The sequence below is a fragment of the Planctomyces sp. SH-PL14 genome (genome assembly GCF_001610835.1).
Taxonomy (GTDB): domain Bacteria; phylum Planctomycetota; class Planctomycetia; order Planctomycetales; family Planctomycetaceae; genus Planctomyces_A.
On record NZ_CP011270.1, the window covers coordinates 3,031,969 to 3,089,639 of the forward strand.

Annotated in this window: 41 protein-coding genes (1 of these 41 running past the window's edge); 19 read left to right on the forward strand and 22 right to left on the reverse strand. The window is 66.1% G+C overall.

The window, feature by feature from the left end; all coding sequences use genetic code 11:
- From queA to VT03_RS34175, 6 genes are all read right to left on the reverse strand, one after another.
- Positions 1 to 399 carry the 5' end (the start) of a tRNA preQ1(34) S-adenosylmethionine ribosyltransferase-isomerase QueA gene (gene queA, locus VT03_RS11800; protein ID WP_075093165.1) on the reverse strand. Its footprint begins 678 nt before the window's first position, so 399 of the gene's 1,077 nt are visible here — the first part of the coding sequence; it begins with the start codon at positions 397 to 399; its stop codon lies off the left edge, out of view.
- 2 nt (positions 400 to 401) lie between these two features.
- Positions 402 to 1,829 (reverse strand): phytoene desaturase family protein, encoded by a 1,428-nt coding sequence (locus tag VT03_RS11805; protein WP_075093166.1) that lies wholly within the window; start codon positions 1,827 to 1,829, stop codon positions 402 to 404.
- 182 nt (positions 1,830 to 2,011) lie between these two features.
- Positions 2,012 to 3,133 (reverse strand): FtsW/RodA/SpoVE family cell cycle protein, encoded by a 1,122-nt coding sequence (locus VT03_RS11810; protein ID WP_075093167.1) that lies wholly within the window; start codon positions 3,131 to 3,133, stop codon positions 2,012 to 2,014.
- 386 nt (positions 3,134 to 3,519) lie between these two features.
- Entirely contained in the window at positions 3,520 to 5,211 is a 1,692-nt protein-coding gene (locus VT03_RS11815; protein WP_075093168.1) for a general secretion pathway protein GspK, read from the reverse strand.
- A 145-nt stretch (positions 5,212 to 5,356) separates the two neighbouring features.
- Positions 5,357 to 5,653 carry a hypothetical protein gene (locus VT03_RS11820; RefSeq protein WP_075093169.1) on the reverse strand — a complete coding sequence of 99 codons (297 nt, stop codon included), beginning with the start codon at positions 5,651 to 5,653 and terminating at the stop codon, positions 5,357 to 5,359.
- A gap of 18 nt (positions 5,654 to 5,671) precedes the next feature.
- Entirely contained in the window at positions 5,672 to 6,976 is a 1,305-nt protein-coding gene (locus tag VT03_RS34175) for a DUF420 domain-containing protein (protein ID WP_197489309.1), read from the reverse strand.
- Positions 6,977 to 7,480: 504 nt separating this feature from the next.
- Between VT03_RS34175 and VT03_RS11835 the strand changes: the two genes are divergently transcribed.
- Positions 7,481 to 8,161, forward strand: coding sequence for a penicillin-binding protein activator LpoB (locus VT03_RS11835; RefSeq protein WP_075093170.1), 681 nt, complete (start codon positions 7,481 to 7,483; stop codon positions 8,159 to 8,161).
- Between the two features lie 47 nt (positions 8,162 to 8,208).
- Positions 8,209 to 9,612, forward strand: a complete 1,404-nt coding sequence (locus tag VT03_RS11840) for a COG3014 family protein (RefSeq protein WP_075093171.1) — start codon at positions 8,209 to 8,211, stop codon at positions 9,610 to 9,612.
- Between the two features lie 457 nt (positions 9,613 to 10,069).
- Here the strand turns inward: VT03_RS11840 and VT03_RS11845 are convergent, their stop codons facing one another.
- From VT03_RS11845 to VT03_RS11855, 3 genes are all read right to left on the reverse strand, one after another.
- Positions 10,070 to 14,557, reverse strand: a complete 4,488-nt coding sequence (locus VT03_RS11845; protein ID WP_075093172.1) for a HEAT repeat domain-containing protein — start codon at positions 14,555 to 14,557, stop codon at positions 10,070 to 10,072.
- Entirely contained in the window at positions 14,554 to 15,201 is a 648-nt protein-coding gene (locus tag VT03_RS11850) for a hypothetical protein (protein ID WP_075093173.1), read from the reverse strand. The genes VT03_RS11845 and VT03_RS11850 overlap by 4 nt, the downstream gene beginning before the upstream one ends.
- Before the next feature lie 119 nt (positions 15,202 to 15,320).
- Entirely contained in the window at positions 15,321 to 16,532 is a 1,212-nt protein-coding gene (locus tag VT03_RS11855) for a DUF1559 domain-containing protein (RefSeq protein WP_075093174.1), read from the reverse strand.
- 566 nt (positions 16,533 to 17,098) lie between these two features.
- Here VT03_RS11855 and VT03_RS11860 point away from each other — a divergent pair.
- The 3 genes from VT03_RS11860 to VT03_RS11870 all read left to right on the forward strand — a co-directional run bounded on the left by VT03_RS11860 (position 17,099) and on the right by VT03_RS11870 (position 21,812).
- A complete protein-coding gene (locus tag VT03_RS11860; protein WP_075093175.1) occupies positions 17,099 to 18,547 on the forward strand; it encodes a serine/threonine protein kinase in 1,449 nt (482 codons plus the stop codon).
- Between the two features lie 484 nt (positions 18,548 to 19,031).
- Positions 19,032 to 20,198 (forward strand): dTDP-4-amino-4,6-dideoxygalactose transaminase, encoded by a 1,167-nt coding sequence (gene rffA, locus VT03_RS11865; protein WP_075093176.1) that lies wholly within the window; start codon positions 19,032 to 19,034, stop codon positions 20,196 to 20,198.
- Positions 20,199 to 20,447: 249 nt separating this feature from the next.
- Positions 20,448 to 21,812, forward strand: coding sequence for a hypothetical protein (locus tag VT03_RS11870; RefSeq protein ID WP_075093177.1), 1,365 nt, complete (start codon positions 20,448 to 20,450; stop codon positions 21,810 to 21,812).
- A gap of 383 nt (positions 21,813 to 22,195) precedes the next feature.
- Here VT03_RS11870 and VT03_RS11875 read toward each other — a convergent pair whose 3' ends face one another.
- From VT03_RS11875 to VT03_RS11885, 3 genes are all read right to left on the reverse strand, one after another.
- The gene (locus tag VT03_RS11875; protein WP_075093178.1) at positions 22,196 to 23,992 is read right to left on the reverse strand and encodes a tetratricopeptide repeat protein; all 1,797 of its coding nucleotides are present in this window, start codon (positions 23,990 to 23,992) and stop codon (positions 22,196 to 22,198) included.
- Positions 23,989 to 26,976, reverse strand: a complete 2,988-nt coding sequence (locus VT03_RS11880) for a YfhO family protein (RefSeq protein ID WP_075093179.1) — start codon at positions 26,974 to 26,976, stop codon at positions 23,989 to 23,991. The genes VT03_RS11875 and VT03_RS11880 overlap by 4 nt, the downstream gene beginning before the upstream one ends.
- 86 nt (positions 26,977 to 27,062) lie before the next feature.
- A complete protein-coding gene (locus VT03_RS11885; protein WP_156514439.1) occupies positions 27,063 to 28,421 on the reverse strand; it encodes a hypothetical protein in 1,359 nt (452 codons plus the stop codon).
- A gap of 295 nt (positions 28,422 to 28,716) precedes the next feature.
- Between VT03_RS11885 and VT03_RS11890 the strand changes: the two genes are divergently transcribed.
- The 4 genes from VT03_RS11890 to VT03_RS11910 all read left to right on the forward strand — a co-directional run bounded on the left by VT03_RS11890 (position 28,717) and on the right by VT03_RS11910 (position 34,004).
- The gene (locus VT03_RS11890) at positions 28,717 to 29,244 is read left to right on the forward strand and encodes a hypothetical protein (protein ID WP_156514440.1); all 528 of its coding nucleotides are present in this window, start codon (positions 28,717 to 28,719) and stop codon (positions 29,242 to 29,244) included.
- Between the two features lie 460 nt (positions 29,245 to 29,704).
- A complete protein-coding gene (locus VT03_RS11895) occupies positions 29,705 to 30,784 on the forward strand; it encodes a type II secretion system F family protein (protein ID WP_075093182.1) in 1,080 nt (359 codons plus the stop codon).
- A gap of 128 nt (positions 30,785 to 30,912) precedes the next feature.
- On the forward strand, positions 30,913 to 32,649 hold the full coding sequence (locus VT03_RS11905; protein WP_082846146.1) for an ATPase, T2SS/T4P/T4SS family: 1,737 nt from the start codon (positions 30,913 to 30,915) through the stop codon (positions 32,647 to 32,649).
- Between the two features lie 398 nt (positions 32,650 to 33,047).
- Positions 33,048 to 34,004 (forward strand): SMP-30/gluconolactonase/LRE family protein, encoded by a 957-nt coding sequence (locus VT03_RS11910; protein WP_197489310.1) that lies wholly within the window; start codon positions 33,048 to 33,050, stop codon positions 34,002 to 34,004.
- 341 nt (positions 34,005 to 34,345) lie between these two features.
- Here the strand turns inward: VT03_RS11910 and VT03_RS11915 are convergent, their stop codons facing one another.
- On the reverse strand, positions 34,346 to 35,242 hold the full coding sequence (locus tag VT03_RS11915; RefSeq protein ID WP_075093184.1) for an aminotransferase class IV: 897 nt from the start codon (positions 35,240 to 35,242) through the stop codon (positions 34,346 to 34,348).
- A gap of 218 nt (positions 35,243 to 35,460) precedes the next feature.
- Here VT03_RS11915 and VT03_RS11920 point away from each other — a divergent pair, with 218 nt between their 5' ends.
- The 4 genes from VT03_RS11920 (at position 35,461) to VT03_RS11935 (ending at position 40,607) form a co-directional block, all read left to right on the forward strand.
- Positions 35,461 to 36,624, forward strand: a complete 1,164-nt coding sequence (locus VT03_RS11920) for a S1C family serine protease (RefSeq protein ID WP_075093185.1) — start codon at positions 35,461 to 35,463, stop codon at positions 36,622 to 36,624.
- Between the two features lie 527 nt (positions 36,625 to 37,151).
- Positions 37,152 to 38,618, forward strand: a complete 1,467-nt coding sequence (locus tag VT03_RS11925) for a DUF1501 domain-containing protein (protein ID WP_075093186.1) — start codon at positions 37,152 to 37,154, stop codon at positions 38,616 to 38,618.
- A gap of 385 nt (positions 38,619 to 39,003) precedes the next feature.
- Complete coding sequence (locus VT03_RS11930; protein WP_075093187.1) at positions 39,004 to 39,930, forward strand: helix-turn-helix domain-containing protein; 927 nt, start codon at positions 39,004 to 39,006, stop codon at positions 39,928 to 39,930.
- A gap of 89 nt (positions 39,931 to 40,019) precedes the next feature.
- Positions 40,020 to 40,607 (forward strand): DUF417 family protein, encoded by a 588-nt coding sequence (locus VT03_RS11935; RefSeq protein WP_075093188.1) that lies wholly within the window; start codon positions 40,020 to 40,022, stop codon positions 40,605 to 40,607.
- Between the two features lie 88 nt (positions 40,608 to 40,695).
- On the opposite strand, the gene VT03_RS11940 is transcribed toward VT03_RS11935, so the two are convergent.
- Complete coding sequence (locus tag VT03_RS11940; protein ID WP_082846147.1) at positions 40,696 to 41,985, reverse strand: PQQ-binding-like beta-propeller repeat protein; 1,290 nt, start codon at positions 41,983 to 41,985, stop codon at positions 40,696 to 40,698.
- 275 nt (positions 41,986 to 42,260) lie between these two features.
- Here VT03_RS11940 and VT03_RS11945 point away from each other — a divergent pair, with 275 nt between their 5' ends.
- Positions 42,261 to 42,449, forward strand: coding sequence for a hypothetical protein (locus VT03_RS11945; protein ID WP_075093189.1), 189 nt, complete (start codon positions 42,261 to 42,263; stop codon positions 42,447 to 42,449).
- A 355-nt stretch (positions 42,450 to 42,804) separates the two neighbouring features.
- Here the strand turns inward: VT03_RS11945 and VT03_RS11950 are convergent, their stop codons facing one another.
- The 7 genes from VT03_RS11950 to VT03_RS11980 all read right to left on the reverse strand — a co-directional run bounded on the left by VT03_RS11950 (position 42,805) and on the right by VT03_RS11980 (position 49,952).
- Complete coding sequence (locus VT03_RS11950; protein ID WP_075093190.1) at positions 42,805 to 43,515, reverse strand: Swt1 family HEPN domain-containing protein; 711 nt, start codon at positions 43,513 to 43,515, stop codon at positions 42,805 to 42,807.
- 236 nt (positions 43,516 to 43,751) lie between these two features.
- Positions 43,752 to 45,038 (reverse strand): PQQ-binding-like beta-propeller repeat protein, encoded by a 1,287-nt coding sequence (locus VT03_RS11955; RefSeq protein WP_075093191.1) that lies wholly within the window; start codon positions 45,036 to 45,038, stop codon positions 43,752 to 43,754.
- A gap of 352 nt (positions 45,039 to 45,390) precedes the next feature.
- A complete protein-coding gene (locus VT03_RS11960; protein WP_075093192.1) occupies positions 45,391 to 45,669 on the reverse strand; it encodes a ferredoxin family protein in 279 nt (92 codons plus the stop codon).
- 295 nt (positions 45,670 to 45,964) lie between these two features.
- The gene (locus tag VT03_RS34180; RefSeq protein ID WP_197489311.1) at positions 45,965 to 46,168 is read right to left on the reverse strand and encodes a hypothetical protein; all 204 of its coding nucleotides are present in this window, start codon (positions 46,166 to 46,168) and stop codon (positions 45,965 to 45,967) included.
- Positions 46,169 to 46,683: 515 nt separating this feature from the next.
- On the reverse strand, positions 46,684 to 47,652 hold the full coding sequence (locus VT03_RS11970; RefSeq protein ID WP_075093193.1) for a DUF1559 domain-containing protein: 969 nt from the start codon (positions 47,650 to 47,652) through the stop codon (positions 46,684 to 46,686).
- A 292-nt stretch (positions 47,653 to 47,944) separates the two neighbouring features.
- The gene (locus VT03_RS11975; RefSeq protein WP_075093194.1) at positions 47,945 to 49,213 is read right to left on the reverse strand and encodes a DUF58 domain-containing protein; all 1,269 of its coding nucleotides are present in this window, start codon (positions 49,211 to 49,213) and stop codon (positions 47,945 to 47,947) included.
- Positions 49,214 to 49,700: 487 nt separating this feature from the next.
- Positions 49,701 to 49,952 carry a hypothetical protein gene (locus VT03_RS11980; RefSeq protein ID WP_075093195.1) on the reverse strand — a complete coding sequence of 84 codons (252 nt, stop codon included), beginning with the start codon at positions 49,950 to 49,952 and terminating at the stop codon, positions 49,701 to 49,703.
- A gap of 442 nt (positions 49,953 to 50,394) precedes the next feature.
- On the opposite strand from VT03_RS11980, the gene csrA reads away from it, so the two are divergent.
- Positions 50,395 to 50,589 carry a carbon storage regulator CsrA gene (csrA, locus tag VT03_RS11985; RefSeq protein ID WP_075093196.1) on the forward strand — a complete coding sequence of 65 codons (195 nt, stop codon included), beginning with the start codon at positions 50,395 to 50,397 and terminating at the stop codon, positions 50,587 to 50,589.
- Between the two features lie 124 nt (positions 50,590 to 50,713).
- Positions 50,714 to 53,308: a hypothetical protein gene (locus tag VT03_RS11990; protein ID WP_075093197.1), complete on the forward strand. Its 2,595-nt coding sequence runs from the start codon at positions 50,714 to 50,716 to the stop codon at positions 53,306 to 53,308.
- A 379-nt stretch (positions 53,309 to 53,687) separates the two neighbouring features.
- Here the strand turns inward: VT03_RS11990 and dinB are convergent, their stop codons facing one another.
- On the reverse strand, positions 53,688 to 54,854 hold the full coding sequence (gene dinB / locus VT03_RS11995) for a DNA polymerase IV (protein WP_075093198.1): 1,167 nt from the start codon (positions 54,852 to 54,854) through the stop codon (positions 53,688 to 53,690).
- A gap of 146 nt (positions 54,855 to 55,000) precedes the next feature.
- Between dinB and VT03_RS12000 the strand changes: the two genes are divergently transcribed.
- The 3 genes from VT03_RS12000 (at position 55,001) to VT03_RS12010 (ending at position 57,557) form a co-directional block, all read left to right on the forward strand.
- A complete protein-coding gene (locus VT03_RS12000; protein WP_075093199.1) occupies positions 55,001 to 56,659 on the forward strand; it encodes a Ppx/GppA phosphatase family protein in 1,659 nt (552 codons plus the stop codon).
- Positions 56,660 to 56,818: 159 nt separating this feature from the next.
- A complete protein-coding gene (locus VT03_RS12005) occupies positions 56,819 to 57,151 on the forward strand; it encodes a hypothetical protein (RefSeq protein ID WP_075093200.1) in 333 nt (110 codons plus the stop codon).
- Positions 57,152 to 57,239: 88 nt separating this feature from the next.
- Entirely contained in the window at positions 57,240 to 57,557 is a 318-nt protein-coding gene (locus VT03_RS12010; RefSeq protein WP_075093201.1) for a four-helix bundle copper-binding protein, read from the forward strand.
- Positions 57,558 to 57,671: the final 114 nt, after the last annotated feature.

Consider the following 57,671-nt stretch of genomic DNA (forward strand, 5'->3'; position numbering starts at 1 on the left):
GCGCCGCTCGGCGAGGGTCACCCGCAGCGGTGTGGCGACGGCCGGATCCGACGAGACGAGATCGAGCGTCTCTCCCTCTTGAAGCCTCCCGCGGGTCTGTCCGATGAGAATCCATCGGCCTGGCGAGTCTTCGCGTAGGAACAGCCCGTCCCACTTCCCCCCCGTCGCCGTGCGGAAGCCGTGCAGCTTGGCCGGGAGGACCCGCGTGTCGTTGAGGATCAGGCAGTCGCCGGGACGGAACTGGTCGACGAGCGCCGGGAAGGTCTCGTGCCGGATCGCTCCCGCGGCGCGGTCCACGAGCATCAGCCGTGAGGCGTCGCGTCGCTCCGCCGGCTCGTGCGCGATGAGTTCCGGCGGGAGGGCGTAGTCGTAGGCCGAGAGGCGGTCGAGGTCCGTCATGCTCAAACCGCGGCGGCGGCCGGGGTGAGGTACTTGTCGACTTCGTTCGACACGATGACCCCGTAGTTCACCGCTCCGAGCCAGCCGGACATGATGATCCCGACCGAGCCGGCGTGATACAGTCCGCGGATCTGCTCCGGCAGCGACTGCGAAACCTTGAGCCCTTCGAACTTCGTCCCGAACGAAGCCCCGGCGAGATGCCGCGTGTAGAACTCGAAGGTCCGCGGCGTCGAGGCCTCGACCCAGTCGACCTTCTGCCGGACATCCGGGATGTACTTCTCCAGGCAGGCGAGGGTCGTCTCGCAGAGGTCCTTCTTGTCCGCCTCGTACTGTTCTTCGGGGAGGTTGGCCCAGTCGCTGTAGTTGGCGTTCGTCGAGGAGACGATCAGCCAGCGGTCGGAGCCGGGGCGGGTCTCGGGATAGTAGAACGAGAACGTCCGGCTGCTGACGTCCTTGCTGAGCATCGCCTGGATGTCGAAGCCGTTCCGCTCGGAGTGGAACAGCAGGTCCCCCTGGTAGTCGAAACCCATGCCGGGCTTGAGACCGATGTAGACCTGGCAGCTCGAGTTGTTGAGCCGGACCGCCTTGGCTTCCTCGACGTAGTCCTTGTCGAAGTGGTCGGCGCCGACGAGGTTCAGGATGGTCGACTTGACGTTGGCGTTGGACATCACGGCGCCGCAGGTGACGCGGCGGCCGTTCACCCAGATGGCCGAGACCCGGCGGTCGGGCGTGACTTCGATCCGTTCCACGGAAGCCCGGATCCGGAGGTCGACGCCGTTCTTCTCCATCTCGGCCCGCATGAGTTCGACAAGCCGGTCCGTTCCTCCCTGGAACGTGAAGACCCCCTTGCTCATGAAGTTGGAGAAGACGATCCCGTAGGTGATGGCGGGATCTTCGAGGGTCGAGCCGTTGGCATACGTGATCGGCTCCATCAGGAGGCGGACGACGTCGGACCGGCCGGGGAAGAAGCGTTCGAAGAGTTCGCGGGTCGTGGTGTGCTGGTCGTCGAAGAAGTTCATCTTCCGCGCGGTGTCGAAGAAGTCCGCGACAGTGGCCGGGGCGATGCCGAACTTCTCGATGAGGATCCGCGTGAAGTCGTCGCGGTCGAAGGTGGTCGTCAGCGAGAATTGGGGGTTCTCGAAGCGGACCCCTTTGAGCTGGACGATGGAGTCGGCGATCTCTTTGGTCCAATACTTCCGGCACGACTTGATCATGCCGACGGGGAAGCCGTGGAGGGAGATGTCGAAGATGTGACCGCCGCGGCGCTTGAACCAGGTGGCCATGCCGCCGAGCTGGTAGTGGTGCTCCAGCAGCAACACCGACCGGCCGGCGCGGGCGAGGATGTTTGCGCTGGTCATCCCGGCGAGTCCGCTGCCGATCACGACGACGTCGTAGTGATCCCGGACGCCGTGGAGAAAGTCCTTCGCCATTCCTGATTGATCCTGTCGGCCCCGTGGGGCGACCTGTTGATACTGCGGGGTCGAAAACTCCCAAGTTTACGTGGAAGCCCCGTATTTACCAGCCCGGGGAAGGTAGCGGAGAGGCTTAAGGCGGAAGGCTGAAGGTAGAGAAGAGGCCCGCCCGGCGGTCGGTTTGGCGAGGGTTGCCAGGCCTAGAAGCGGAACGGTTCCCCGAACACCTCGTGCTCGGCTCGCATTCCGACGTTCGTCAGCAGCCCCAGAGCGAGCGCCGTCGTCACGAGGCTTGATCCCCCGTGGCTCAAGAGCGGCAGCGTGATCCCCGTGATCGGCATCAGGCCGACCGTCATCGCCGTGTTGATTGCCGCCTGGGTCGCCAGGAGGGTCACGACTCCCACCGCCAGCAGGCGTCCGAACGGCTCCTGGGTTCGGGCCGCGATCCGCAGGCCGCAGCCGAGGAGGGCCAGATAGAGGCCGATCACCGCACACGCTCCCCACACGCCCCACCGCTCGCCGACGAGGCAGAACACGAAGTCGGTCCGTGATTCCGGCAGCGAGTAGGCCAGCGGATCGGCGACCGGCATTCCGGCCAGGTCGCTTCCCCAGACACCCCCCAGAGCCAGCATCTGTTTCGACTGGTGGAGGTGGTAGGCGTCTCCCTTCGGCGGTGCGCCGCCGTCGGTCTGCGTGAAGACGGCCGTGACGCGCGACCGTTGTTCGGAGCTCATCACCTGCCACAGCATTGGCAGCGACAGGGCGCCGAGGAGGGCGATCGGGACGAGGTGTCGCAGGCGGGCTCCGGCTGCGAAGAGCATGGCGTAGAGCATGGGGAAGAACAGCATGGCCGTCCCCAGGTTGGGTTCTTTGAGGATCAGGACGACCGGGACGAGCGTCATCAGAAACGGGGGGATCAGGCCCCAGAGGGTCCGATAGTTCTCCCGCATCATGAGGTAGGCGCTGAGGGAGAGGATGTAGGCCAGCTTCATCAGTTCGGACGGCTGCATCTGGAAGCCGCCGAGTGAGATCCAGCGGCGGGAGCCGTTGCGGGCGGGGAAGGCGTAGACAACAAGTAGGAGGACGATCGCGATGGCGAAGAGGCTCCAGGCGATGGAGCGGAGTCGGCGGTAGTGCCAGACGAGGGAGGTGGTCCAGGTGAGGACGGCGAGTGTCAGCCAGACCATTTGGCGGGACCAGTAGTCGCCGCTGCCGACGAGCTCATCGCCGCGGGCGATTCCGCCGAGTCCGAGGGCGATGAGCAGGCCGGCGCAGAGCGGGACCTCGAGGGGCCAGCGTCGGGTGGTCAGCGCGTCGTCCATTTTCGGAATCCTTTCCGTAGCGAGTGCGGTTGGGATTCTGAGGAAACCAGGAAATCTGGAAAACCCCAATCACACCGGGTCCAGGGGCACCCTGGTCAGGGGGTGCAGGGGGCAGAATGCCTCTTGCCCGCCGGAGGCCTGGCCGTCGAGAGATGTCTGAAGGAGTGCGTGTCCAAGCGCGGACGGCGTGCCGTATGCCCCCTTACCAACCCGTGGGGATTGGGAGCGAGCGGTGAGTTCTCAGCGCCGGTGCCACCAAGGGGACATCCGTTGTTTACCACGGTTCCTCATGGAAGCGCCTCCGGCGGCAAGGGGTTCCCCCTTGACCCCGGCTGCCGTGGAACGTTGGGTTTAAGCTATGAGCGTCGTGCCGGCAAGGACGTCAATCACTGAGAGGCGGGTGCCGGATTCGTCGTGTTGTTCTGCGGAATGTTCTGCACCCGATAGCCCGCACCCAGCTGCGAAATGTCCCGATGGAACTTGATCGACGGCGGCAACTTCGACGCATCGATCATCGCCTCCAGCCGCGACACCGGCCCCCCCTGATCAAAATAACCCAGCGCCTGCACCCGATAAACGTCCCCCCGGGCCGTGATGTATGGATCAAGCAGCCGCATCTGCGAAATCGCCGTCATCGTGCCGTCCGGACTGTCCGTCACGATCCCGTTGATGAGCAACCACCCCGTCGTCGCCCGGATCGCCACCTGATCCTCCGACACACCGCCGTCCGAACCGATCACCTGCGAACTGACGATCGCGTCGGCAATCTCCGGCGTCATATCGGGAATCCCATACAGCACCTCCCGCCGCGCCTGATTCACGTTGATCCGGCCATCGACCGTCTCCGCCGTCGACGTCGCCAGCGCCTCAAACAGCGGCGGCAGAGTCGTCGCTAGACTCGCGGGATCGAACGGCCACGGGCTCGTCAGCGTCACGCTCGATCCCTCGATCGTCGCCTCGACCTCCGCCCCCACCAGCTCGTAGAGCGACGCAAACCGGTACGAGCCGCCTCCCGAGAGATCGAGCCCCCCGCGCGTCACCGTCCCCTCGCCACCGCGGATGACCTGCTTGGCCACCCCCTCAACGACTTCCTTGATCGCGTTGTCCGCCTGGTCGCTTCCGGTCGAGGCGACCCCGCTCCGGACACTCTCGAGGTCCGGGACATTCGTCGCCCCGTTCATCCGGAACGCCGTGATGAAGATGGCCGCCTCTTCTCCCAGCTCGTCTTCGAGCTGGTCGTACAACTCGGTCAGGAGCGCCTGGTTGATGTCGATCTTGGCCGACCCGTCGGCCCGCGTGTTCCGCTCGCGGCTGAAACAGGTCAGGAAGGACTGCCAGCCCGGATCGAGCAGGCCGTCCGCATTGTCGTACGGCAGCGAGTCGGCCCCGTCGTTCTCGTTCGGATCGAGGAGGCCGTTGCAGTTGGCGTCCTCGCCATACAGGATCTGCGGCGTCATACCGACGACCAGCAACAGCTCATCGAGCGAATCGAGGGCCGCGTTCTTGCAGAGCCGGGGCGGGCTGAAGGATTCGTAGGCGTCGCTCTCGGCACCGAACTCCCGCTGCTCCTCGTCGGCATCGACGTAGTCGAGAATCGAGTCCGCGATCGCTTCCGTCATCCCCGGAAGGTTCATGAGCATGTCCCGCTGCTGGACCTCATCCAGCTCCAGGTTCACGATCGCGTTGACGTTCAGCTTTCCCGATTCGTCCATCAGGCCGAAGCGGACCGAGGCGGAACTCGGGTCCGTCTCGACGGGAGCGATGATCGCGAACCGGCCGGTCGACCGGGGCGTCCCCCCCTGCATCTGCAGCTTGCCCGCAAAGGCGGTCGGGTTGTGGTACAGGTTCGACGCCGTGGCGTCGTCCGGCACTCCGAGGATCGCGGCCGCGTACTCGATCCCCGACTGAGCAAAGGCGCGGGCCTGGGCTTCCCGGCCCGACATGACCGTCGCTTCCCGCTCCGTGATCATGGTCTCCGTGAAGGTCGCGATCCCGAGCGTGAGGAGAACGACCACCACGAGCACAACGACGAGCGCGCTGCCGCGCCGGGATTCCGGATTCGATGTCGACCGCTGCATCGGACGAAGCCTCAACCTGCCGCCGGGACCGATTCCCGACCCATTGAGCGTAACCGCTCGGCGGGCCACGACCAAGGAGCAGATTCCAAGGGGAGCAATGACTTCAGCCGGTCTTCACTCGCTGAGACGCGAACTCCGACGGAGTTCAGTTCCGGCCGAGGAGTTCATCCATCGCGGCCTGGTCCTGAGGACCCTGCTCCGCCTGAGCCTTCTTCCAGGCTCGGTAAAAGCCGAACGAGAAGGCGGCCGTCAGCGAGAACGGCATCGAGAGCATGAAGAGGATGCTGTACATGTAGGCCTTGGGACGGAGGTTCTCCTCCTCCGTGGCCTGCTTGGATTCGTTGGCCAGCTTGCACAGCGGGCAGGCCGAGGCCTGCGGGACGGTCGGGGCGAAGCCGAACAGACCGGCGGTCGCGACAGCAGCGAAGATCCAGCGGCGCATCGGAACCCCTTCCTTCGTTTACCCGAGCCGCGGGTCGCCCCACGGTCCCAGATACAGCATCCAGTAGATGATAACCCCGGTCACAGAGACGTACAGCCAGATCGGAAACGTCACCTTGGCGATCCGGCGGTGGGCGATCCACTGCTCCCGGAAGCCCCGATACAGGGTGATCGACGCCAGGATCGGGACGACCGCGGCCAGAATGATATGACTGAACAGGATCGTCCGATAGACGATCAGCGGCGTTCCCGTTCCCGCGAACCGCTTCGACGACGAGCCCGTATAGTGCTGCAGGGCAAAGTGATAGGTCAGATAGGTCACCAGGAAGGCGATCGAAACCAGGAACGCCGTCACCATCAGCCGCTTGTGCAGCGGGACGTTCCGCCCCTTGATCGCGATCAGGCCACCCAGGAGCAGGAGCGTCGAGAGGCCGTTCAGGCCGGCGTTCGTCGTCGGCAGGCGTTCGACCCAGGCCGGGACAGTGCCACCGGCCAGCGGCGGGGCGGTGGTCGGCGTTCCCGCGCCCGGAAGGGCGGTTCCCTTCACCGCCGGTTTGTTCTCTTCCGGGGTCTCACGGCGGCCCTGGAGCACGAGCTTGAGGTCCTTGAACTCCTCGTCGACCCGGCCGTCGTACCATCCGAGGACCTTTCCCTCCTTGTCGACGTGGATCAGGTGCATGTCGTGGGCGAATTCCATTCCCGGCGGGGCGTCCTTCTGCCGCCAGAACGGGACCTTGAAGCCCTCGCGGATCAGCCGGGAGATCTCGTCCTTCGTGCCGGTCAGGAACAGCCATTCGTTGTCCGGCGAGTAGATCTGGGCGAAGCCCTTCATGTTCTGCGGCGTGTCGTGCTCGGCATCGACCGTGATCGTCACGAAGCGGGCGTCGTAGGGGTACTTCGTCTTCTCGACGTCCAGATCCTTGATCAGCCCGCGGATCCGGGCACACATGGCAGGACACTGCTCAACGCAGCGGGTGAAGATGAAGCTGACGACCCACGGGCGGCCCAGGAGATCCTGGCGGGTGACCGTCTTGCCGTTCTGATCGACGAGTGAAAAATCGTCGACGTGGTCCGGGTCCCAGACGCGGCGGTTGCCCGACTCGTCGATCGGGATCGTCGGAATCCGCGGAGCCGGGGCGCCGTCGGCTGTCCCCGGAGGAGCGATCTGCTCGCCCGCCGGCTTGGGCTCGGCCGGTTCCGCTGCGGCGGCTGGTGGTGTTTCCTGAGCGGCGGTCTCACGATCGCCAGCCGGGCCGAGCCCCAGGCTCAGGACGACCAGCCACACGAGCAGGGAGCCGGACAGAAAGGGACAAAAACGCTTCACTCGGGGCATCTCATGGGGACTTCGTCGACGTTCACCCGCCGACGAAGCGGCCGGCAGGGAGCTTCCACTATAGGCCTGTCGTTGCCGCGGAAGCACCCAAGCTCGGAACCAGGAGTGCGTCGAGCGGCGTTTTCTCAGTCGCGGCAATCGCCCCGAAGCCCCTCGACGAAGTGGTCACGCGTTCAGAGGCGAGTTGTTCCCAACGCCGTTTTGCGCGGTCTCCGCGAGTTTCCCACATCCCCTCGCCTGCGACCGCGAAGGGCAGCCGGTTCAGTCTGGGCAACCTGGGAATGAGGCCGTCGGCGTCGGATCGAAAGGAGGCTGAGCGGCCCGCCAAATCCTGCCGATCCGCATCGTCCGGAGTCACACTTCTCTAGGAAAAGTGCAGCGTTTTTGACTAGGTTTCGCCCGCCTCCGAGGACGATGGTTCTCTCAGATTCGGATCATCGGCCGGGAGCCGAAAGGAATGTCGGCTTCCCGTCGGATCGCCAGGGAACGGCTTCTATGCAACGTCGTCAATTCGTTCTGTCGCTCGTCGGTGGACTCGCCTCCGCCACTCTCATGAACGTCGGCTGCCGCGGACGGCAGGTCGCGCACGTGCTCAAGGAAGACGACCAGGACATGGTCGGCAGCCACGCCGCCGGGGCCGAGACCTGGAAGCCGCTCGTCGAGACCGCCATGGCCCAGCTCCTGGCCCGGCAAGTGGACGACATCCGCATGACCTCGGCCGAAGACCCCGCTTCCACCGACTTCGGCAAGAAGCGGATCTGCTTCGTCGGGATCGAGAACAAGAGCTCCGAAGAGGTCGGCGACTTCAAGGAGCAAATTTACGACCACATCGACACGCTCATCAGCCAGTCGGACTCGTTCAAGGCGGTCCACCGCCGGTACATCGAAGCGGGTCTCGAAGGGTGCGGGCTGCGGGTCGACGACCTGTTCAAGCCGGCCAACCAGCGGGCGTTCCGGGAGTCGATGGAGCGGATCAACCATCCGTTCGACTACCTGATGTACGCCAAGATCACGTCGGGAACGACGCAGAACAACAAGAGCAGCCAGAAGGACTACCAGCTCGTCCTGGAAGTCATCGATATCCACACCGGCGACTTCGACAAGGAGAGCGCCACGATCCGCAAGGGCTATCACAAGACGGGCCTCGGCAAGCTCAAGAACTACGGGGCGGGTTGATCCCCTCGCGTCAGTTCACCCGTCTCCTCGTGAGTCGATCGCCAGCCATGAACCGTCTTGCCTCACTGCTGCCCCTCCTCGGCCTCGCGATGAGCCTGGGGGTTTCGGGCTGCGCGAGCCACGGGGAGCGGGTCCACGTTCTGCGGCAGGAGTTCTACTCCGGAGACCTGGCGACGGCGGAGACGCACGTCGATCAGCTCCTCGAGAAGCCGAAGCACGACAAGGACGTCCTCGAACTCGACCGGGCAATGGTGCTGCTGTCTTCGGGCCGACCGAAGGAAGCTGAGCAGATCATGCGGACGGTCCGCAATCACTTCGACGAGTTCGAGCAGAAGGACATCGGCGAGATCTCGCTCTCGCTCCTGACGGACGACAACCGTCGGGCCTACGCCGGCGAGGACTACGAGAAGATCCTGATCCGGGCGTTCCTGGCTCTCTCGAACCTGATGCACGACGGCGGCGATGCCAACGCCTACAGCCTGCAGATCACGCAGAAGCAGGAGCAGATCCGCGAGCGGTTGGAGGAGGAGCGGGACAAGGAGAAAGAAGGGGAGAAGAAAGAGATCCCCGCGATCCCGCAGGTGGCCCTCGGTCCTTACGTCCGCGCGATGCTGGCGGAGGAGCGGCGGCTTGACTACGACGACGTGATCCGGGCCCGGACGCAGGTCTGCGCCTTTGAGCCGGGTTTCCGGTTCGGGCAGGCGGACCTCGAGCGGGCGGAGCACTCCGTAAACGCTCAACCGGGACATGGGGTCGTGTACGTCTTCGGGCTGCTGGGGAAGGGCCCAACCAAGGTTCAGGTGTACGACATCCCGACACAGGCGGCGCTCCTGGTGGCGGACCAGATCGTCAGTGCGACTTCCAAGCAGTCAGTCCCGCCGACGCTGGCGCCGGTCCCGGTGCCGAAGCTCGTCCGGCGGCAGAACCGGATCCAGGCGCTCGACGTCTCGATCGGGGGAAGCTCGGCCGGGCAGTCGGCGATGCTGGTGAACATCGGCGAGTTTGCGGAGAAGCAGTACGAAGCGACGTATCCCAAGGTGCTGGCCTATGCCGTGGCCCGGCGGGTCATCAAGAAGGGGATCGTTTACGCCGCGAAGGAAGGGGTTCAGGCGCAGAACGCCCCGGGGGCCGACATTGCCATGACGCTGGCCGGGATGGCGTGGGAGGCGACCGAGAAGGCCGACACCCGCTGCTGGGGGCTGCTGCCGGACCAGATCCATGTCTTCCGCGTGGAACTGCCGGTGGGCAAGCACACGCTGCGGTTGCAGCCCGCGGACCGGGTGGGCCGATTCGGGCTGGTGGAGTCGGTCGAGGTCGAGGTTCGCGAGGCGCGGAACACGTACGTGCTGGCGAACTTCCCGGACGACCGGGCGATCGGGAAGACGCTGGCGAGTGGTCAGGCTGCGGCATCGGAAGGGGATTCCGGGGCCGCCCGTCTCACGTTGCAGTAGTCGCCGCCGACCTCGCCGGGTCCAGGGGCACCCTGGTGGGGGATGCAAGGGGGCCTGTGAGGGAGGCGGAAGGGGTTCAGGCGGAAGGTAGAGCGGCGCAACGCAGAATCATTTGTCCCTAATCGGGTCCAGGGGCACCCTGGTGGGGAGTGCAGAGGGGCAAGGCCCCTTTGCCCGCCGGAGGCCTTGGCCGTCGGGAGATGTCTGAAGGAGCACGTGTCCAAACGCGGAGAGCGTACCGGATGCCCCCTCACCAACCCGCGGGGCTTACAAAGCGAGCGGCGGAGTCCTCAACGCCGGTACCACAAGGCGGACGTCCGTTGTGCACCACGGTTCCTCATGGAAGCGCCTCCGGCGGCAAGGGGGCGCTGTGCCGCTTCTTTGGCCCTTGACCCCGGTGGCCGTGGCACATGGGGTTTGAGCTGACAGCGTCGTGCCGGCGGGAACGATGCTCGCGCTACTGCCGGACCTTGATGTCGAGCTCCGACTTCAACGCTCCCCCATTCACCTCAATCACGTAAAGCGGCGTCGCCTCGTTGTCTCCCGCGACCACCGTCGACTGGTCGGCCGACAGGTCCACCGCGTCGAACTTCGTCAGGTCGAACAGCGCCTTCTTCTCCTCGCCCGTCGTGACGTCAAACGCGCTGACGCAGTTCGCGTATGTCTGCAGGACCCGCTTGGAATCGAGGAAGTACAGCCCGCTCCGCGCCTGGCTCGGCGACTGGATCGACCCGGTCAACTTTCCGTTCGCCATGTCGTGCGTCGTCATCATCCCCTTCGCGTCGAGAAGGAGCAGCGCCTGCCCGTCCAGCCGGATCGCCCCGGCGACCAGCCTGTTCTTCCCCGCCAGCTTGAGATCCGACAGCTTTCCGTTCTGCCACACACGGGCTCCGGCAGTCGAGGTGACCACCATAACCGTGGAACCGTCTTCGCTGATCGACACCGACCGGAGGCTCGTGTCCTTTCCGCGAACGTCATCCGGACTGAAGCCTTCCCCGTAAGGAATCTCGATCGTGGTCTTCGCCTGTTCCGTACTCCAGACACGGACCGACCGGCCGCTCGTGGTGGCGAAGAACTGTCCGTTCACGGTCGAGCAGAACTTCAGGATGTTGTCGTCGTGCGTTCCGAGGTCGGTCGCATTGGAAACGCGGCCCTGAGCCAGCGTCGCCTTCACGACATTGTTCTGCCCGACGCAGTAGAGCAGCTCCGGCGAGGCCCCGAAGGTGACGAAGCGGTTGGGGAGCTGCGGGTTGTAGTCCGCCACGGACTTGCTGGCGGTGTTCCAGATCTCCACCCCCTGCGAGGTCCGGCCCGTCGCCGCCCAGGCGCCGTCGGGGCTGATCGAGGTCGCCTCCACATAGGCCCGGCGATAAGGAGGCAGGCCGGAGCCCTGCACGTTGAAGAACACCACCGCCACGCCAAGGACCGCGACGGCGCTGGCGATGCTGGCGATCTTTTTGGGACCGAGTTCCTGCAGGGTGGCCCAGGGAGTTCCAAAGATCCCGGCGGCGAAATCGGACAGCCCCGCCAGGGATGAACGCTTCGAGCCGGAGGAGGGACGGGGGAGCGAAACCGTGTCCAGCATCATCGTCGTGCTGGCGGCGGGGTTGGTCGCCCTGGTCGGCTTGATCTCGCCGACCAGTTCCTGCTCCGTCCGCTTCTCTCCCAGGGCCGCCAGCGCCTCAAAGACCGATTTGCGGACCGAATCGTCCGGATCGTGGACCATCTCGAGGAGCCGCGGCACCGCGGCCGGGCTCTTGATCGCCCCCAGGCAGTTGGCAGCCGCCTGCCGCACCCGGAAGCCGGGATCCGACAGGAGCGTCAGGACCTTCGGAACCGATGTCTTCTCCTGCAGCAACCCGATCGCCTGGAGGGCGTTGATCCGCACCCGCTCGGAGCCGCTGAGCGCCGCCTCGAGCGCCGGGATCGCATGCTTCTGCCCCTGCTCGCCCAGGGCGAGCGCTGCGGCGGCACGGACTTCGTCGGCCCGGTCGCTGCGGAGGGCATTCTCGAGCGCCCGGCGGGCCGAGGCGTCCTGGATCGGGCCCAGGGCCTCGACGGCGCGGCGGCGGATCATCGGGTCGGTCGACTCAAGATAGCCGATCAGCGGCACCAGGGACCGGCGGTCCTTGAGGACCTGTAGCGCCTTGAAGATCCGCTGGATCAGGGCCTTGTCCTCTCCGCTGGCGGTCTCCTCCTCCAGCATCTTGACGAGGGTCGGCACCGCGGAGTTCTGGCCGAGCCGCCCGATCGCCTCGGAGGCGACGACCACCATCTCCCGGCTCGGGTCGACGAGGAACTTCTTCAGCGATCCGACGACCGATTCGTCGCCGCACAGGCCCATCGAGGCCACGATGTTCTTCCGCACATCGAGCGACTTGTCCCGCAGCGAACGGACCAGGAACTTGGCCGATTTGGGATCGGGATTGTCCCGCAGGCCGGCCGACGCGTGGATCCGGACGAGCTCGTCCGGGTTCTGGAGGGCCTCGATCAGGGGACGGATGACTTTCTTGCTGCGGATATACGCCAGCCCCTCGGCGGCAACCCGCTGGATGAGCTTGTTCCCTTCCTTGAGCCCCGCCGAGAGGGCGGGAATCGCCCGGACGCTCTGCAGCCGCCCCAGCGCCTCGAAGGCGACGAAGCGGACTGCCTCCGGCTCCGCGGGCTCCGAGAGCTGCGCCATGTGCGGAACGATCGACTCCCCGAATCCGGCGAAGGCCTGCAGGACCCGCTCGCGATGCTCCGGCGCCGCGACCGCCAGAAGGCACAGGGCGGGGACGACCCGCGTCTCGCCGAAGCTCACGAGGGCCGCGATCGCCACCGGCACGGCGGGCGATTTCTCTTCGTAGAGCGACCGCATCACGAGCGGAATCGCCACGGGGTCGCGCAGCCGTTCGAGCGCCTTGAGGGCTTCGGTCTTGAGGTTGTTCGGCAGGTCCATGTACCGGGCCCGCAGCAGCTCCGCGGCCCGCTCGTCGTTCGAGTTGCCGAGCATCTCGAACAGCGGCTTGGCCCGCTCGCACTCCATCGGGTTCGTGGCGGGGGTGATCGCCTCGATCGCCGTCGAAAGGTTCTTCCACTGCGAGCGCGTGAGCGGTTTCTCCCAGCTCCGCTCCGCGACGACCGGTTTCTGCTCGAGGGCCTGCTCGATCGCCTCGCGGACCGTGTAGAGGGTGATGTCGATGTCGGTTCCCGGGGCGATCATGTCCACTTCGGACGTCGTCGTCGCCATCGGGGCCAGCGTCGTCTCGCCACAGGCGGGACAGATCACGGGCTGCCCCTCGAGCGAGCGGGAGACCGCGAAGTCCGCCGTGCACTTGTCGCAGATCGTCTTGAGCTTGGCCGCCTGGCCGCCGCTCTTGAGCTGGAACGAACGGCCCGAAGACCGGGACGAGACCCCCGATCGCCGGGACCCGCTCGCCGCCGAGGTCCCCGAGGCGCGGGACGATCCAGAGGCCGCGGACGCCGCGACGGAAGCCACGGGAGCCGGTTCGGCGGGGGGCGCCGCCGGCTCCGCCGCGGGAGTTCTTGCCGCCGCGATCTGCTGCCGCGTCGGAGCCGGCAGGACCGCCGTTCCGCCCGAGGTCCCGACCGTCCGGTTCCCAACCGGGGCCGGCGTTCCGGGAAGGACGAAGCCGGCCTCGTCGAATTCGGAGTCGCCTGATGACCGGGAGGCCACGAGAGGCGCCGGGGCGGAGACCGGAGCGCCGCTGGCGGCGGGCGTTTCTTTGCGGGGAAGCTCGAACTCGGAACTGTCGACGGCGTACGCCGGAGCGGTCCGGAACAGTCCGCTGACGGTCGAGGGCTCGGGCGCGGCCGCCGGCTCCGTGCGGAGGACCAGCCCGCACCCGCGGCAGCGGGCCATCGCCGGGAAGATGTCTTCGCCGCACTTGGGACAGGGCCGGGGCTCGTCCGAATGCTCGGGAGTGGCCCCCCCCGCAACGGCGGCCGTCTCATGAGACTCCGGAAGCGAGACGGACGTTCTGGAGGTCAGGATCTCGGACGGGACGATCATCGAATCGCCGGAGTCCACGTCGTCGTCGCCGGCGGACTCGAGTTGTGCCAGTCCGGCCCCGATGAAGGTCGGGAGATCGTCGACCTCGCGATCGAGCGACGATTCATCGAAGTCGTCCTCGATCAGGAAACGTTTCCCGTCGGGATCTTCCAGGGCGTCGAGCTCGGACAGGTCGTCGGCTCCCGGCGCGGGATTGACTCCCGAGACCTGGGCCTCGTCGAAGATCGTCTGCTGCTGCGGCGTCTCCTGCACCGGCTGTCGCGTCGGCCGGTTGATGAGCAGCGGATCGAGGTCCTCCGGCCGCGGAGCGGAGAGCGAATCGCGGGAGCCGCCGACCGGCGTGCCGTCGATCAGGAAGGCCTTCACCCGCGGGGGAAGCCGCAGCTTCCCCCGGGTGGCAGCGATCGCCAGCCCGCTCCCGAGCGTCGATTCGACGAAGTCGAAATACTCGTTCCAGAGCGCATCCCCCAGCGCGTCCCCCGTGGCCACGAGATCGAGCAGCCGGCACCAGGCGTGCGTCCCTTCGGTCAGCGTCTCCAGGACCTCCGGCGCGACCGTTCCGGTCTTGATCTCCCGCTGGAGCTTGACGGCGTTGCATTGCAGGTCCGCCAGCGGAGCGAAGGCGGAGTCGTCCACGTGCTGCAGCGCCAGGATCGGCTCGATCACGCGGCTGACCAGCCCGAGCGTCGAGGAGTGCACGAGCATCCGCTCCATCGAGAGGAGCGAATGGATCGGGTTCGGCGAGCTGATGACCGAGACGAGCCGGTCGAACTCGGACTGGAACTCGGCGAGCGCCGCCAGCGTCTTCGACGACGGGGCAATCCCGGTCGTCTCCAGCCGCGCGAGCTCGTATTCCACTTGCCGCGCCAGCTGGCGCCCCTTCTTGCGGAGCTCCCGAACGGTCTGAAGCAGATTCGGCTTTCCGGTCACGACTGGGGTTCCTCTGCAGAGGAGGCGGGGGGAGCCTGAACCGTCGAGGCGACGGAGGCGGGGGAGGGGGGGGAGGGGGCGGAGGGTGCCTCAATCGAAGCGGTCCCGGCGGAGGGAGCCAGGAACAGCCGGCCGCGGGCCAGCGCCAGCGGGACGTCCCGCCCGAACACGCCGGCCACCTGTTCGCTGAGCGCCTGCCATTCCTGATCCGTCAGTCGATCTCCTTCGGACGCCAGCCGCAGCAGGCCTTCGACGGTCCGCTGCACCGTTTCGCGTTCCTCCTCCGTCGCCGAGGCGATCCGGGCATGAATCGCCTGCAACTGCGAGATGTTGTCCGGGCGGGCCTGCAGCTGGCTCAACCCACCGGCTGGCCGGCTGGCCCCCTGGAGCTCCGAGAGGCGGGCCTCGAAGTGCTCGAAGGTCGGCGCCCCGACCGGAGCCGACCGATTGGGCCACGTGAATTCGCAGAAGGCGACGTACTTCCGTTTGTATTGGGCCAGGCCCTGCACCGTCGCGGGGGGAATCGGCGCCCCTTCATCCAACAGCCCCGGCAGCGACTGGCGGACCAGCTCGCACAGCGTCCGTCCGCGCTCCCGAAAGGCGGTATATCGGGCTGCCAGTTCATCGACCGGGACCGTGGGCATGGAAGATTCCGACCTGGTGAAACGGGGAAACGGCAGGACTTCGAGAACACAACAAGGCTGGCCAGCCCCCAGGGGGACTGACCAGCCTGTTTCAACATCGCTTCAACCGAGCAATTCGATTACTCGAACTTGCCCTTGGCGATGACGTCCGTCTTCTTGATGCTCGCACCGCAGTAGTTGTCGAACGGAGCGAGTTCGACCGTCGCGTCGGTGTAGCCGTCGGTGCTGTTCGTTCCGCCCACGGCGTTGAAGCCGGGGTTGAAGAAGCCGTCACCGTTGGTGTCGATCATCGACTTGACCGAGCCGTCCGCCATCAGGCAGTTGCCCGTGCCGCCCCGGCCCGAGCTGCCGTGAACCGCGAACCAGTCGCGGGTGTCCTGCAGCCAGAGCTGGCCGACCGAGCTGGAACCAGCGGCGGTCGGGGTCGGGAGGACGTCGTCCGCCCAGTCTTCCGGAATGATCGGCGTGTTGTTGAGCAGCGAGACCTTCGAGCCGGTCCAGTAGGCCGGGCCGTCGTTGAAGGACTCAACGAGGCGGGTTCCGGCGGTGATGAAGCCCGGGATGTCGGTCGTGAGAACGGCTTCGTTGATGTCCCCGGCAGCGGCGTCGCCCAGAAGGCCGACGTTGCTGCTCGGAATCGGGCTGCTGCTGATGTCGGTCAGGGTCAGCGCACCGACGGCACCCTTGAGGCCCTTGGCGTCCGTCGAGGCGAGGACCGCCTGGTTGACACCGCCCGGGGCGAACTTGCAACCGCTGCGGACGAAGAACCAGCCGGCGGCGTAGTTCGTGCCGTAGCCGGCGTCGAGAACAGCCTTGACGGCGATGGCGGCAGCGGCCGAGCCGGAAGTCTGAGCGTCCAGCGAAGTCGTGGCACCCGAGACGAGCTTCTTCGGATCGTCTTCGTCGATACGGCTCGTCAGGCCATCCGGCAGGCTGCCCGTCACACCGACGGTGCTGGTCGCACCGATCAGGTCGTTCAGCTTCTCCGAACCCTTGAGCGGGTTCGTCGGGCAGAGCATCTGCTGCGGCAGGCCAGCGCCCATGTTGACGACGTCGGCGACCCAGCCGTAGAGGGCCGGGTTACCATCGCGCTTCCAGTCGTAGGCACCGGTGCACAGGCGGCCCTGCGGATCGGTTTCGGCGCGGATGAAGAACGCCTTGCCGAAGTCCTTCAGGTTGCTCTTGCACTGAGCCGAGCGAGCGGCTTCGCGGGCCCGCTGAACGGCCGGGAGCAGGAACGCGGCAAGAATCGCGATGATCGCGATCACGACGAGCAGTTCGATCAGGGTGAAACCACCCCGTCCGCTGCTCTTAGCAAAACGACGCTGCATGAGACCCTCCTCAGGGGAAATTCGAACGCGGGGCTTCTTGCAGCACTGCCCCACGCTCACGGAAAGAGCTGCGACGGCACACGGTCGCAGAAACGAAACTCATCGCCTGGATCACCGCACCGCGAGTTCGGTCGGTGTCCTTCCTTGACGGGGCGGCATTCCAATGGCGGTCTGTTAAGGGGCCGGGAACAGAGAATCAAAGTCAGAAGAAATGGAGCCCGCCTTTCAACGCCCGCTTGCTTAACGACACGCAAGCAGTACGTGAACCGATAATTAACAACACGAGTGTTCAATGCCGGTTGTCGATGCGAACGTTGCGGCGCTCAGGGTCGGGGGCCTTTCCTTGACCGGGCGCGCCTCCTGGTTCGCATCGACGCGAGACGGTCGGATTCGAAGGTTCCCTGGCCTCGGAGGATCGTTCGGCGCGACACGTCGCCGATCTCGTTAACTCGGAGTGAAAGCGCCACAGGCCATCTTGTCCCCAGGACTGGCCCGTGAGGAAAATCGCCGTCGGCGGCGACGCGGTCTGACGACGAAGCTCTCTGCGGGAACGGAAAGTGATGCCAATGACTTCGCCAACGACCAGCGGCCCTCTGGCTTCCTCCACCGATCTCAGCGGCCAGACGATCGCGGGGGGGCGGTACCATGTGGACCGCAAGCTCGGTACGGGGAGCATGGGGCACGTCTTCCTGGCTCACGACGTCAACCTCGAGACCGAAGTCGTGGTCAAGGTGCCGACGCTGGCGCGGCTCGAGAACGAGGAGTTCCGGACCCGGTTCCTGCAGGAGTCCCGCGTCCTCGTCAAGCTCGGCCATCCGCACATCGTCCGGATCCTCGACGTCGGCGAATTCAAGGCCGTCCCCTACTTCGTGATGCAGTACATCGGCGGAGGGAGCCTCGACGACCGGATCTACGACTCCGCCAATGAAGGGCCGGGACAGTCTCCGGACGAGGTCGCCGACTGGCTGCCGCGGGTCGCGGGGGCGCTCGACTTCGTCCACATGCGGGGCTTCATCCATCGGGACGTCAAGCCGGCCAACATCCTCTTCGACGAGTTCGGCCACGCGTACCTGAGCGACTTCGGGCTCTCCCGCTTCACGAGTCCGGACGAGCAGAACAGCCGGATGACGGCGGCCGGCGCCGTCGTCGGGACTCCGAACTACGTGGCCCCCGAGGTGGTCCTGGGCCAGAAGTACGCCGGGCACGCCGACCAGTATTCTCTGGCGATGATGGTCTACGAGGCGCTGACCGGGGTGGTGCCGCTCGAAGGGCCCAGTCCCTCCGCCACGATGGTGAACCAGACGTCGAAGATGCCGCCGGCCCCCTCGAAGCACAACGCCGCTCTGTCCCCGGAGGTCGACGCCGTCCTCCTCCGGGCCCTCTCCAAGGGGCCGCTGAAGCGCTATCCCAACTGCCTGGAGTTCAGCAACGCCTTCCTGGAGGCGGCGGGGCTCACCTCGGCGGGCTCGGGGGCTCAGAAGCGGAGCGGCGAGCGAGCGACGGCCGGGACCACTCCGGCTCCCCCTTCCAAGATCCCTGCGCGGCCCGCCTCGACCCGCAGTACCGTCACCAGCGCCGGAGACACGCAGATCTCCGTGCCGGTCCAGCGTTACAGCGTCAAGAAGACGACCAAGATCAAGAGGGACGGCACGGGGAGCTGCCCCAAGTGCTCGCACGAGCTGAAGCTCCGCCATAAGCACGCCGGCCAGAAGGGACAATGCGTCAAGTGCCGTGGCCTTTTGGTCATCACGCGGGACCTGAAGGAGGTCAAGCACGTCGTCATCAACCGGCGGGCCGGGCAGTCCAATCTCAGCGAGTCCGATTTCGCCCTGCGGCTGGGGACGGAGCTGTTCGGCTGGAAGCTGCCGTTGATCGCGGCTCTCGTGATCGCCGTGGTGATGACCGGGATCATTCTCTCCTCGGTCTCGTTCGTCAGCGTTCAGGCCAATCGGGACCTGGACAAGGAGAAGGCGGACAAGATGGGGACGCAGAAGGTGGGCACGGAAGGGCGCTGAGGACTGAGCCGCTGCCTCGAACCGCGCCCTTGCCGGCACGACTCTGTTTGCTCAAACCCAACGTACCACGGCAGCCAGAGGTCAAGGGGGCCACGCCCCCTTGCCGCCGGAGGCACTTCCATGAGGAACCGTGGTCAGTAACGGATGCCCCCTTTGTGGAACCGGCGTTGAGGACTCGTCACTCGCTTTGCAATCCTCGCGGGTTGGTGAGGGGGCATACGACACGTTGTCCGCGCTTGGACACACCCTCCTTCAGACATCTCTCGACGGCCAGGCCTCCGGCGGGCAAGAGGGCTTCGCCCCCTTGCATCCCCCACCAGGGTGCCCCTGGACCCGGGTGGGTGCGGGTGGGCTGTGTTTCTATTCACGAAACCTTCGCGGAATCCTCGCGATTCCTCCGGACAGTGCCCCGTCGGTCCCCTGGCCCCGACTCCCCAGCCCCGCTGGCTGAGCTGCGGCCGCCTGTTCTGAAAGCGCGCCCCCGATGTCCGGAATCCCGTTCAACCGCCCGTTCATCGCCGGCAAGGAGCTCTTCTATGTCGCCCAGGCAGTGACCTTCGGGAACATCGCCGGCGACGGGCACTTCACCAAGGCCTGCTCGCGCCTGCTGGAAGACCGTTTCGACATCCACCGCGTCCTGCTGACCCCCTCCTGCACCGCCTCGCTTGAAATGGCGGCGATGCTCTGCGGCCTCGGCCCCGGGGATGAGGTCATCATGCCTTCCTACACCTTCGTCTCGACCGCCTCGGCCGTGGCCCGCGTCGGGGCGAAGCCGGTGTTCGTCGACATCCGGCCCGACACGCTCAACCTCGATGAGTCGCTGATCGAAGAAGCGATCACCCCCCGGACCAAGGCGATCTTCCCCGTCCACTACGCGGGAGTCGGCTGCGAGATGGACCGGATCCTCTCAATCGCCCGGGCCCACGGCCTCCGCGTGGTGGAGGACGCCGCCCAGGGAGTCAACTCCCGCTACAACGGCAAGGCGCTGGGGGCAATCGGCGATCTCGGCTGCTACAGCTTCCACGAGACCAAGAACTACATCTGCGGCGAGGGGGGAGCCCTCTGCATCAACGATCCTGAGCTCCTCGAACAGGCGGAGATCATCCGCGACAAGGGGACGAACCGGCAGAAGTTCTTCCGCGGCGACGTCGACAAGTACACGTGGGTCGCGGTCGGCTCATCCTACGTCCCGAGCGAGATCTGCTCCGCCTTCCTGTACGGCCAGCTCGAGATGCTCGACGCCATCGCCGAGCGGCGGCGGGAGATCTACCGGGAGTACCGGCGGCGACTCAAGCCGTTGGCGGCGGAAGGGCTGCTGCGGATCCCGTACGTCCCGGAGGACTGCGACTCGAACTATCACATGTTCTACGTGATCCTCCCGACCGCGGAGCAGCGGGACGGCCTCCTGGAGGCGATGCGACGCCGGGGGATCCACGCCGTCTTCCACTACGTTCCGCTCCACTCCTCGCCGATGGGCCGCCAGCTGGGCGGGGACCGGTCGCTGCCGGTGACCGAGGACCTGAGCGCCCGCCTGATCCGGCTGCCGTTCTACCACGGGATCACTCCGCAGGAGCAGTCGGCCGTGATCGATCTCGTGATCGAGTTCGCCGAGCGCCGGGCGCCTGTCGCCGCGGTGTCCGTCACGGCGTGAGTCAGGTTGCGCGGCGCTCGAGGGTGATGCGGGTGGCTGCTTCCTGAGTCTCTGTGCCCGAAGAAGAGAAGGGGGCCACAGATCAACACGGATGGGAGTGGAGCCGTCGCCGACTGCGGGGCGGCGGGGGCGAGGACTATGTTTGGTCAGTCGACAAGGTTCGAACGCGAGTGAATCGTTGTGGGACATTCGAAGTCGCCGGCCGGGCCGGAGAGTTTTCCTCAAACCGTCCCCGATTCGCGGAGCGCGATGCCTCACTCCGGAACGAGTCTGGACACGGAGGCCCCCAATCCCTTGCGGGCCTACCTCGTTATCTGGGCCTGGTGCGCGGTTCTCTGCCTCCTGACGCATCTGCCGATGCTCTTCAAGCTGCATCGGGAGGGGGACGAGCTCGTCTACCTGGCACTGGCGGAGCGGATGGGCTGGGACTTTTCCGGGTACACGACCAAGGACGATCCGCGGGTCAATTCCTTTCCCTATTCGATCTATCGCCAGGACCTGTTCCACCATCCGCCGCTTTATCCCTGGCTTCTCAAGTGGGGGCTGGCCTGGAGCGATAACCCGTTGCTGGAAGTTCCCGGTGTCCCTACGCCCGAGGTGAAGCGGGGTGAGCTGTCACCGGTCGTCCCGGGACGGGTCGTGGCGTTCGCGTTCCTGCTGGCGGTCGGGGCGACACTCGCCGGGACGTACTACGCGGCCCGGCTGATGCGGATGCTCGGAGTCTCTCCCGTGCTCGGCGGGACCGCGCTCGTGGCGATGACGCTCTGTCCGCTGCTGCTGTTCTCGACCGTCCGCATCCATCACGACGCCCTGGCCGGGCTGTTTCTCTTCTGCGGCTTCGTGGCGTTCCTGGAAGCGCTCACGGAGAACCGGCTCCCGTCGGCGATCGTCGCCGCCGCCTGGCTGGTCGCCGGATTCAACCTTCGGTTCAACTCGATCCTGATGTTGCCGGTCGTTGCCGCGCTTCCGTTCTACCTGCGGCGGGGCACCGGGACGGCTGGTGAGCCGTCGGAGCCGGCGGGTCCCTTCCGCGGCGAATGGGTGATTCCGTCGATCGTATTGGGGAGTGTGGCTCTCCTGGGCCTGCAGCATTTCTACCGGCTGCTCGGGACCTATGGGTCGATCAATCCGTCGACCGTCATCCGGCCGCTGCCGGAGGCGGCCCAGTTCAGTCCGTTCCTGACGTTCGTGGAGACGAAGATCACGCGGGGGTGGATCCTTGGGGAGTTGGCGCTGATCTTTCCGGCGGCTCTGCTCTTCCTGACGCCGTCGGTCGCCCGGTCGGTGTGGTCAGCGGTGAGGGAGCGATCCGCCTCCGGAGCGATGATGCTTGCGGCGTCTTTCCTGTTCTTGGCGTCGTTGGCGATCAGTTACCGGCAGCTTCGCTACTTTGCGTTGCCGATGGTCTTCGTTCACGCGTGCTGGCCGTGGGCGCTGCAGCATTCTCTGCAGGGGTGGATGCGCGGCGTGGCGTTGGGCCTGGCGGGAGTGACCGTGTTCCTGATGGTGACGACCGGTTTTCTCAATGCCACGATGGCTGAGCCGGAGCAGATGATGCTGATTCCGTCGGCGGCGATGTTCTGGCCTCCGCTGCAGCGGGCATACGAGCTCTGATGGGCGGGCTGTTGATATCCGGGGTCCAGGGGTAACCCCTGGTGGGGGATGCAAGGGGGCGAAGCCCTCTTGCCCGCCGGAGGCCTGGCCGTCGAGAGATATCTGAAGGAGAGCGTGTCCAAGCGCGGCCGACGTGTCGTGTGCCCCCTCACCAACCCGCGGGGACTGCAAAGCCAGCGGTGTGGATTGAGAGAGTCCTCAACGCCGGTTCCACAAAGCGGACGTCCGTTGTGTCCCACGGTTCCTCATAGAAGTGCCTCCGGCGGCAAGGGGGTGAGACCCCCTTGACCCCGGCTGCCGTCGCACGTTGGGCTTGAGCTATCAGCGCTGTGCCGGCAACGATGCGTTCGAGCCAGCGGCACCATGTCGGCGGCCTCATCGCTTCAACGCGGCCCCGCAGGACCAACCCCCAACCGCTCCAGCCCGGCCCGCACCCGCGCATCCCCCGGCGCAACCGCCCACGCACGGCGGAGGTCCGTCTCAGCCCCCCGAAGATCGCCCCGCATCGCCAAGATCGTGGCCCGGTTGATCAGGCTGTCGACGTGGTCCGGGTCGAGCTTCAGCCCTCGGTCGATCTGCCGCCCCGCCTCGTCCAGATCCCCCGTCATCGCCAGCAACCGCCCCAGGTTGGAATACTCCCCCGGTCCCGGCCGGTGCCGCATCGCCATCCGGGCGTTCTCCAGAGCGCCGGACAGATCGCCCCGGTCTTCCAGGATCTGCGCCACACGGGCATAGACCAGCGAGTAGTGCGGCTCGACGCGGATCGCCTCCCGATAAGCCTCCAGCGCCTCATCCATCCGCTCCTGCTTCTCAAGGCTCTGGGCAAGGTTGCTCCAGCCCAGCTCGAACCGCGGAGCCATCCGCGTCACCTTGCGGTACTCCGCTTCCTGCTCCGCCAGCGAGGTCCGTTCCTGCGCCAGATCGTTGACGCACAGATAGCAGTCCGGGTTCTTCGCCAGCGTCCGTCGCCACAGCGTCGTGATCGACCGGTAGTCCTCGATCTGAAACCACGTCAGCCCGATGAGCAGCAGACAGACCGCCGTTCCGCACGCGCGCCCAAGCAGCGGACTCCGACTCCCGAGCGCCGCGAGAGCCACCCCCGCCGCCGTAAGCGGCCCGAGGCTGGCGAGATAGACGAAGTGGTCCGCGACCACCGAGAACCGCATCGGATAAACCGGCAGCAGTCCCAGCACCGGAAACAGCGTTCCGCCAAAAAAGAACGTCAGGGCCAGCGGCCAGCGGACGCCCCGCCGGGCCGGGATGACGAGAAGACCAAGCAGCGCGATGGTACCGGCGAGCGGAATCCAGTCAGCCGCACGGGAGCCGTCGAGAGTCCAGCGGGGATAGAAGAACGACAGAGGCCAGGGGAACAGGATCTTCCCGAGGTAGAACCACGGGACCGCCCCTGCCGTGGCGAGCCGCCGCGCGAGGGTCCATTGCAGGTCTCCGGTCTGGGCAAAGACGTGGACCCGCTCCAGCCAGGCGGTGTGCAGCCCTCCCGCGATCCCCAGGACGAAATGCGGCAGGAGCGGAATGACGTCCCGCGCCGTGACCTTTCCGTCCTTCCACCACACGGCGACGAGGATCGCCGCCGGCAGCGTGGCGGTGATGCTCTTGCTGAGGAGCGCCAGGACGAACAGTCCCAGCGCGAGTGTGTAATGGGCCGCGGAAGAACTTCGTTCCCCGGTCCGCCCCTCGCGCCAGTCCCAGTAGACAAGAAATGCGGACAGGTAGAAGAGCCCCGAAAGGACGTTCTTCCGCTCCGTGACCCAGGCGACCGACTCGACATGGATCGGGTGGACCGCGAACAGGGCCGTTCCCCAGAAGGCGACCCCGACAACGGCCGCGGCCGGAGACCAGCGCCGCAGAAGCGCGTAGAGAAGGACGACGCTCCCGGCGTGCAGGAGAATGTTCATCAGATGAAAGCCGGCCGGGTGGAGACCCCACAGCCGGTGCTCCAGCCAGAAGGTCGTGTAGACCAGCGGGTAATACTGGGGCGTGGCGTGCCGGTCGAACCAGATCCGGCCGAGGCCATCCGGACTCTGAACGAGTTCGTTCTTCGTCAGGTACGCGTCGTCGTCCCAGATGTAGCCGCAGCGGAGCGCCGGGGCGTGGGCCGCGATCGCCAGAACGACAAGCGCCGCGGCGGAAAGAAGGAACTCCCGGGACCGTTCGCTCACGACGACGTCCCCCCGCCCGGCGCTCGACGCCGCCGGAGGCGATCCACGAGCGGACCGGGACCGAGGAGGCCGATCACCCCCAGCCATGCGGCAGCGCTGAGGGCGGCGCCGACGTAGAACGACCTGGGCGCGTACGTCATCCGGACCCGGTGGCGGCCCGCCGGCAGCCTTACGCCGCGCATCGTCCGGTTCGTCTGCAGGAGCGGAACGGAACGGAACGCCTCGTCCCCCGTCGCCACGGACCCCTTCCAATCCGGAGAGTAGGTGTCGGACAGGACCACCACCCCTTCGGCTCCGAGAACCGCTTCGATCTCCAGCTCGCCCGGCTCGTAGCGAACGATCCGGCAGGATTCCGCCGCGTCTGTCTTCGGCCCCCACTGGATCGCCTTCTTCGCAAACTCCGTGGCGAGCGCTGCGTCCTCGACGACCGCCGTCTCGTGGAGGTCGATCGGGTTCTCGCGTGGGAAGACGAGCTGCATCATGACCGGGAGCCAGCGGTCGCGCTGGCCAGGAGAGATCGGCTCGAGCGGCAGGACCCGATGGACGATCCAGGCGGCGGGGAACGGAGCGTCGTTCTTGAGGACGAGCACGCCGGGGGGGAGTCCATCGTCGTCGGTGTTGACCTGCCGCAGCGGCGGCCCGAAGGGAATGATCGGACTGGCGTCGGGTGCGTCCGAAGGGGGCCAGCTCGTCCGCAGGCCGACGGTGGAGCCCAGGAAACTGTTCGCGTCGGTCATCTTGTCGACGACGAAGTATTCCGTCCCCCAGGCGTCATACGACCGCCGGGGAGCGAGGAACGCCCCCTTGTCCGGGAGCGGCAGCGTGTCGTACCACGCCTCGTGCTCGTTGTTGTCGAGCGTCCCGAACGACGCCACGACTCCGATGCGAAGCGGAACGTTCTGCCGCACCACGATCATCCGCCGCTGCCAGTCGACCCGCTCCTCGAGCGGGTACCGGTCGGGGGGATCGAGCGGGTTGATCCAGCTGTTGGACCGCGCGATCCGGACGGGACGTGCGGACATCCGCCCCTCCTCCTTCGTCACCCGCTCGATCACGCCGGCGAGTGCGGGAGGCGGGGGCCCTTCCCATTGCCGACGGTCCACCGTGTGGACCAACGGGGCATTGGCGAGTCCGAGATCGACCGCCGTGAGAGCCAGGACGATCCAGGCCAGGGCTGAGGAGCCGCTGACGACGCGGCGCAGCCATCCTCCGCCGACATCCGAGGAAGGAAACCGCAGGCGAACGAGAGCGATCGAAACCAGCGCCACGACGAGCGTCTGGAGGCCCGCCAGGATGATGTCGCGAATTGCCCCCGCGCCGTCGAAGGCAAAGTTCCGGGACCGCTTGCGGCTGTTGAGGAGCGTCTGGAACCAGTCCCCCGCGAGCCACGCGAATGCGAGCCACGCCAGGCTCAGAATCGCCAGTCCCCCCAGGATCCGGATCCATCGGACGGAGAGGCGGCTCTCCTTCGCCGGGTCCGCCCCGCCGGCCGCGAGGCGATCCAGGCCTTGTGCCGCGAGCAGGCTGAGCCCGCAGTTCGTCAGCACCATGAGCTTTGCGGGATACCGGAACTCCGAAAACCCCGGCAACAGAATGCTCAGCAGCCAGTACAGCCCGCCGATGCCGCCGTTGACGCTCGTCGGAGTCTTCCACGGAGATTCCCCCATCCACTCCGACACATGCCGGCCGACCCAGCCGAGACCATAGACACCCCACGACGCGACGAACGTGAGAAGGACGATGACGGTGAGCCACCGGCCTCTCACATCCCCCGTTCGGAACCGCAGCGCCGCCAGCGCCAGCAGGAACGTCCACAGGCCGATGTACTGCGAAGGCACCCACACCGACGGCTCAGCACCGAGAATGAACATCCACCGGCTGTCGTCGGGGAAATACCGCCCGGTGACGTTCGGCCACAGGAACTCGACGAGCCGCCATGGCGCGAAGCTGTAGCCGTAAACGGACAGTTCATGCTTCGCCGGGGGAGGAGGATCTCCCACGAGGGCGTCGTACCAGTTTGGCGGCCGACCGGTGTCGGGCCGCGGAACCGGGTCTCCCTGCCGGAGGAGGTAGCCGGGGACCTCGAAGAGGTTTGAAGGAACCTCGCGCGCGGCGCGGACGCTGGTCCGGTTCGCCGCTTGCGTCGGCAGGATCTGGACCGCCGACAAGAGACCGCCGAGTCCGGCTGCGAGGGCGAGGAGGACCAGCCGGTGCTTCGTCCAGGCGGCCCATCGACCGTGCCCCGTCTCGTTGTGATCGGCCGCGGGGGCGGACACCGCCCGTTCGCGAACGGGCGGGAGAGACGAAACGGAACGTTCCCCGAAGAACCATGTCATGGCTGCGTACATGGCCACGAGGAGTCCGGCCTCATACGCCAGTTGCGGGTCTCCACCGAGGACCATCAGGGCCAGCGTCATGGAGAAAAGCGGCACGTGGCGGACGCTCCGGCTGTCGATCAGACGCGCCCCGCTCCAGAGCGCCAGAGGGAGCCACGCCGCGCCGCACAGAAAGACGACGTTGCAGTAGTTGATAAGGATGTTGCCGCCGCAGGCATACGAGATCCCCGCCAGCGCGGCGGCGGCCGGTGAGGCCCCCCAGCGGCGGGCCGTCCAGGCGCTCGTCAGCCCCGCCAGCAGGACGTGGACCAGGATGTAGGCGTGATACCGGGCCCAGTACGACGCGGGGAGGAAGAAGATCAGCTTGAGTGGATAGAGGACGCTCGATGTCGGGGAGGCCAGCAGCGGCTCCCCGGAGTTGGAATACGGATTCCAGAGGGGGATCCGCCCCGCCTCCCACTCCTGCTGGATGAAATCGAAAAGCGGGTAGTAGAAGTGCAGGGAGTCCCGAAAGCTGAGGAGCCCCCCCTGGAACAGGACCGAGCGAAACAGCCAGCCGATCAGCAGGGCCAGCACCCCAAGGATCGCCGACCACGCGAGCAGACGGCTCCGCAGCGAGTCGAACGGCGGGGATTCCGGAGAGGTCATCGAGGGGGCAAGGGGAAGGCGATTCAAGACGGCCAGAACGGTGGTGGTGCCCAGGGAACGCGGCCCCGGGGGAATCGACCGCGGCGTCAGCTTCCCCAACCGGTCCGGTAGAGGGGGGAGAGGAACGGGAAATAGAAGTAGAACGCGGGAACGACTTCGGCGGTGGACTGGTCGAAGACCGTCGACCAGTAGTCGGACGAGATCGACGAAACAAACGTCAGCGCCAGGACGGTGACCACCGTTCGAGGGAACTTGCGAACCGTCGCCCACAGCATCCACGGGAGCAGCAGGCAGAACAGGGGCGTCCACAGGGCGGCGTATCGGAGCTGCGTGTGGGAGAACCAGAACCAGCAGGCAAACAGGTAGCCCAGGCTCGCCCACAGCGCGGCGCACCAGTGTCCCGCCCGGAATCCCTCGAAAACCTGACCCAGGACCGGGGGGGAAAGAGCCAGCAGGAGGACCGGCATCATCACCGCCAGATGGAACGTCGACTGCAGCCGCGTCTGGTTGTCCCAGAAGACGGTGACCGGCAGGACTTCATGGATGTTCGCAACGGGGACAATGATCGCCGAGGGGGAGAGCGTGCCGTACTCGGCCAGCAGACGGTAGAAGTGCTGCATGCCGAGCGTCATCACGAGTCCGAAGACGATCGCGAACACGGTCCAGTGGGCCGGGCGTTGCCAGACCGGACGCGCGTCGGGTGCCCCGGCTCCTTCTCCTGTCGCGACCCCGACCCCCGCCGCCAGGCGCTGATCCCGATAGAGGGAAAACAGCTGGAGCAGCGGAATCAGCGGAAGGGCCACGAGGCAGTTGAACCGCATGTTCAGCGAGGCCGCCAGCAGCAGTCCCGCCGCGACCGCCAGCGCCGCGCTCCGGCGATCGAGGGCGCCGACGTACGCCAGCAGTCCTCCCGCCAGGAGGATTCCGGAGAGGCCGTCGTGCAGGAGCCGTGTCGTCGTGAACCCCTGGAGCGGCTCCACGGCGCAGAACAGGAGCCCGGCGGCCAGCGCGATCCGGTCGCAGGGGAGAATCCGCGGGGTCGCCGTGATCGCCGCCAGCAACCCGATCATGCACAGCAGCGCAAACGTCAGACCGGTCTCGGCGGGAGCGCCGACGCTGATCCCCAGTTTCAGGATCAGGGGGTAGAGGGGCCCGTGATGGAACAGGGGCTGCCGGTAGATGGAGTAGGGCCAGTTCTGGACCCGCGGCGAATCCTGGGTGTTGTAGTGGGAGAGGTCCCACTTCATGAGCCGGGCCAGCTCCAGATAGACGATTTCGTCCCCCTCCTTCCACTCCCGGAAGAACGCGGGGACGTGGAGCAGGATCGAAAGCGTCGCCGACATCGCAAAGACGAAGAACGTGTCGAAGGCGGCGCGTCCCCAGGAAGCACTCTCGTCGACCGGCTCGGCGGGGATCGCGGGCTTTGTCGCCAAACCAGTCGTCATTGCTCGCGAGTGCTTTCGAATCTGCTGCGTACGCCGCGCGGGAGCGCTTTGCTCCGCCGTCTTCCCGCGACGAAGGCCCATGCCGGATTCCACACCGGATTCCGTGAGGCGGATCGCCGCAATCGAGAGGTTTCATAGCAGGGACCGCATTTCCGGACGGTCAACGAAGTCTTAAATCAATGTTCAGACGAGCTTCACGGTTCGCGGAACAATGTGGAGGTGAGGCGAAAAGCGTCATCGCATCTCGACCCACGCCATGTCGACCGCAGCGACCCACTCCTCCGCAGGAGCCAAGATGACCCGACCGGATCCGGAACAGCCGCCGGGGTCTCGTCCTTCCGCGGCTCCGCAGAACGTCGAGTCCGGCGTCTACCTGCGTCAGCTCCATCCGGAACTCGGGCCGGGACAGGGGGCCGACTTCGTCCCCTCCTCGCACTCGGGGATCCAGGAAAGTCCGATCGTTCCGCCACCGCTGGGGCCGCGCGAGGCTGGCGGCGGGGAGTCGCGCGGTTCGGGCCTGTATCAGATGGGTCCGGCGACGCCGATTCCCGCGTCCCGCAAGGTCTACGAGCCGGGGGACTCGGAGATCCACGTCTCGCCGCTGCTTACCACAGCGTCTCCCCCGCGGGGCAAGTCGGGTGGGAAGGACAGCCTGAGCGGCAGCCGGGAGATTCCGCCTCTTCCGCCTCCGCCGGACGATCGGCCTTCGCCGTTCTATGTCATGGCTCTCAAGCTGTACGCCGCTGCTGTCACGGGCCTGCTTCTCTTTCTTTGGCTGCGGAGTGTGCTCATCGACCTGATCGTCGGCAGCGACGGCCGGTAATGATCTGACCGGGTCCAGGGGCACCCTGGTCAGGGGGTGCAGGGGGCAGAATGCCCCTTGCCCGCCGGAGGCCTGGCCGTCGAGAGATATCTGAAGGAGTGAGTGTCCAAACGCGGATAAAGTGTCGTATGCCCCTTCACCAACACACGGGGATTTCAAAGCGAGCGGTGAGTCCTCAACGCTGGGGCGCCAAAGGGGACGTCCGTTGCTTACCACGGTTCCTCATGGAAGTGCCTCCGGCGGCAAGGGGGTGAGACCCCCTTGACCCCGGCTGCCATAGCACGTTGGGCTTGAGCTACGGGAGCCGCGCCGGCAAGGACGCGGCCTGCTGCAGAATCGAACAGCCATTAACGGGACCTACACACTTCTCGACGATCGTTCCTAAGAGACGGTCGCGATGTTTCGCCAAGCTAGCGCCAGGTTCCGGTCTTGACGTTTCTCCGCTCGGTGACGGTCGCCCATGCTGTTCTCACGCCAGTTACCCCTCCCCCAGTTGGCCATCGCCTCCCGCTCCCTCAGCACGATGCTGGAAGCGGGCATCCCCGCCTTCCGCGCCTTTGAGCTGACGGCACAGAACTCCGCCGACGGCCGCCTGCGGCGCTCGATGACCTGCATCGTCGAGGACCTGAAACAGGGGACAGACGTCACCACCGCCATGCGGAACCAGGCTGACGTCTACCCCGAACTGTTCCGGAACATGGTCGAGATCGGCGACCAGACCGGAAAGCTCCCGGAAGTCCTGCGGTCGCTGGCGGACCACTACGACAACAGCCTCCGGCTGAAGCGGGACTTCACGTCGGAGATCATGCTTCCCATCTTCCAGTTCGTCGCCGCCGTGATCATCATCGGCGGCCTGATCTGGATCCTGGGAATGATCGCGGAGCTCAAGGGGGGATCGCCAGGGACCGCCGGCAGCGAGGAACCCGCCGACATCCTCGGCTGGGGACTGCAGGGGACGCCGGGCGCGATCAAGTGGTTCGTCGGCTGGGGAATCCTCATCGGCGGCCTGATCCTCAGCTACCTGCTCCTCCAGAAGTTCTTCCCCGGCCTGCGGCTCCTGCACCGGGTCCTGCTCCAAGTGCCGGTCATCGGACGGTGCATGCAGTCATTCGCCCTCGCCCGCTTCTCCTGGGCGTTCCACCTGACCCAGGAGGCGGGCCTGCCGGTCGACCAGAGCCTCGTCTCGGCACTCAACGCCACCGGCAACGCCCACTTCCAGGCCGCCGCGCCGGCGATGACCGCCGGCCTGATGCGCGGCGAAACGATCACCGAGACCTTCCACAACTCGGGACTGTTTCCCCGCGACTATCTCCAGATGGTCCACGTCGGTGAGACGACCGGAACCGTCCCCGAGATCCTGCACCGGTTGAGCCCGCAGTTCGAGGACCAGGCCCGCCGGAGCCTCAAGCTCCTGGCGACGACCGCCGCCTCGCTGGTCTGGACCGCCGTGGCGGCGTTCATCGTGATCATCGTGTTCCGGATTGCCGCCTGGTACATCGACGTCCTCGAAAAGGCGATGGACAGCGCCTTCGGCGGCTGAGGGGGCGGGCCTCCGCCGGGGAGCGGGGGTCGTCCGAGCGGGCTGGAATTCTCCCAGGTCGTTCCGTCCACCCCGGCATTTCGTCCCCCGTCATCCCGTCTCCCGGTCATCTGTGCTGAGCGATCGCCATGAGTGCTGAAACCACCTTCCCCTTCCTGCGGTCGGACGTGCACCGAACGCACGCGATGGTGGAGCTGGCCCCAACCTTCGGGACGGCCCCCTGGACGGACCTGGAGCGGGCCGCCTCCTCGCTGGTGGCGGAGTCCCACGGGAAGTCCAACGTCCGCTGGGTGGTCGACCTCTCGCCGCTGACCCAGCTCAACAGCTCGGGGATGGCCTTCCTGCTGCGGCTGTGGAAGGACCTGGGGCTGCGCCCCGGCTCGTTCGCTCTCGCCTGCCCCTCCAGCGACGTGCGGGAAACGATCGCGACCGCCGGGATGGGGAAGCACTGGACGATCGGCGAAAGCCGCGAGGCGGTGATGCGGACCCTCGGCCTCCGTATGGAGGAGGCGCGGTCGTCCGGAATGTTCGCCAGTCCCTTCCGCAGCAACGGGAACGGCGCGGCCGCCGGAACCTCCGTCACACCTGCGGTCCCGGGTGCCTCTGTCGGACCGGAGTCGTCCGCGGCCCACGCGACAGAGTCTTCCCCGCTGGCTCGCCGCGAGCCCTCCGCGCTGCGGCATGAGCTGATGCAGATCCTGGAAATCGCGGGGCCGGCCCCGTTCGTCGACCTCCTGTTCGACCGGGCCCTCTCGCTGCACGCGACCGATGTCCACTTCGACCCGCACGAAGACGGGATGCACCTGCGGTTCCGGGTCGACGGACTGATGCACGAGATCGCCATCCTGCCGATGGCGACCGCCGTCCAGGCGATCTCGCGGATCAAGCTGATGGCCCAGATGGACATCACGGAGAAGAGGCTCGCGCAGGACGGCCACATTCCCGACGCCTCCAAGCGGCACCATGCCGACGTCCGGATCGGCACGGGCCCCACGATCCACGGCGAACGGGCGGTCCTGCGGCTCATGCCCGACGCGACGAACTTCGTGGGGCTGGGTGACCTCGGCCTGACGGAAGATCAGCAGCGGCGGCTCGAGAAGTCGGTCACGGCGCCATCGGGGATCATGCTCTTTGTGGGGCCGGTCGGGAGCGGCAAGAGCACCACGACCTACACCTGCCTGGCGATGCTGAACCGGCCGGAGAGGTCGGTCGTCACGATCGAAGACCCGGTCGAGCGGCGGATGCACGGGGTGAACCAGATCCAGACCGACACGCGCATCGAGTTCGGTTTCGCCGCCGCGCTGCGGGGAGTCCTGCGGCAGGACCCGGACGTCATCATGGTCGGCGAGATCCGCGACGCCGAGACCGCCCACATCGCGGTCCGGGCCTCGATGACGGGGGTCCGCGTCCTGAGCACGCTGCATGCGAGCGACACGGCGTCGGCCGTCGACGTCCTGCGGCAGTTCGACATCCCGCCGATGTTCATCGCCGACAGCCTCAACGCGGTCGTCGCGCAGCGGCTGGTCCGGAAGATCTGCGGACTCCAGCGGGAATCGTTCACTCCGGACGCCGGGCTGGGAGCGGTCCTCAAGCTCAGCCCCGAGGCGGTCGGGGCGACTCAGCTCGTGCGGGGGATCCCGGCGGACGTCAACTTCTTTACGGGCTACAACGGACGGACCGGCATCTACGAAGTCATGACGATGGGGCCCGGGATCCGCGATGCGATCCTGGCGAACCAACCGAGCGCGGTCGTGTTCGACCTGTCGCGGCAGCACGGGATGATGACGCTCGAAGAGGCGGCGATTCAGAAGGTGCTGGCGGGGGTCACGACGATCGAAGAGATGCTCCGCGTACTGACGGTCTGACAGACCAAGCGCGGGATTCCGAGTTTCGCAGCTTTGAAGGTTTTGAAACGCAGAGGCACAGAGGCCGCAGAGGTGTGTCCTCGGTGGGGGCGTTGAGACGTCCGAGACATTTCCGTGGCAGAGGAGGGGAGCCACAGATGAACACGGATCAACACAGATAGAGGCCGGGATGCGCGATTCTGGCTGACCATCGAGCCCGGCCGTTCTCCATGCCTTCTTCTCTGCGCTCTCTGTGCGTCTGTGTTTCAAAACCCGAACGCTCAAAGCTCACGACGTCGGAGCTCGTATCCCGTCCATCGGAGGCATTTGCCCGACCTCGCCCGCATAGTGCATCAGTCGCTGCCGATGTATAACCCTCTGCGGTTCCGGAAACGTCCTCCTCCGCGGCGATGGCATTCATGACGAGACTTCTCAAGAGCTCATTCGGACTGGTCCTGGCGATCGGAATGGGAGTGGCGGTCGGCCGCAGCGCCCGGGCCGAGCTGCCTAAGGCGGAGAGCGTGAAAGCCGTCCCGCTGTTCACGGTCCCGAGCTACTGCGAGGGGGTCGTGTTCGACAAGGAGGGGCGGGGCTACGTTTCGTGGGGGAAGTCGATCACCCGCTTCACGGTCGATGGAGAGAACAAAGTCTGGGCCGAGACCGGCGCTCCGAACGGCCACAAGATCCTGGCCGATGGGACGCACCTTGTCTGCGACGCCAGCCAGCACGCCGTGCTCCATCTCTCGGCCGACGGCAAGATGCTGCCGCATGCCTCCAAGGAGTGCGCGGGCAAGCCGCTGCGGGGGCCCAATGACCTGACGCTCGACGCGGCGAACGGCGGGTTCTATTTCACCGATCCGGGCGAGTCCGGCAAGGAGAAGCCGATCGGGACGGTGCACTACGTCGACAAAGCGGGGAAGACGCATCTCGTCGACGACGGCTACGCGTTCTCGAACGGGATTGTCCTGACGCCGGACGGCAAGACGCTGTATGTCGCCGAGAGCCAGTACAACCGGGTCTGGGCTTACGACGTCACCGGTCCCGGTCAGGTGAAGAACAAGCGGCTCCTGGTCGATCTGCCGAAGAAGGACGAGTCGACGGGGCAGATCGACAACCAGCCGGACGGGATGTGTCTGGATCAGGCGGGGAACCTTTACGTGGCGCATTACGGAATGCGGCAGGTGCAGGTCGTGAGTCCTGAAGGCAAGATCGTGGCCCGTTATCCGGGTGGGAACCTGACGACGAGCAACGTGGCCTTTGGCGGGCCGGAGCACAATCAGCTGTTTGTGACTGGCGCGATTGGTGACGAGGCGAACAAGGGGGGCGTGTTCCGGCTCGACCTGGGGGTTTCGGGGCTGAAGATCCTGCCGAAGTAGACGAGGCGCAGGAGGCGTGGTCTGTGCGCGTCCTTGCCGGACGGACTCTCATAGCTCAAACCCAACGTGCCACGGCAGCCAGGGGTCAAGGGGGCCACGCCCCCTTGCCGCCGGAGGCATTCCTGTGAGGAACCGTGGGACACAACGGATGTCCCCTTTGTGGTACCGGCACTTCGAACTCACCGCTCGCTCTGCAATCCCCGCGGGTTGGCGAGGGAGCATCCGGCACGCTGTCCGCGTTTGGATACGATCTCCTTCAGACATCTCTCGACGGCCAGGCCTCCGGCGGGCAAAGGGGCGTTGCCCCTCTGCACTCCCCACCAGGGTGCCCCTGGACCCGGTCAGGGGCCCTGCCTGCGGATGTCGACGCCGACCCGCTGTGACCACTCCGAAAGCAACCGCTCAAACATCGGCCCCGGACGCCCGGAACCGATCGGCCGGCCATCGACCGCCGTCACCGGCATCAGGCAGTACCCCGAACTCGACAGCAACGCCTCCGCCGCGCCCGAGAGATCAGCCTCGGTCAGCGGCGCGGTCCGCGACTCGATCCCCATCGAGCGGGCCATGTCGCGAAGATACGCCTGACTGATCCCCGGCAGCGTGCTTTCAGGGCCAGGCGTCAGCAGCACGTCGTCGCGGACAAGGAACAGATTCCCCGTGCTCGTCTCGGTCAGCCGCCCCGCATGGTCGAGCAAAAGCGCCGAAGCCGACGGATCGATGTCGTGAGCCAGTGCGTCGGCCAGATACCAGTGCAGCCGGCTGCGGTTCTTGATCGCCGGGCTGACGACATCCGCGGGCATCTGCCGGATCTCCGGAATGACAAGCCGCTGTCCCTCCGCGAAGTCCCGGTGCCAGCGATCGAACGGCAGCGGAACGCTGTGGATCGCCAGGGTGGCCCGCGGCCCGAGCCCCAGGCGAGCGGCATCGGCCCCAGTCGGACCCGGGGTCGCGAAAATGACAATCCCGAAATCGAGCTTCAGCGACGTCTCGACGGACTCGCGGAGGACCACCTCCTGAACCGCATCGAGAATCTGCTCCCGCGTCTCCGGAGTTCCGATGCGCGTCGCCGCCAGGGAACGTTCAAGGCGGTCGAGGTGCTCCTCCAGGAGGAACGGCTGGTGGTGGAACGTCCGCAGACGCTCGGTGACCGTCGCCCCCTGCAGGAATCCACGGTCCCAGACCGGGAGGCGAAGCTCTTCGAGCGGAAGGAATTCGCCGTTGAAATAGGCTGTCGACATGGCCGGAGGAGCATATCAAGTTCGGCGCCCGATGGTCCGTTCGGGAAACAGGGCCGGCGGCGGGCCGGGCGGACGCCGGCGCCGTCAGGGCGGCGCAATTTCTCCCGTCGGAACCCCGCGGGACACCTCCGGAGGACAGAAGGCTTTCTCTGTTCCTTTGTTAAGGCGGTGCGCCGTAGAATCGATGACCCAGGATTTCCTCCGCACCAAGCTGCGCCATGAGAACGCTCGCCGTCTGCATATTCGCCGGAATCGTCAGCAGTCTCGTCACCCTGTGGATGCTCAACGGAGCTCCCATGGGGCAGTCGGACGCCCAGGTTCCGCCGTTCTCCTCCCGTGCCAAGGGGAACGAGGAGAAGCCGTTTCAGGCGGCCCGCGCCAACGCCTTCAACGCCGAGGGGCTCACGCCGGACGAGCTGATCAACGTCACGGTCTACGAGCAGTGCAACAAGAGCGTCGTCAACATCTCGACGACCGCCCGCTCAGGGCGTCTGTTCAGCGTCACCGAGCAGGGGAACGGCTCGGGAGCGGTCATCAGCCGCGACGGGCACATCCTGACGAACTTCCACGTCATCAGCGGGGCGTCCCAGATCACGGTGAACCTCCAGAGCGGGGAGTCCTACGGGGCCAAAGTCATCGGCAAGGACCCGCTGAACGACATCGCCGTCATCCAGATCGACGCTCCCGAGGAGGAGCTGTTCCCCGTCGAACTCGGCGATTCCGAGACGCTCAAGGTCGGGATGCGGGTCTTCGCCCTCGGCAACCCGTTCGGCCTCGACCGGACGATGAGCTGCGGGGTCATTTCGAGCCTGAATCGCACACTCGAGATCCACGAGAACTGGGTCATCAAGTCGATCATCCAGATCGACGCCGCCATCAACCCCGGCAACTCCGGAGGACCGCTGCTCGATTCGCACGGCCGGCTGATCGGGATCAACACCGCTATTGCCAGCCGGGTCGGGGAGAGCGCCGGGATCGGGTTCGCGATCCCGGTGAACCTGATCCGCCGCGTCGTTCCGGAGCTCCTCAAGTACGGGCGGGTCGTGCGGGGTGAGATCGGGATCACGCACGTCAGCCAGATCGAGCAGGGGCTGCGGATCCGCCGTCTGAGCCCGAAGGGACCCGGCGAGCGGGCGGGGCTGCGAGGTCCCAAGCTGGTCCGCCGCGGCCCGTTCATGCTGGAGGATATCGGTGCGGCGGACGTGATCATCAAGGTCGACGGGGAGAAGATCGAGACCCCGGCGGACTTCCTGGGCCGGATCGAGTCCAAGAAACCGGGCCAGAAGGTGGTCGTGACTGTCCTTCGCGAGGAGCAGGAAGTCGACGTCACGGTGCTGCTGGGAGGCGAGGAGATGCCGGCCAGCGCGGAAGTGGATCTCTGAGCTCGGCTCGAACCGCCTCCCCGCCGGCACGGCGTCCGCTCGCTCAAACCCAACGTGCCAAGGCAGCCAGGGGTCAAGGGGGCCACGCCCCCTTGCCGCCGGAGGCACTCCTGTGAGGAACCGTGGTGCACAACGGACGTCCCCTTTGTGGGGCCAGCGTTGAGGACTCCCTCACATCACACCGCTCGCTTTGCGATCCCCGCGGGTTGGTGAGGGGACATCCGGCACGCTGTCCGCGTTTGGACACGATCTCCTTCAGACATCTCTCGACGGCCAGGCCTCCGGCGGGCAAAGGGGCGTTGCCCCTCTGCACTCCCCACCAGGGTGCCCCTGGACCCCGGTAGGCCGATGGCGAGTCACACTAAACATTTGAACAGAACTCTTCGTCAGACATCCCCAGGCACGCCCGGCGAGATCAACATTTGCTGATCCGAGATAGACATTCAGGTCGACAGTTTGCATGATGGATCGGTCCGCCGTTCGTCCCTCCCACTCTCCGGCCCACCTGCTCCTTCGGGGATGCGTCCATGCTCATTCGCGTTCCAGGCCTGCCCGGCAAAGATCTGTGTGATTCCCACCTCGGCGTGACCCGTCGCGACGTCCTCCGCGTCGGCGGATCGACCATGATGGGGCTGTCCCTGGGAGCGATGCTGCAGGCCAAGGCCCAGGCGGCCGAGACCATCGGCGGCGCGGGCTGGGGCAAAGCCAAGAGCGTCGTCCTGTGCTATCTCCAGGGGGGACCGAGCCACCTCGACCTCTGGGATCCCAAGACGGACGTTCCCGACAACGTGAAGTCGGTCTTCAAGCCGATCGATACCAAGCTCCCCGGCGTGCAGGTCACGGAACTCCTGCCGAAGATCGCCGGGATCCTCGATAAGACGACGCTCATCCGCTCGATGAGCTATACCCCGAACGGGCTTTTCAACCACACCGCCGCCATCTACCAGATGATGACCGGCTACACGACCGACAAGGTCAGCCCCTCTGGCCAGCTCGAGCCCCCCTCGCCCAAGGACTTCCCGAACTTCGGCTCGAACATCATCCGGCTCCTGCCCCCCAAGGTGCCGATGCTCCCGTTCGTCATGCTTCCCCGCCCGCTGCAGGAGAGCAACGTCGTCGGCAAGGGGGGGACCGCCGGGTTCCTCGGCAAGGCGTATGACCCCTATACGCTCTATCCGGCCGGCGACGACATGGACATGGCGAAGATGACCCGCATCCGGGTCGAAGACCTCGAAATGCGGGCGGACGTCTACGGCCAGCGGCTCGAGCGGCGGGCCAAGCTCCGCGACGTGATCAACGACGGGATGCCGGAGATCGACCGCGCGGTCCAGCACCTCAACCTGAATGAATACTACGACCAGGCTCTCTCGCTGATCGCCTCGGGCCGGGCCCGCGACGCCTTCGCGCTCGATCAGGAGAGCAAGGAGACCCGCGACCGTTACGGCCGCAACACGTTCGGCCAGAGCTGCCTCCTGGCCCGCCGGCTGGTCGAAGCGGGGACCCGGGTCGTCGAAGTCGTGTGGCCGAAGGTCGCCAACAGCGACAACCACTCGTGGGACGTCCACACCGGCCTGTCGAAGCGGATGAAAGACCAGTCCGCTCCAATGCTGGACCAGGGGCTGTCGACGCTCATCAGCGACCTCGACGAGCGGGGGCTTCTGAGCGAGACGCTCGTGATCGCCGTGGGTGAGTTCGGCCGCAGCCCGCAGCGGGGTGTCAGCACTTCGGGGAACGGAAACAGTGATGACGGCCGCGATCACTGGCCGTACTGCTACACCGCCCTTGCGGCGGGGGCTGGTCTCCGGCGGGGATATGTCCACGGGAAGAGCGACGCGACGGGTTCGGCTCCGCTGGCTGATCCGGTCCATCCGATGCAGTTGCTGGCGACGATCTACCACTCGGTGGGGATCAACCCGCAGACGATCGTTTACAACCATTTGAACCAGCCTCGCGAGCTGGTGAAGGCGGATGCGGTCAACGCGTTCTTCGCCTGATCGGCAGGTACGTCCTCGCCGGCACGGCTCCCATAGCTCAATCCCAACGTGCCACGGCAGTCTGGGGTCAAGGGGGTCTCACCCCCTTGCCGCCGGAGGCACTTCAGTGAGGAACCGTTGTAAGCAACGGACGACCGCTTTGTGAAAGCGGCGTTAAGGGCTCACCGCCCGTTTTGTAATCCCCGCGGGTTGGGGAGGGGGCATACGGCACAGTGTCCGCGCCTGGACACGGCGCGCTTCAGACAGTGTCCGACGAGACGGCCTCCGGCGGGCAAGAGGGCTTCGCCCCCTTGCATCCCCCACCAGGGTGCCCCTGGACCCGGTGGGAATGTGAAAGCGTTTTGGGCGCGGTGGACAGGCGGGGCTTTGTCCCCAAAAATTTGCCATGCCCCGCCCTGATCCCATGGCCGCCCTCTACGACCCCCGCCGCGGCGGCGCAGCATTCGAGATCGAACGGCTCAAATCAGGAGCCCGGCCCTTCGAGCCGCCCCGCACGAACGCGTTCTCCGTCTACTGGATCGAAGAGGGAACCGGAACGGTCCGCGCCGATACCGGAACCCACCGGTTCGCCGGCCGCTCCCTCCTCTGCTTCGTCCCCTACCAGCAACTGTGCCTCGAACCGGCGCGGCCGCTACGGGGAGACCTCCTCCGGTTCCACGCGAACTTCCTCTGCGTCGAAACGTTCCACGCCGAATCCGGCTGCAGCGGCGCGCTGTTCAACGACCCCTACGGCGAGCCCTCGGTCCCCCTGACCCACCCCGAGGCCGACGAGGTGCGGGAACTGATCGGCCGTCTGCATCGGGAGCAGGAAGAGCGGCGGCTCGGCTACGACGAGGTCCAGCTCGCGGCCATGAAGATCCTGCTCGTCCTGGCGACCCGGGCCAAGGCGGTCGTCAGCAACGGTGCGGCGACAAACAGCGCCGAATACCGCCACCCCGTCCTCAACAACCTCCGCGAGCTCATTGAAGAGCGGTTCCGGGAGTGGCACGCCCCGGCCGACTACGCGGACCAGCTCCACATGACGGCCAAGACCCTCGGACGGGTCGTCAAGGAGCACCTGGGCCGTTCGCTCACGGACCTCATCCGCGGCCGGATCCTGACGCACGCCAAGTGGCAGCTCCTGCACACGCTCCGGCCCGTCAAGGAGATCGCCGCCGAGGTCGGCTTCGTGGACGAGCTCTACTTCAGCCGGATGTTCAAGAAAGCGGTCGGCCTCTCCCCCCGCCAGTTCCGGGAGTTCGAAACCGAGATCCGCGGCGGAAGCAATCTGTCCATGTCTTCGTCCCGAAGGTCCATTCCGGGCCACGTGTGACCGTCTGATGATGGGCCCGTCGCCTTTTTGGCGAGAATACCCAGCGGGACCGCCCGTGGCGCGTCCCCGGAATCGACGGAGTCTCGGACATGTCTCTCACCGCTCTTCTGGAACGGGCCGCCCGGCTCGACCGCTTCGGCATGACGGTCACGCGGATCGGCCTCATCGTCGTCCTCTTGTGGATCGGGGGGCTCAAAGTCACCCCCTATGAGGCGGACGGCATTGTCCCGTTCGTCGCCAACAGCCCCTTCATGAGCTTCCTGCTGAAGGACCCAGGCCACTACAAGTCGCACATGAACCCCGAGGGGGCGCTTGTCAGCGCGAACCGCCAGTGGCACCAGGCCAACGGCACCTACACGTTCGCCATCGGCCTGGGGTCGGTCATCGTCCTCTACGGCGTGATGCTCTCCCTGCATCCCTGGTGGCCCGAGGTCGCGGCGCTCGGCAGCTTTCTCGTCTTCACGATGTCGCTGGTGACGCTTTCGTTCCTGGTGACGACCCCCGAGTCCTGGGTGCCGGCCCTCGGCGATGTCCATCACGGCTTTCCCTACCTCAGCGGGCGGGGACGGCTCGTCATCAAGGATGCGATCATGATGGGGGCGGCCCTCGTCACGATGGCGGACTCGGCGAAGGCCGCTCTACGGAAGAGAGCCGCGTCCGTGGAGAACGCGGCCTGATCGCCCGGCTGTCCCCGTTGAGTATCGCAAAAGGAAAGAGGACCGGCAGTCGACTGCCGGTCCTCTTTGTTCGTCCTCGTTCGATCTGCTACTTCCGCACGTCGTAGCACAGGATCTTGTCCCCTTCGCGGAGGTACATCTTGCCGTCGAGGATCACCGGATGGGCCCAGCTCGGACGGTCGCCGCTGCCGGGGACCTGGAAGCTGCCGACCTCCTGAAACTTCTCGGGATCCGCCTTCACGAGCGTCATCATCCCGTCCTGGTAGCGGATGTAGATGTGGCCGTCCGCCGCCGCCACGCAGGCGGAATTGCGGCCCGAGCCGCGTCCCTTCCAGACCACGTTGCCGGTCATCAGCTCGGCACAGAACGGCAGTCCCTTGTCGTCCGAATCGCCGTACAGGTGGTCCCCCACCAGCACGACGCCGCCATGCTTGTTCGCCAGGTCCGGCTTGACCGGATAGATCGCGTCAACCTTGATCGCGTCCTCCTCGCCGGCGACCTGCCGGAGCAGCGCCCCGCCGCGGCCGTACCCGGCGGTGAAGAAGACGAGGTCTCCCCGCACGATCGGGGTCGGGATGACCGAGGTGGTCTTCTCGATGTCGTAGGTCCAGAGCAGCTTGCCGTCCTGAGCCCGGACACCCATCGCGCCGCTGCCGGTCGTGGTCACGTAGACCTTGGTCCCGCCGACATCGGAGATCACGATCGACGCGTGCCCCGCGCCGCGGTCGCCGGCCCGGGAGGTGGTCCAGATCAGTTCGCCCGTCGCCTTGCTCAGCGCGACCATCGTGTTCTTTTCGCCGCCGGGGGTGCAGACCAGGCGGTCGCCGTCGACCAGGACCGACTCGCTGTAGCCCCAGATGTCCGCCTTGCTGCCGCCGAAGTCCCCCTTGAGGTCCTTGGTCCACAGCTCCTTGCCGTCCGCCGTCGCGCAGCAGATGAGTTTTCCCGTCGGGGTGATGACATAGACCTGCTCGCCATCGACCGTCGGCGTGCTGCGGGAGCTCTGCCAGGTCGGCTTCCCTTCGTTCCAGGGGGCGCCGGTCTTAGTTTTCCAGAGCGGCTTGCCGTCCTCGAGATTGAAGCACATCAGGTATTCGTCGGCGTCCGGCGCCGTCGAGGATCCGTCGCCGAGCGTGTAGAGCTTGCCGTCGGCGATGGCGGTGCTGGCGTAGCCCCGGCCGGCGCCGTCGACCTGCCACAGAAGTTTCGGGCCGTCCTTGGGCCATTCCGTCAGCAGCCCGGTGTCGGGAGCGACCGCGGTCCGGGCCGGGCCGCGGAATGTCGGCCATGAATCGGAGGGGCTGGCTGCCCAGACGAGTCCCGGCACTCCTGCTCCCACCACCGCCGCCCAAACCCATCCCCGAACACGACCGATCATGACGTTTGACTCCTGACACCGGCGGCAACCCGCGCGGCTGCCGAAGAAACAGCATAGCCCGATGCGTTCGATTGTTCGACCGCCGCAGATCGTCAGAACATCAATCCGCGTGCGATCTAGCGGCGAAAAACGTGAAGAAGATATGAAGCCGCCGCTGCTCCAGAGGGGTGAGGGAGGTGGTCCGGATGTTCGGTAAACCCAAGGGAAACTGGATGTTCAAGGGTTGGAGGGGGGGCTATGCTCCCCTCCCGAAATTTTTGTGATTTGAGGCCGTCATGAAAATCAAGTTCCCCTTCCCGCTGCCGCAGTTTCCGATCGCGGAGATGCTCCTGATTACGGGGGTCTTCTTCTTCGTGATCGTGGGGGACGTGATGTTCGATATTGTCGGGATTGTTCTCTACAAGCATCCGGCCGACTGGAACAGTGTGCTCCGCGTGATCAATCATCCGCTGGCGCCGCGATAGGGAATGCGAGCTGCCCATAGACCGGGTCCAGGGGAGACCCTGGTGGGGGATGCAAGGGGGCCACGCCCCCTTGCCCGCCGGAGGCTTGTCTCGTCGAGAGATGTCTGAAGGAGTGAGTATCTAAGCGCGGACCCCGTGTCGTATGCCCCCTCACCAACCCGCGGGGATTCCGATGCGAGCGTGGAGTCCTCAACGCTGGTACCACAAAGGGGACGTCCGTTGTGTCCAACGGTTCCTCACGGAAGTGCCTCCGGCGGCAAGGGGGTGAAACCCCCTTGACCCCAGGCTGCCGTCGCACGTTGGGTTTGAGCTATGGGCACTGTGCCGGCGAGCACGGTGCCCGAACAACCGCCCGCTAAGGGTTGGCGCAGTACGGACAGTCCCGGCGATAAATGATCCGGTGGCACCGCTGGCACTCCCGCGGCCCGTACAGCAGCGGAGGCTCAAGCTTGAACTGCTGGTAGACGAGGTACACGAACACGAGCGCGATCACCCCCACCGTCGGGGCAATGCTGCCGTGGCCGTAAACGTAGATGAACCCCACCAGCGCCAGGCAGCACAGGGAGTAGATCAGGATCACCCAGTACTTGTTGCGATGAAACGCGGTGTTCATCAGCTGGGTATTGACCGCCTCGGCCACAAAGGACTCGAGCAGGTCCAGCTTCTCCGCGTTGACCACCGCCACATTGGGGGCCTTCGCCGCCTCCAGCAGCCGGCGGACGCTATCCAGCGTGCGGTAGGCGTCGTCAAAGTCGAACGGCTGCTGGTGCGCCCAGCGGTTGCGATACTCCCGAAGCTCGCTGACAAGGCTCCGCTCGGCATGCCCCAGGTCGTGCCGGAAGATCGAGTTCCACTGGTCCCACATCACGGTCAGGAGCGCGTGGGCGTCCCAGTCGATCGACTTTCCGTCCTCCGAAACGCGGGAGCGGTCGTCGCGGAAGCTGGACGAAACGATCGACACCCACCGGTCGCGGTGAATGGTCTTGATCTTCTTCTCGACGTAGTCCTTCATCCCCTCTGAGAGGGCGCTCAGGGCAATGCCGACCCGTTCGTTGTTTGTTGCCACAAATTCACCTGACCGGCCGCTCCGCCGGCTCTGTTCCAACCGTCACGATGGCCCAACCTTCGGACGTCCTGAAAAGCATAACACCCGTCCGGCGCCGGGACATCGCGATCCCTTCGGACCGCGACCTCGACCGGAGCCGAGCGGGGGATTCTGCCGGAGCGATTTCCGCGGCCGCCCCATTCCAGTCGCCCGTCGCCCATCAAATCGATGGCTGACGACTGAAAACGGACAACTCCCTAGGACTTCCCCACGTCGTAGCACATCAGCTTGTTCTGCTCGCGGAGGTACAGCTTCCCGTCGACGACGACCGGGTGCGACCAGCTCTCCTTCTCCTGGAAAACCGGCGTGAAGGTGCCGAGAAGCTTGTAGCCTGCCGGCGTGGCGTCGATCAGGGCCATCAGCCCGTTCTGGTAGCGGAAAATCAGCTTGCCATCGACGGCGGTCACGGCGGCGGACCCGTCGGCCCCCTGCGGCGGACGCATCTTGCCCCCCCACACAACTTCGCCCGACTTGAGCTCCACGCAGATCGGGAACCCCTTGTTGTGGGCGTGACCGGCGTAAATGTGGTCGCCGATCAGGATCATCCCGCCGTGGTGGTTCTGGAACGTGTCGGCGTTGAGGAAGTACTTCTCCTCAGCCCGCACTCCGTCGCCATCCTTGATGAGCTGGAGCAGGACCGACCCGGTCCCGTAGCCGGTCGAGGCGAAGACCGAGTCGCCGGAGACGACCGGCGTCGGGATGTTGGCGACGCCGTTCGCCACGCGGTTGTAACCCCACAGGTACTGGCCGTCGCTGGCCCGCACCCCGATCACGCCCCGGCCGACGAGCTGGACGTACTGCTTCACGCCTACGGCATTCGAAATCACGATCGAGGAGTAGCCGGCCCCGTCCTTGCCCCCTTCGCCGATGTTCGGCATGGAGGTCTTCCAGATGTCGCCGCCGGTCTTCTTGTCGAGACAGACGATCATGGCGTCCGGCCCGCCGGGGGTGCACAGGACGCGGTCGCCGTCAACGAGCGGCGATTCCGAGAAGCCCCAGCCGGACATCATCTTTCCGCCGAAGTCCGAGAACTTGCGGGTCCAGTTGATCTCGCCGTTCTTCACGTCGACGCAGGTGATGGCGCCGTCGGAGCTGACGGCGTACGCCTGATCGCCGTCGATCGTCGGCGTGCAGCGGGCCCCTTCATAGCCGTGCTTGGGGGACTTCTCGGTGAGCGGGGTCGACCAGGCGATCTTCTTCGACGGGAGGTCGACGCAGATCAGGGACTGCCCCGCCTCGGTGTTGCCGGTCGTATAGAGCCGGTCGCCGACGACCGCCACGCTGGCGTAGCCCCCGCCCATCCCGTCAAGCTCCCACAGGAGCTTGGGAGGGGAGGCTTCCCAGTCGCTGCGCATCCCCTGCTCCTTGGAGATGCCGTCGCGAGCCGGGCCCCGCCACTGCGGCCAGTCGGCGGCCTGGGCGGCGGCGACTGCCAGACTTGCACACAGGACCACTCGACTGCACACCGCCAACGTCCGACGCATGCTTCCTCCCGGGACGGATAACCGACGTCTGCCGGGACGGATGGAAGTCCGGGCAGAACCTCGCCGATACGCCGTCGCGAAGCCAATCGGCCGGCAAGGTGTCCGGAGTGTAAACCCGCCCGATCACGCGGCCAATCCCCGGCGCAGCGGAATCGTCCACCGCCGAGGCGGAACGCCTCTCGGAGAAAATCGGGAGAAAGCGAGACCGGAAGGCGTCGTCGGAAACTGGACTCGAGGCGACGAGGGGCCCACGGGGCATCGCCGACCCCCTTCGTATCGCGACGGTCTCGCCCGAATCCCTCCGCCGAAGTTCGTCTCCCCGAGTCGTGGGGATGCCCGGGTCGTCAGCGCGCTATCCCTGGGCCAGGGGCGCCTTCTTTTCCTTGATGTTCGGGCACTGCTTCGCCATTTCGGCGTTGAGTTCCTTGTAGTCCGCCCACTGCTCGGGGAGGGCGTCCTCGGCGAAGATGGCGGTCACGGGGCATTCCGGCCGGCAGGCATCGCAGTCGATGCACTCGTCCGGGTGGATGAACAGCATCTGCTCACCCTCGTAGAAGCACTCCTTCGGACAGACGACGACACAATCCGTGTACCGGCATGCGAAGCACGGTTCCGCAACGACGTACGTCATAAAAGCCCCTCAGAGAAGATGACCACAACGAGAAGCGCCCTCGCCCGCGTTTTACGCCTCCCCGCGCGCGGATGTCAAGAAGCCGGCAGCGAATCGTAAGGTTCGAAGAGGCACGGCCCATCCGGCGGCGTGAATGCCTCCGATTGATCCGTTACGGCGATCCGGAACTTTGTTCTCGCCTTCACCGATCAGGCGGTTCGGCCCTGCGACAACACGCCCGCTCGAAAGCCTCCTCCATCCCGTCGGCCCGACGATCCTGGAAAGACGATCTGTACTCCACCGGCCCGCCCGCCGTTCAGCCCCGGGCCTTCTTCTTCGGCGTCTGCTTCACGAGGTCGAAGTTGATAGTGTTCGGAGACTCGGTCACGGTCGCGGTCAGCCCGGAGTTTTCGAGGTCTCCGTAGATCTCCGGAATCAGCGCAATTGAGGCTGCGTTCCCATTCGCAGCGTCTTCCGGAAGGCCCACTCCGCCCGTCGGCTGCGAATACGCGGTGATCATCACTTTGAAGCTTCCTAGCACGGCACCATCGTCATCCGTGAATGTTCCCAACTCGTAGGACCCATCATCGCGAATGTTACCCTGCGCGGACGGGCCCCCGCCGGTGGGGACGAAGAGAAGAGAGCCCGATGGGAGGGGCTTTCCTTCGAATGTCACCACCCCCTTGACCTCCGCGGTCTTCGGACGATTGCTGTTGCCCCCACAGCCCGCCAGTCCCCCAAAGGCAACCAGAGATAATACAAACAGACACGAGCGACGAAGGATCACGTATCGAATTCCCATGTTGAGTGCCGTAGGTCGCCGAAGTCCTATTCGATTCGCAGGGTCTCAAGGTCGACCGATCGCGAAGATCACTTCAGGCAGACCTCATTCTCGATTACGCCACGGAGCCAGTTGGCCACAGCCGATAGGTCGACCGAGACACTTGATGATTCCTGTTCCAACCAACGCGTCTCCCGAACCCTGCTTCCACAAGGACTGCATTCTGGTCGGACACGTGGTTTCGACAGAGCAACCTAAAAATCACCCACACGTTCGGCCTTTGCGCGAGTTCCCAGTGATTTCAGCAGGTTTAGATCCATGTGCTCGGCGAGGAACCGTACGGCACCATCCGACATGAGGAAGTTCGCGCCGCCGTCGTGGTAACTGCTGTAGGGGGTCATGTTCTCTGCGAACGAACCTCGAAAGTTGATCGGGAGCTGGATGTTTTTCGAATCGATGATCAACCGCTGAGTGGACGGCGCGGCATACCAGTAGATGCCCCATGTCCAGGGATGGATTCCTCCCCAGCCTGTCTTAGTGCCGCTTGCCCACCCCTGGGAAGAAGACGACTCACCAAGCAGGATTGTGTTGGACGAACCATCCTTGATGTCATCGATCCGGGTGTTGCTGTGCGGATACATGACCCCTGAGTTTGCCCATTGCCAGGTGGCACCGTCGGTCGGATTCGTAACATCTTCGTAGCGGCCCGCGCACGCGCGGTAGTGCAGAGCTCCCTGTCCGACAATCCAAGACAAAGTAGCGTTAACGATGTCGGGGCTGCGATTTCCAAGGAGTGATGCTGGGCAGGCCAGCGTGGGGACTGGGCCCCAAACCGGATCGCGACCGAAATGCGGGGCAGCGTCGAAGCGCCAAGGGCCGAGTTCCGTGATCGGATTCGGCGACATCCGCACCATTTTCTCGTAGCGGTTTCCCTCGTCCATGAACGGAAACAGCTTGGGAGCCCATCCCATGTTATACCCCCCACCACCGCTGTTGCTCGGGTGGCTGCCGTGGGGGAGCTGTCCGTAGGTCTCGTGATAGTTGTGGAAGGCGATGCCGAGCTGCTTGAGGTTGTTCCGGCACTGGGACGCCCGGGCCGCTTCGCGGGCCTGCTGAACCGCCGGCAAAAGAATCGCCACCAGAACGGCGATGATGGCGATGACGACGAGCAACTCGATCAGAGTGAACCCGCGCTTGGTGGCGCGGGTGGAAGCGAACGTCATTTCAGTTCCAGGTGGGCGATTGAGGCGGGACACATCCCTGATAGCACTCAGAGAACGCCTACGATGTAGGCATCCTGTGTGCCAACATCGCTGCTCCGCTCAGCAGAAGAGGTCACAGAATGCCCTAACCTCTCTTAACAGAAGAAATAAACTCGCTTCCTGCCCGCGGGAAAACGCAACGATTCACGGACGCCCCGAGAGCGTCTGCACCTTCGTCCGACGAGGCTGCCCAAAGGTTGAGCGACGCTCTGCACATCGCGGGCAGCCCAGCCGTTTCAGCGCGGTCGGTGCTCTACAGCACCCTTACGTCACCGCGGGCCACCGCCGCGGGATCGACCTGCGAGTAGGACTCGAGCGCCGGCAGCGGTTCGGTCGGCGGCTGGGTCCGGACCACGAGGACCCGCGTCGCGCAGCCCGCCTCCGCCACCTTTTCCACGAACTGCCGGCGGGATTCGTCCCAGTCGAGAAGCAGGCAGACGACCGTGGAGATCGACTCCAGGTTCTGCTCAAGCGCCGGGGTCAGATGTTCGAACGGGTTCCGACGGCAGACGTCGACGCCCGCCAGGATCTCCAGGACCGCGTCCAGGCGCCCCTGGCCCGCCTGGCTGCGGAAGACGTACATCTCCGGGCCGGCGGCAAAGATGTCGACCGCGAAGTTCTCGTGGTCGATCGCCTCCGCGACGGCGGCCATCAGCGAGACCGCCGCCTCGAACTCGGGATGGACCCGTTTGCGGACCGTCCAGCGGGCGGGGACGAACGTGTCGAGGACGAGCGCCACGCGGCAGTAGTACTCCTCCTGGTACTCCCGCACGACCGGCCGTCCGAGCCGTGCCCAGGCCCGGAAGTCGAGCCTCCGCACCGGCTCTCCCGCGACGTACTCCCGGTTTCCCAGATACTCCGGCGACTGTCCCACGCCGTTGACGTGGGTCACGCCGCCCGGCTGGTAGCGGTTGCTGAAGGGGATCACGAACTCTTCCAGCGCGTGGTAGCGCGGGACCACGGTGAGGGTCGTGCGGGGGGTCTCGTTCCCGCCGAACCGCATGAAGTTCATCGGGAACGTGCTGTGGACGTTGACCCCGGGCAGCTGGTAGACGCCGCGCTGAATCCCGACGAGCCGAACCGGAATGGCGGCCTCGGCGTTCCGGGGAAGGTGTGGCAGGAACTCGTCGGCGTCGACCTGCCGGATCGCCGACGGCCCGCGGAAGATCCCGGCCATGAGGTCGAAGGCCGGGAGCATCCCCTGGTTGACGACGCGGACGGTCCCGAGGATCGGTTCGCCGACGGTTCCGACGGCGGGGATTTCGGCCCGGACTGACAGGCGGGGTCCCAGGATGGTCCCGGTGAACTCGACGGCCCCCAGGAGGGCGACCAGTCCGCAGAAGATCTGGTAGATCGGGATGTCGACGGTCACCAGGCCCATGGCGGAGAAGAAGAGCAGGACGGCCGCTCCCCGGCCGAGCGGGGTGAGCTTGAAGCCGAGGACGAAGCGTGCCGTGCGGAATAGATAGGGGGTGCGCAGGGGATTGGGCTTTGGGAGGGTGGTGAGTCCCGACGCGTTCATTGTGTCGCGTGGCCGTCAGCGTTGAAAGGAGCAGCGACCGGTCCGAATGCTTGAACCGCGTCCTGGCCGGCACAGCTTGCATAGCTCAAACCCAACGTGCGACGGCAGCCGGGGTCAAGGGGCCAAGAAAACAACACAGGCCCCCTTGCCGCCGGAGGCGCTTCCATGAGGAACCGTGGTAAGCAACGGGTGTCCCCTTTGTGGAGCCGGCGTTGAGGACTCCCTCAATCCACACAGCTTGCTTCGCAATCCCCGCGGGTTGGTGAGGGGGCATACGGCACGTCATCCGCGCTTGGACACGATCTCCTTCAGACAATTCTCGACGGCCAGGCCTCCGGCGGGCAAAGGGGCGTTGCCCCTCTGCACTCCCCACCAGGGGTTACCCCCTGGACCCCGACTGACAAAACGAAAACGCCCGCACGAGCCGTGCGGGCGCTTTGAAGTCTGCAATGAGGGGACCGGGCGCACCCAGTCCACCAACCGACCACTACTGGATCGGATTGTACGTCTCGGCATTCTCGCCAGCACGAGCCGCCTTGTACTCCTGATGAGCACGACGCGTGTTCGGCAGGAGGTACTCCTCACCCGCCGGGAAGTACTGAATATCGTCTTCCAGATAGTGGGCCGACGGCAGCGTCTGTCCACCAATCGTCGTCTGACAGCCGCACAGCGAAGCGGAGATCAGGAGGCCCCCAAGAGCCAGACCGGCGGATCGCTTCAGGTTCAGACGGACATTCATTGCCAATGCTCCAGGGAGCGGAGTAACCATGTCTTCGGCAGAGCGGCGAGAGATTCGCCGACACCGAGATTGATCGACCCGCCACGCCCGGAGTCTTCAGAACATTCCGCAGTTTCCGGAAATTTTACCGGACCGGTCTTCCCAGTCCGGCCGGTTTCACCGTCACCTCCGGCGAACCGCGCATCCCCCGAGCGTCAGTCACATTCGGGAGGCACCGTTCAATCCGCGATGTCTACGCGGGCCCAGCGATTTCACTATTTGCCGCCATCATCGCATCTCCCCCCGCTTGACATCATCCGATCTGTAAGGTGTCGCGGCAAATCTGAACTGTCAGCCGTGTTCCATCACAACGTCACCACGGACTGGGGCCTGCCCGCCGTCGCCAACTCTTTGCGACGGGCGGCAGAGGCGACTCCCCCGGACCAGAGCTTAGGAGTCCAGCATGCTCGTCCTCTCACGTCATCGCGATGAAAGCATCATGATCGGTGACAACATTGTCATCACGGTCGTGGACATCCGCGGGGACAAAGTGCGCCTCGGAATTCAGGCGCCCTCGGACGTTCCCGTGCACCGCGAAGAAGTCTACGAAGCAATCAAGCGTGAAAACGCGACGCGGGAACAAAAGGCGACGGTCTGATCCTCGCCCCGTTCCACCGACGTCACGCCCCTCCCCCCGAGGGGCTTTTTTGTTGGGGGGAGCCCGCCGCCCGGCCTGAAAACGGGCCTTGTCAGCCGGAAAACGACCCGCGTATCGTTCCGGAATGCTGCGCTCCCCCCAACACGCCCGGGCGCTGGTCCGCACCCTGTGGGGACTGGCGATCCTCTGCTCCTGCGGCATCGCGGACGCGCGGGAGCCGTTCGCGGCGTATTTTGACGGTCTCCGGGCCCAGGGGCTGTTCCGGCTCGCCGAGCAGTACGGGCTCCGCCGACTGAGCGAAGGCCGGCTTTCGTCCGCCGAACAGTCCGAACTGGCGGTCGAGCTCTCCCGGACCTTCTCCCTCCACGCCCTGACCACCGGCGGGACGGACCAGGAGGAGCTCTGGAAACGGGCGGAGGAGATCCTCGCCCCGCCCCTCGACGAGGGGCGCCCCAATCCGCGGCGGCTCGAGGCGGCGGTCCAGCGGGCGCTCCTCACGATCGACCGCGGTGTGGCACTCGGATGGAACGCCCAGCTCGACACCGGGAATCCGCAGGTCGCCGAATCGGCCCGGTCGCTTCTCCAGCGCGGAATCGTCGAACTGAAGTCGGCCGGCGACACGCTGCAGAGCGAGATCAAGCGGGGAGGGGTGACGTCGGCGCAGATCGCGGACGGGGCGATCAGTCCGGCGGAGCTCCGCCGGCTGCAGGAGCGGGTCCTGATGCAGCTCGGTCTCGCGCAGGTGGAACTCGCCCGTGTTGCTCCCAGCACGCCGGCGCGGACGCAGGCGGCGCGGGACGCGATCGCGGTCCTCGATCCGCTGGCCCGTTCGCGTTCCACCTTCGCCAATGAAGCCCGGATCCAGAAGGTGGTCGCCTTCCGGCTCGGCGGCGACCTCGACCAGGCGATGACGCTCGCGAACGATCTCGCCAACGACGACCTTCCGGCCCGGTTCCAGGACCGCGTTCTCGCCGAGCAGGTCCGGATTCTTGTTCGCCAGGGAAAGCACCCCGACGCCATCGCGCGGGTCCTGGAAGCGAGGAAGACTCGCCCCGAGTTGAGCGAGGAGGTCCGAGCCGAGTTCGTCGAGGCGCTCCTGGGGGCGTGGGCCCTTGCCCGTGACCGGAAGGACGAGACGCTGGCGGCGGACATCTGGAGCCGCCTGTCGCGCGAAGTCGAGTCGATGCAGGGGCCCTGGCAGGTCCTGGCCCGGCGGCGGATGGAGACGATCGACGAAGTCCGGACCTACGGGAGTGAGCTGGCGGGCCAGATCCGCCTCGCCCGCCAGCACTACCAGGCGGGCCGGACCGACGAGGCGCTCCAGCAGTTTGCCGCCGCCTCGCAGACGGCCCGCGGACTCGGGAAGCTGGACGCGATGGTCGAGATCGAGTCGACCCGGGCTTCGGTCCTGATCCGCCAGAAGCGTTATGCCGACGCCGCGGCAGCCCTCCAGGCGGTCCTCGACCAGCCGACGGCGGGCGACAAAGCGGCCGAGCTGTCGCTGCTGCGGGCGTGGACGCTGGGACAGTGGGCGGCCGCGGAACCGTCGGCCGAGCATCGCCGGGCCTATCTTGAGGCGCTCGAACAGCAGCGGAGCCGCTATCCCGGGAACGCCACCGCGTTTGAAGCGGCCTGGCTCCTCGCGCTGGTCCGGACCCAGGACGAGGACTGGGACGCCGCCATTGCGCTGCTCGAAACGATTCCTCCCGAAGCGAAGTCGTTCGAGGAGGCCCGCGTCCGGCTGGCGCGGGCCTACGTCGAACGGTGGCGTGCCGCCCGCGCCAGGAACCGGGACCTCCCGCAGGCGCAGGCAGCCGCAGAAAACGGGCTCAAGGCGCTGGTGGCGGGACTTCCCGGTCCGCCGCAGTCCTGGACTCCGGCCCAGTCGCTGGCGGCGCTCCAGCTCCCTCGCTTTCAGATGATGCGCGGGGCTGCGGCCGGCGGCGGGACGGCGGACCTGGGCGGAGACGCGGTGCTCCAGCGGATCGAACAGAGCGTCGAAGTCGCCCGGCGGACGGCGGAGCGGGACCGGGTCGAGATGGATCCGGCCTGGAACGACGTCCTCAGTCAGGCGACGCGGCTGGGTATCGTCCAGTCGGCGGCGCAGCGGGACTTTGCGGGGGCACGGGCCCGGCTCGCCACCCTGCAGGAGGGGCCGCCGGAGGAGATGCTGAATGTCCTGCTGGGGCTGGCGGACGTCGCCGCCGATCTGCCCCCCGAGGCGCAGCGGGAGCTCGGACGCCTGCAGCTCGACGCCGCGCGGCGGCTGGAGCCGCGGCGTGCGGAACTGAGTCCAGCGTTGCAGCGGAAGCTGTCGGAGTGTCTGGCTCAGGCCTATACGGTGACCGGGAACCTTCCTGAGGCCGTTGATATCTACGAGAACCTGCTCCGCTTGGAGCCGGGAAACCGGGAGCTGATCCGTACCACTGCCGGGCTTCTGCTGCGGCGGGGGCAGCGGACCGACATTGAGCGGGCTCGCGGGTGGTGGCAGAAGCTGGAAGCGCTGGAAACGAAGGGTTCCGCGGAATGGCTCGATGCCCGGCTGCGGCTGGGTGAGGCGATGCTGGCGCTCGGCCAGAACGCGGAGGTGCTGAAGCTCGTGCGGGTCACGCGCATTCTGTATCCGCAGGCGGGCGATGAAGCGTTGCGGGCGAAGGTCGCCGAGCTGGAGCGCGCGGCGCAGGCGGCTGGAGCGCGGCCTGCTGCACCTCCACGATGACTCGCAGCTGAGTCTCGAACCATCTCCTTGCCGGCCCGACTGTGCCACGTCAAACCCATCGTGCCACGGCAGCCGGGGTCAAGGGGGTCTCACCCCCTTGCCGCCGGAGGCGCTTCCATGAGGAACCGTGGTAAACAACGGACGTCCGTTTTGTGGTACCAGCGTTGAGGACTCCCCCAATCCACACAGCTTGCTTCGTAATCCCGGCGGGTTGGTGAAGGGGCATCCGGCACGTCGTCCGCATTTGGCCCCTCGCTCCTTCAGAGAAATCGAGACGAGACGGGCCTCCGGCGGGCAAAGGGGCCTTGCCCCTCTGCACTCCCCACCAGGGTGCCCCTGGACCCGGTTCAAAAGATGTTCCGAACGATGCCTGGCGATTTCACTCGTCCGAGTGCTCCATCCCCTTCGCCCGGCGAAGCGCCGACAAACCAAACTTCTGCGCAATCTGATCCGACACCCGATCCAGATCGCTCTGCCGCGAACGGGCGGTGTCATCAAACAGCAACCGCTGCGTCTTCCCCGACCGGTCGAATCCCGAAACCCCAAACCCCAGCAGCCGAACCGGCAGATGCTTGGGCGGCAGACGATGGTCCAGCAGGTCCAGCCCCGCCGTGACGAGCTGCTGCGTCACATTCGTCGGCTCCGGCAGCGTGACGGACCGGGTGATGATCCGGAAGTCGGAGAACCGCACCTTCAGGTCAACCGTCCGCCCCCGCAGATCATGCCGCCGCAGCCGCCGCCCCACCTGCTCGACAAGCTCGACCAGCCACGACCGCAGGACCTCCTGGTCGTCAATGTCTTCCGGAAAGGTCGTCTCGTGCGAGATCGACTTCGCCTCGCGGTCCGGCACAACCGCCCGGTCATCGATCCCACGGGCCAGCCGCCAGTAGTGCTCGCCTGAGCTTCCAAAGCGAGAGACCAGCTCGTCTGACGACAGGGCCCGCAATTGCCCGATCGTCCGGATCGCGAGCGTTTCGAACACCCGCCCCGTCACCTTCCCGACTCCCCAGATCCGGCCGACCGGCAGGGGATCAAGGAACGCTTCCACCCCGTCGGCCGGGACGACGACGAAACCGTCCGGCTTTCGCAGGTCGCTGGCGATCTTGGCCAGGAACTTGTTCGGCGCGACACCGACTGAGGCGACGAGCTGCAGCTCCTCCCGGATCTGCTCTTTGATCCGCCGCGCGATCGTCTCCGAGGAGCCGAACAGGGCTTCACTGCCGGTGACGTCGAGGAACGCTTCGTCGAGCGAGAGCGGTTCGATCAGCGGCGTGTAGCGTTCGAAGATCCCCCGGATCTCCCGGGCGATCGCCGCGTAATGCTGCATCCTCGGCCGGATGAAGATCGCCTGCGGGCAGAGTCGCTTCGCCCGCGCGGCCGACATCGCGCTGTGGACCCCGAACTTCCGGGCCGCGTAGCTCGCCGCCGCCACGACTCCCCGCCCCTCCGCCGTCCCCCCGACCACGACCGGCTTGCCGACGAGCGCAGGATCATCCCGCTCCTCGACCGAGGCATAGTAAGCGTCCATGTCGACATGAAGGATCATCGATGCACCGCTCCCGCTCCCCCTCCCCCTCCCGCGGTCCCCATCATACACCCCGTCCGCCGAAGTCCTTATCGTACGGTGACGGCCGCGCCCTCACCCGGCGATCGGCGGACGACCTCGAAACGGATGATCGAACGGACCACCCGATGAGTGACGGTTTGCCGACCGCGGCCGCCTCGGCCTCTGGCCCCTCTTCCCCTGCTGCCGCCTCCGCTGCGTCCGCTCCTCCGCCGCCGTCACGACTGATGGCGGTGATCGACGTCGGGACGAGCTCGATCCGGATGGCGATCGCCGAGACCCGGCCCGACGGCTCGGTCAAGATGCTGGAGTCCCTCTCGCAGGGGGTCCGGCTCGGCCGGGACACGTTCACCAAGGGGGAGATCTCGAAGGGGACCATCGAGGACTGCGTTCGCGTGCTGCGGTCGTACCGGCACAAGCTCGACGAGTACCAGATCCAGCGTCACGACCAGATCCGCGTCGTGGCGACGAGCGCCGTCCGCGAGGCGACGAACCAGCTCGCCTTTGCCGACCGGATCTACATCGCGACCGGCTGGAACGTCGAGGTCCTCGACGAATCCGAAGTCCAGCGGATCACCTACAGCAGCGTCCGTCCCTGGATGCAGGCCCAGAAGGCCCTCACGGACGAAGGACTGATCATCGCCGAGGTCGGCGGAGGGAGCACCGATCTCCTGGTCGTCGATTCCGGCAACATCGCCTACTCGCACTCGTACCGGCTCGGCTCGCTCCGGCTCCGGCAGCAGCTCAATACGCTCCGCGCGCCGCAGACCAAGTATCGCGAGATCATGGAGGGGGAGATCCTCCGGCAGCTCGAGACGATGCCCGACCACCTGCCGCAGGGGCATCAGATGCAGATGGTCGCCCTCGGGGGGGACATGCGGTTCCTGGCCCGCGAGCTCCACGACGACGACCTCGACTCCGACTCCCTGGCGTCGATCACGGTGAGCGAGCTCTCGGAGTTCGTCGACTCCTTCATTAAGCTCACGGAAGACGCGGTGATCCGCCGCTACAAGCTCTCGTTCGCCGAGGCCGAGACAGCCGGGCCGGCGATGCTGGTCTATCTCGAACTGGCGCGGCTCCTCAACGTCGAGCAGATCTACGTCACGGACGCGAACCTCCGGGACGGCATCCTCCGGGAGATCGCGGCCGGCGGCCGGTGGACCGACGAGTTCCGGGCCCAGGTGATCCGCTCCGCCCTCGAGCTGGGTCGAAAGTACAACTTCGATGAGGACCACGCCCGGCAGGTGGCGGAGCTCAGCCGCCAGCTGTTCGATCTCCTCCGGGCCGAGCATGGGCTCGACCCGCGGTTCCAGATCCTCCTCTACCTCGCGGCGCTGCTGCACGAGATCGGGGGCTTTGTCAGCAACAACAGCCTGCACAAGCACTCGATGTACCTGATCATGAACAGCGAGCTGTTCGGCCTGTCGGCTCACGACGAAACGCTCGTGGCGCTCGTCGCCCGCTACCACCGCCGCGCTTCCCCCAAGCCGCTCCACCCGGTCTTCAACGTCCTCGACCGGGACAACCGGGTCGCCGTGGCCAAGATGGCGGCGCTGCTCCGGATCGCGATTGCGCTCGACGCTTCGCGAAGCGGCCGTGTGACGGAGATCAACGTCTCGCGGCACCGGAACGCGCTCGTGATCGTCGCTCCGCACCTCGACGACCTGAGCGTCGAGCAGCTCGCGATCAAGCAGGCCCGGACGATGTTCGAGGAGGTGTTCGGGATGTCGGTCATGGTCCGGACCGCGGCCCGCTCGGACCATCGGACCGAGAGCGCCCAGCTCTGACGAGGCTGGGCCGCGCGGTTGTCCCGCCGCCTCCACGGCGAAATCGGAAAATCGCGATGATCCGTTGACCGGTCTTCCACGTTGCGAAGGAGTGCGGCGGTCCGGAGCCACCGGTTCCGCTGGGGGCCTTGGGGTCCACGGCTTTCATTCGGGCGGCCTATGACGTTCCTCTTCCTGCTCTTCGACGCCGCGGTGATCGGCGTCATCATCGCCCTCATGGAACAAGAGGGCTTTCCCGGCTGGGCCCCGATGATCGGAACGGCGCTCCTGGTCGGTCTCGGGAGTGTCGGGGTCGATCGCGTGTTTCCCGACCTCACCGAGTTCCCGAGGGCCATCCTGAGCAGCGCCCTGGGTGCCGTCATCGGCGTGATTCTGGTCGCCTGGGCCTGCGAAATGACCCTCCGCCGGGCGGCGATCGCCATGGGAATCTTTTTTGCAGTGAAGCTCTGCCTGATGTTCATCGTCCAGCAGATGGTTGGCTCGGTGGAGTGACGCCGCGGCGTGCGGATCGGGTTCCTCGGAGCTGCGGCGATCCGGAGACAGCGGTGATTCGAACTCCCGGGCCGGAAGGAGTTCCGCCATGAAGTCCATGAGCTGTATCGAAGCCTGTCAGAAGTGCGCCGTCGCCTGCCAGCACTGCCTGTATCAGATGGCGGGGATGAAGAGTTCCAACGACTGTCCCAAGTGCTGCATCGAGTGCGTCGACCTCTGTGAGCAGTGCGTCCGGGCGATGGTCCGGGAGAGCCGGTTTGCATCCCGGATCTGCGGCTTGTGCGCGGACGCCTGCGACTGGTGCGCCGACCAGTGCGGCCAGCACGATCACGAGCATTGCCAGAAGTGCGCCGCCGCGTGCCGCGCGTGCGCGAAGGAATGCCGTCAGATGGCCACCGCCGCGTGAACCGACGGAGCACGCAAAGCACGTCGAGGCTGGGTTGAACCTCTGTCAACGCCGGCTGGGCCTCCGGGGACCGGTCTCTCTTCCGGTCGCGTGCCAGGCCGCCGTAGGATTCTG

Excerpts from the sequence above, each read along its gene's own strand:
- VT03_RS11805 (WP_075093166.1), bottom strand. The coding sequence starts at position 1,829 with ATGGCGAAGGACTTTCTCCACGGCGTCCGGGATCACTACGACGTCGTC.
- VT03_RS11810 (WP_075093167.1), bottom strand. The coding sequence starts at position 3,133 with ATGGACGACGCGCTGACCACCCGACGCTGGCCCCTCGAGGTCCCGCTC.
- VT03_RS11815 (WP_075093168.1), bottom strand. The coding sequence starts at position 5,211 with ATGCAGCGGTCGACATCGAATCCGGAATCCCGGCGCGGCAGCGCGCTC.
- VT03_RS11820 (WP_075093169.1), bottom strand. The coding sequence starts at position 5,653 with ATGCGCCGCTGGATCTTCGCTGCTGTCGCGACCGCCGGTCTGTTCGGC.
- VT03_RS11835 (WP_075093170.1), top strand. The coding sequence starts at position 7,481 with ATGCAACGTCGTCAATTCGTTCTGTCGCTCGTCGGTGGACTCGCCTCC.
- VT03_RS11840 (WP_075093171.1), top strand. The coding sequence starts at position 8,209 with ATGAACCGTCTTGCCTCACTGCTGCCCCTCCTCGGCCTCGCGATGAGC.
- VT03_RS11850 (WP_075093173.1), bottom strand. The coding sequence starts at position 15,201 with ATGCCCACGGTCCCGGTCGATGAACTGGCAGCCCGATATACCGCCTTT.
- VT03_RS11855 (WP_075093174.1), bottom strand. The coding sequence starts at position 16,532 with ATGCAGCGTCGTTTTGCTAAGAGCAGCGGACGGGGTGGTTTCACCCTG.
- VT03_RS11860 (WP_075093175.1), top strand. The coding sequence starts at position 17,099 with ATGACTTCGCCAACGACCAGCGGCCCTCTGGCTTCCTCCACCGATCTC.
- rffA (WP_075093176.1), top strand. The coding sequence starts at position 19,032 with ATGTCCGGAATCCCGTTCAACCGCCCGTTCATCGCCGGCAAGGAGCTC.
- VT03_RS11870 (WP_075093177.1), top strand. The coding sequence starts at position 20,448 with ATGCCTCACTCCGGAACGAGTCTGGACACGGAGGCCCCCAATCCCTTG.
- VT03_RS11880 (WP_075093179.1), bottom strand. The coding sequence starts at position 26,976 with ATGACCTCTCCGGAATCCCCGCCGTTCGACTCGCTGCGGAGCCGTCTG.
- VT03_RS11885 (WP_156514439.1), bottom strand. The coding sequence starts at position 28,421 with ATGACGACTGGTTTGGCGACAAAGCCCGCGATCCCCGCCGAGCCGGTC.
- VT03_RS11890 (WP_156514440.1), top strand. The coding sequence starts at position 28,717 with ATGACCCGACCGGATCCGGAACAGCCGCCGGGGTCTCGTCCTTCCGCG.
- VT03_RS11895 (WP_075093182.1), top strand. The coding sequence starts at position 29,705 with ATGCTGTTCTCACGCCAGTTACCCCTCCCCCAGTTGGCCATCGCCTCC.
- VT03_RS11905 (WP_082846146.1), top strand. The coding sequence starts at position 30,913 with ATGAGTGCTGAAACCACCTTCCCCTTCCTGCGGTCGGACGTGCACCGA.
- VT03_RS11910 (WP_197489310.1), top strand. The coding sequence starts at position 33,048 with ATGACGAGACTTCTCAAGAGCTCATTCGGACTGGTCCTGGCGATCGGA.
- VT03_RS11915 (WP_075093184.1), bottom strand. The coding sequence starts at position 35,242 with ATGTCGACAGCCTATTTCAACGGCGAATTCCTTCCGCTCGAAGAGCTT.
- VT03_RS11920 (WP_075093185.1), top strand. The coding sequence starts at position 35,461 with ATGAGAACGCTCGCCGTCTGCATATTCGCCGGAATCGTCAGCAGTCTC.
- VT03_RS11925 (WP_075093186.1), top strand. The coding sequence starts at position 37,152 with ATGCTCATTCGCGTTCCAGGCCTGCCCGGCAAAGATCTGTGTGATTCC.
- VT03_RS11930 (WP_075093187.1), top strand. The coding sequence starts at position 39,004 with ATGCCCCGCCCTGATCCCATGGCCGCCCTCTACGACCCCCGCCGCGGC.
- VT03_RS11935 (WP_075093188.1), top strand. The coding sequence starts at position 40,020 with ATGTCTCTCACCGCTCTTCTGGAACGGGCCGCCCGGCTCGACCGCTTC.
- VT03_RS11940 (WP_082846147.1), bottom strand. The coding sequence starts at position 41,985 with ATGATCGGTCGTGTTCGGGGATGGGTTTGGGCGGCGGTGGTGGGAGCA.
- VT03_RS11945 (WP_075093189.1), top strand. The coding sequence starts at position 42,261 with ATGAAAATCAAGTTCCCCTTCCCGCTGCCGCAGTTTCCGATCGCGGAG.
- VT03_RS11955 (WP_075093191.1), bottom strand. The coding sequence starts at position 45,038 with ATGCGTCGGACGTTGGCGGTGTGCAGTCGAGTGGTCCTGTGTGCAAGT.
- VT03_RS11960 (WP_075093192.1), bottom strand. The coding sequence starts at position 45,669 with ATGACGTACGTCGTTGCGGAACCGTGCTTCGCATGCCGGTACACGGAT.
- VT03_RS34180 (WP_197489311.1), bottom strand. The coding sequence starts at position 46,168 with ATGATCACCGCGTATTCGCAGCCGACGGGCGGAGTGGGCCTTCCGGAA.
- VT03_RS11970 (WP_075093193.1), bottom strand. The coding sequence starts at position 47,652 with ATGACGTTCGCTTCCACCCGCGCCACCAAGCGCGGGTTCACTCTGATC.
- VT03_RS11975 (WP_075093194.1), bottom strand. The coding sequence starts at position 49,213 with ATGAACGCGTCGGGACTCACCACCCTCCCAAAGCCCAATCCCCTGCGC.
- VT03_RS11980 (WP_075093195.1), bottom strand. The coding sequence starts at position 49,952 with ATGAATGTCCGTCTGAACCTGAAGCGATCCGCCGGTCTGGCTCTTGGG.
- csrA (WP_075093196.1), top strand. The coding sequence starts at position 50,395 with ATGCTCGTCCTCTCACGTCATCGCGATGAAAGCATCATGATCGGTGAC.
- VT03_RS11990 (WP_075093197.1), top strand. The coding sequence starts at position 50,714 with ATGCTGCGCTCCCCCCAACACGCCCGGGCGCTGGTCCGCACCCTGTGG.
- dinB (WP_075093198.1), bottom strand. The coding sequence starts at position 54,854 with ATGATCCTTCATGTCGACATGGACGCTTACTATGCCTCGGTCGAGGAG.
- VT03_RS12000 (WP_075093199.1), top strand. The coding sequence starts at position 55,001 with ATGAGTGACGGTTTGCCGACCGCGGCCGCCTCGGCCTCTGGCCCCTCT.
- VT03_RS12005 (WP_075093200.1), top strand. The coding sequence starts at position 56,819 with ATGACGTTCCTCTTCCTGCTCTTCGACGCCGCGGTGATCGGCGTCATC.
- VT03_RS12010 (WP_075093201.1), top strand. The coding sequence starts at position 57,240 with ATGAAGTCCATGAGCTGTATCGAAGCCTGTCAGAAGTGCGCCGTCGCC.